Genomic DNA, 56,213 nt, shown 5'->3' with positions numbered 1-56,213 from the left:
CCGCTATTTCCCCCTCTGTGGACACCAAACCGCAGGAAGGGAACCGGGCCAGCGGCCTGCTCCTTGCGATCATCCTCGTGGGGCAGTTCCTGGCCATCCTGAACGTCAACATCGTCAACGTGGCCACCCCGACCATCGAGTCCGACCTGCACTCCTCAGGCGCCGGGCTGCAGATGATCGTCGCCGGATACACCATTGTCTATGCCGTCCTGTTGATCACCGGAGCCAGGGTCGGCGACCTGTTCGGCTACCGCAACGCATTCCTGGGCGGGCTGGCGCTGTTCACGGTGACCACGCTCGGCGCGGGCCTGGCGCCCTCGACGGGCTGGCTCGTGGCCGCCCGCCTGCTGCAGGGCGCCGGGGCGGCGATGATGATGCCGCAGGTCCTGACGTTGATCCAGCGCAACTACCACGGCGCGGCCAGAGGCCGGGCGATGGGCCTGTGGTCGCTGGTGATCAGCGGTGGCATCGTGATCGGCCAGGCTTTCGGCGGGATCCTGCTGGGCCTGGGCGCGGGCTGGCGAGTGGTGTTCCTGGTGCTGGTGCCGATCGGCGCGCTGCTGATGGTGGCCGGGATGAAGGTGCTGCCCGCCGACGAGGGCGGAGGCCGGACGGGCCTCGACCCGTGGGGCCTGGTGTCCCTGTCCGCGGCCGTGCTCCTGCTCGTCGTGCCGCTGGTCCTCGGCCGCGAGCTCGGGTGGCCGGCGTGGGGCTGGATCTCGATGGCGCTGAGCGTGGTGACGTTCTTCGCGTTCGTCCGCATCGAGCGCTGGGTGACGGCCCGCGGCGGGCGTCCCCTGGTGGACGCGCGGGTGCTGCGCGCGCCCGGCATGCGGCCGGGGCTGGCGATCCTGCTGTTCGGCCCGGCGACCTGGGGCGCGTTCCTGTTCACCTCGGCCCTGCACCTGCAGGGCGAGCTGCACCTGACGCCGCTGTCCTCCGGCATGATGCTGGTGCCGTGCGCGCTGGCCTTCGGCCTCGTCGGGCTCCTCTGGCCGCGCCTGCCGCTCCGCCTGCAGCGCCCGCTGGTGCCCTTCGGCTACGTGGTGGCCGCCCCCGCCTACCTCGGGCTGGGACTCGCCGCCGGCGGCGGCCTCCCGTACGCGCTCATGAGCGCCCTCGTCGGCGCCGGGCTCGGCGTGCAGGTCGCGGTGACGAACATGGCGACCGAGCAGGTGGACGACGCCTACGCGGCGGACGCGAGCGGCGCGCTGCTCACCGTGATGCAGCTCGGGCAGGTCATCGGCGTCTCCACGGTCGGGACGCTGTTCATCACGCTGAGCCAGGGCCACGGCACGGTGTCCGCCTCGCTGGTCTCCTCCATCGCCATGGCGGGCCTCGCGGTGGTCGCGGGGCTGAGCTCGCTCTTCCTCGTACGGCGCCGCGTACCGGCCGCATAATCCGGGCCCGGGAATTTCCCCCACAAGCAAGACGGCCCGCGCCCCCCTTTACCGGGGGCGCGGGCCGTCTTATGCACTCCGGGAAAAGACTTCCCGGAAAGAAACCTCAATCTGCGAAATATCCCTGAGCCGTCCTGCCGCGCGAGAAGAAAATGCTGCGGCGGTTACGGTTTTTCAGGCACCTGGTACGAGCGTGGCCAAGTCGAACTCGCCCTCACGCACTCCCGCGGTGAAGGCGGCCCACTCCTCAGGAGTGAAGACGAGAACGGGCCCGTCCTGCTCCTTGCTGTCCCTGAGCGCAACGTTGCCGTCAGCCAGGGGGGCGACCTCGACGCAGGCCGATGCGCCGTTGCAGAATCTGCTCTTCCGCCAGGCGGCCGCCGTAGTGTGGATGTACATTCTCTCCCCAAATGCGTAAAGGGGCTCCGTTGCCCCTTCCTGAGGTCTCGCCGTTAACGTCTCCACAGCATGGCCTTCCGCTGGATAAGAACGCGTGATTCGTCCTCATCCAGGGCCTCCGACTTAATATGGTCGAAAGCCGCTTCGTACCCGGCCACCCGTTCGAGATCATCGACGAAGTGAGCAGTATACAGCTGCTCTAGGTACACAACATCATCAAATGCCGCAAACTTAAGATGAATAAACGCACCGGTGTTAACCGGATGAAGTGAGTCCAGGGTCAGGACGTGAATGCTGACGTGCGGCAGCAGGGAGACCTCCAGGAGATGCTCCATCTGCTCGCGCATGACCGAGGGCTCGCCGAAGCGACGCGTCAGCGCCGACTCGTCGAGAACCACCGTCAGCTCGCAGGGATCCGCCCGGTGCAACACCCGCTGCTGCCTGTCGAGGCGGGCTTCGACCCGGCTCCTGACACCGCTGTGCGTGATGCGCGCGATGCCACGGGTCGCCAGGATGACCTCCCTGGCATAGTCCTCGGTCTGCAAGGTGCCAGGCACGATCTGGGGTTCCCAGTTGCGCTGGAATTTCGCCTCAGCCTCTAACCCGAGGAATCTTGTGTACTCCTCGGGTAGAGCGTCCTCGTAATCTTCCCACCAGCCGCGCTGCTCCGCATCCCGCAACAGGCCGAAGAGCTCGTCAAGTTTCTCCTCGTCCACGCGGTAAAGCTGCGCCATGACCTTGATGTCGTCGGCGCTGGGCATGGTCTTGGCGGCCTCGATGCGGCTGACCTTGCTCGCGGACCAGCCGAGCTCGCTGGCCGCCCTGGCCCCGGTGAGCTTCTTCCGCTCCCGGAGGAGGCGCAGCTCCTGACCGAGCCGGAGCCTGCGTACAGTCGGACTGCCCTGCTGCGATGGCACCGCCACTCTCCTTGTTCGGGAATGAAGGTGTAGCCGGTGGGGATCGTTTGGGACCCGGCTTTTGGGGCCGTTCGCCCAATCTTACACTGCAAGTTGCACGTGGAGTGCCGCTCGTCCTTGTCGGAAGGCTTTCATGGGGAGAGCGTAGGGGCAAGACGAACTACGGCCAGGGGTGGGCCTGGGGTGGAACATCTCCCGTTGCACGCCGTGCGTGACACTTCTGGTGCAAGTTGCACGGCAAGAGGTGAAGAAATGTAAATCTTCCCTTGCTTAAAGTATTGCAGCATCGCTCACCTCGGGGGACGATCGGTTCCAGGAGGGTTCTCGAGTGGTGAGGAGGCCGGGTATGACGACACGGCCGTACACATCGGGCTCTCCGACTTCGATCGCGCGGCCCCGCCCGGGCCGCCTCGCCGGCAACGTCGCCGCCCCGGATACGAAACTCCGCCCCAGGGAGGCCGCTTGCCGGAAGGACTTCGGAATCGCCTGAAGAACTCAGCGAGAGTCCGCTCATTCGAGCCTGGAAAAAACCGGGCCGAGGCTGACCACCAGCGCGCCGCATTCGGGCTGCCACCCTGCGGCGAGACCGGTCATCAGCCGTCGGTCCGGCGAAGAAGCCACCTCTGAAAATGCCGCGAAAGGGGTCTTCTCATGTACTCACAAGGTACCAAGGGACTCGCCCGAATCAAGTGCCGGATCCGAGAGCTTATGGCTTGGGCCGATCGCGAGATCTGCATGGAGCCCGACGAGTTCGCCTACCACGTCGGATGGACCGTGAGCAGGACCGGGTTCGGCTCCCGTCGCTACCGCGACCCACGGTTCGACCAGCTCAGCGTGCCACAGCGCGTGACGGAGGAGGTGTCCTGACGTGCCGAGGAACCCGCGCAACCAGATCTACCCCGCCAACGAGGACCTTCCCGCCGCCGGGCGCGGCGGGCCGCTGGTCAGGCTGTGGCGGGTCCGTACCGAGCTGATGCTGCTCGCCGCGCTGGCGCTGCTGACGCTCACCCTGCTGGGGGCCACCCAGGAGGGCCGGTGGTGGCCGTTCGTCCTGCTGACGAGCGCCGTCTCGGTGCCGGCCGCCACCAGGAGCGGGCGCAACTGGGTGAGCGCGCACTTCTGGTGCGTGGTCTCCAGGCACCGCCTGCACCGGGTCTGCCTGGAGACCACGATGCACACCAGGGCCGGGCGGATCCCGCTGGTGCTCTGGATCACGCCGACGACCACGGGCGAGAAGGCCCTGATCATGACCAGGGCCGGCATCTCCGCCGAGGAGTTCGAGGCGTACAGCGAGGAGATCGCGGCCGCCTGCTGGGCCAGGAGCGCGAACGTCTACCGGCACCGGCGCCGGGCGCAGTTCGTGATCGTGGAGATCGTCAGGCGCGACGAGGTCCCGGGAGCGACCTCTCCCGGGCTCGACCGGCTGTACGGCAGACGGGCCTGGATCTCGCTGAGACCCGACCTCGAGGAGCCGCCTGATCTGCGCGCACCGGCCGCACCGGCCGCGCTGGCCAAGGCGGGCTGAGGACCTGGGGGAATCCGGGACATTTCCCCGGGTGGGAAGCCCCGGAGACCGCGGGGGCTCCGGGGCTTCCCCATGTGCGCGGTACGGGCCAAGATGAGTTCAGCTGGCGAACTCAGGAGTCGTGATGACGTCGACCGTCCACCGGACCTGTCCCCTCTGCGAGGCCGTCTGCGGCCTGACGCTCACCCTCGACGAGGGCGGGCACGTGACCAGCGTCCGCGGTGACAAGGACGATCCGTTCAGCAAGGGGTTCATCTGCCCGAAGGGGGCCAGCCTCGGCCGGCTCGACGAGGACCCCGACCGGCTGAGCAAGCCGCTGATCAGGGAGGGCGACCTGTGGCGCGAGGTCGGCTGGGAGGAGGCGTTCGCCGCCGTCAAGGCGGGCCTCGACCGGGTCGCCGACCGCCGGTCCGCCGCGATCTACCTCGGCAACCCGAACGCCCACAGCATGGCGGGCGCCCTGTACGGCGCGCCCCTGATCAAGGCGCTCGGCACCCGCAACGTCTACTCCGCCAGCACCGCCGACCAGATGCCCAAGCACGTCGCGAGCGGGCTCATGTTCGGGCACCCGCTGGCCATCCCGGTCCCCGACCTGGACAGGACCGACTACCTGCTGATGCTGGGGGCCAACCCGCTGGAGTCCAACGGCTCGCTGTGCACCGCGCCCGACTTCCCCGGGCGGCTGAAGGCCCTGCGCGGCCGCGGCGGCCGGCTCGTCGTGGTCGACCCGCGCCGTACGCGCACCGCCGCGCTGGCCGACGAGCACGTCTTCGTCCGCCCCGGGACGGACGCCTACCTGCTGTTCGGCATCGTCCACACGCTGTTCGCCGAGGACCTCGTCAAGCTGTCACACCAGGTGAACGGGTTGGCCGAGGTGCGCGAGGCGGCCAAGCACTTCCCGCCGGAGGCGGCCTCCGGGCGCACCGGGGTGCCCGCCGAGGTGATCGTGCGGCTGGCCAGGGAGCTGGCGGGAGCCCGTACGGCCGCCGTCTACGCCAGGATCGGCACCTGCACGGCCGAGTTCGGCACGCTGGCCCAGTGGCTCGTGGACGTGCTCAACGTGCTCACCGGCAACCTCGACCGGCCGGGCGGCGCCATGTTCCCCAAGCCCGCGACCGAGTTCGGCGCGCGACGCAGGCCGTACACGGTGGGCCGGTGGAAGAGCCGCGTCAGGGGGTTGCCGGAGAGCAACGGCGAGCTGCCGGTGGCCACGCTCGCCGACGAGATCGAGACACCCGGCGAGGGGCAGGTCACGTTCCTGATCACGGTGGCGGGCAACCCCGTGCTGTCGGCGCCCCACGGGGCCAGGCTCGACGCGGCCTTCGGGCGGCTCGACTTCATGGTGAGCGTGGACCCCTACCTCAACGAGACCACCAGGCACGCGAACGTCATCCTCCCGCCACCGCGGATGCTGCAGTCGGGCCACTACGACTTCGCGCTGCTCGGGTTCGCGGTCCGCAACTACGCCCGCTACTCGCCGCCGCTGCTGCCGCTGGACGGGCAGCCCTCCGAGGCCCAGATCCTGGCCAGGCTGGCCATGATCGCCTCGGGCCTGGAGGGGGACCTGGACGAGTTCGTGATCGGCGAGACGCTGCGCAAGGCCACCGAGACGCCCGGCTCCGGGGTCGAGGGACGGGACGTGGCCGGGCTGCGCGCCGAGCTGGAGGGCGAGACGGGCGGCGAGCGCCGGCTGGACCTCATGCTCAAGCTCGGCCCCTACGGCGAGTGGGCCGGCAAGGGCGACCTGTCGCTGCGCAAGCTGCTCGACAACCCGCACGGCCTGGACCTCGGCCCGCTGGAGCCCCGGCTCGACGAGGTGCTGAAGACCGCCTCGGGCCTGATCGAGCTGGCGCCGCCGCAGATCGTCGAGGACGTGGAACGGCTGCGCGGCAAGCTGGACGAGGACCCGCCGGAAATCGTCCTGATCGGGCGGCGCCACCTGCGCTCCAACAACAGCTGGCTGCACAACGTGGGCCCGCTGGTCGGCGGCAGCAACACCTGCACGCTGCAGATCAACCCGGCCGACGTGACCAGGCTCGGGCTCGACGGCGAGGCGGTGGTCCGCTCCGCGAAGGGGCAGCTCACGGTGCCGCTCGAACCCACCGACACGATCATGCCGGGGGTGGTCAGCCTGCCGCACGGCTGGGGCCACGCGGGCAGCTCACAGAGCGTGGCGGCCGAGCACGCGGGGGTCAGCGTCAACACGCTCACCGACGAGTCCACCGTCGATGTACTGAGTGGTAACGCAGTGTTCAACGGAGTTCCGGTCACGATTTCACCAACCGGGGTGATCATCGCACAATAGGGTGTCGCGCGTGACTATCGCGCCAGAAGAGGACCGCCTGAACGCCCAGATCGCCTTCGCCATCGAGATCGACAAGTTGAAGCGGATCATCCGCCGCAACCATTTGATGGACGGCTCGCGGCGGGAGAACACCGCCGAGCACTCCTGGTACGTGGGCACGTTGGCGATGATCCTCGGCGAGCATGCCCCACCCGGGACCGACCTCCAACGGGTGGTGGCCATGTTGCTCGTACACGACCTGGTTGAGATCGACGCCGGCGACACGTTCATCTATGACCCCGTGGAGGTGGCCGCGCAGGCCGGCGCCGAGCGCGCCGCCGCCGACCGCATCTTCGGACTGCTGCCCGCCGACCAGGGGCAGTGGATGCGGGAGCTGTGGGACGAGTTCGAGGCCAGGAAGACGCCGGAGGCCAGGTTCGCCAAGGCGCTCGACCGTTTCTCCCCGATCCTGGCCAACCACCTCACCGAGGGCGGCACGTGGCCGTTGTTCAAGGTCAAGGCCGCGCAGGTCAGGGAGAAGGTACGGATCATCGAGGAAGGTTCGCCGTCCCTCGGCGCGTACGCGCTGGAGCTGGTCGAACTCTCCGTGGCCAGGGGACACCTGTCCGAGTGATCCCCACATGGGCGGGGTAGGGGACTTGTCGTGAAAGAGGAAGTGCGAGCGAAACGTCGGCCGTTGCGGGGTTTGGCCGGGCCGGTTGCTCTCGCCGACCGGCTGGAGAAGTCCAAGACCCTTGACACGCCGATCAGAGTGCTGGCCAAGACCGTACGCCAGCGCATCCGTCCCGGCCGGCTACGTGACCTGCTGCACGGCGTCCCCACGGGCAAACCGCTGCACCCGCCGCTGGCCACGGTCAGCCTGGGCTGCTGGCTGTCCGCGGCGGTGCTGGACCTGACCGACGGCGATCCGCGGGCCTCGCGCGTGCTGCTGGCCGTGGGCATCGCCAACGCGCTGCCCACGGCGGCGGCCGGGCTGACCGACTGGTCCTCTCTCCACCGCGAGCAGCAGCGCGTGGGCTTCGTCCACATGCTGTCGAACGTGGCCGCGCTGGGCCTGTTCTCCGGCTCCCTGCTGGCCCGGGTACGCGGGCGCGAGCAGATGGGCCGCACCCTGACCCTGGCCGGGCTCGGCCTGGCCGGGCTCGGCGGCTATCTCGGCGGCCACATGGCCTACCGGCAGGCGGCCGGGGCCAACCACGCCCCGCAGGTCTCCCACCTGGTGCCGCTGGGCTGGCACGACCTGTGCCTGCTCAAGGACCTGCCGGAGGGCCGGCCCGTCGCGCGGCGGCTCGGCTACATCCAGCTCTTCGTGCTGCGCCAGGGCGAGGCCGTCACCGTGCTCGCCGACCGCTGCCCGCACCTGGCCGGCCCGCTGCACCAGGGCAGGCTGGTCATGGAGAACGGGGAGGCGTGCGTGGTCTGCCCGTGGCACGGCAGCACGTTCAGGCTGGCCGACGGCTCGGTGCGGCACGGTCCGGCGACCGCCCCCGCGCCCATGTTCGAGACGCGGATCCGGCGTGACGGCACGCTCCAGGTGCGGCCGGGGTTGACCTGAAGTTCGCTTGAGGTTTTACCGTCGGCCCCATGAGCACGATTCTGGTGACCGGCGCGACCGGCAATGTCGGCAGGCATGTGGTGTCCCAGCTCGCGGGAGCGGGGCTGGAGGTGCGGGCCCTCGTCAGGGACCCCGCGCGGGCGAGGCTGCCCGAACACGTGGAGGTGGTGCGCGGCGACCTGTCCGCGCCCGGGACGCTGGAGCCCGCGCTGAAAGGCGTGGAGAGCGTGTTCCTGCTGTGGCCCCATTTCACCGCGGACGGCGCCGCCGAGGTGGTCACGGCCATCGCCGAGCAGGCGCGGCGCGTGGTCTACCTGTCGGCCAACGTGGCGGACGAGCCGGTGACGCACTACCACGAGATCGAGCGGCTGATCCGGCACTCGGGGCTCGGGTGGACGTTCCTGCGGCCCGGCGGCTTCGCGGCCAACACGCTGGGCTGGGCGGGGCAGATCAGGCAGGGTGTGGTGCGCTGGCCGTACGGGCAGGCTTCGAGGCCCCTGATCCACGAGCGGGACATCGCGGCCGTGGCCACGCACGTGCTCACCTCGGCGGGCCACAACGGCGCCACGTACGTGCTGACCGGCCCCGAGCGGCTCACCCAGGCCGAGCAGGTGCGCGTGATCGGCGCGGCGACCGGGCGCGAGGTGCGCTGGGAGGAGCAGCCGCCGGAGGAGGCCCGCGAGCAGCTCTTGGCCGCCTGGGGGAACGCGGCCTTCGTCGAGAGCGCGCTGAAGGCGTGGGGCAGCTTCGTGACGGCTCCCGAGCAGGCCACCGACACCGTGGAGCGGCTGCTCGGGAGGCCCGCTCTGACGTTCGGTCAGTGGGCGGAGGACCACGTGGCGGACTTCAGCTGACCTCGTCCACGGGGTGCTCCACGAGGGCCAGGATGCGGCTGGACATGAACCTGGCCGTGCGCACCGGCGTGCCGGTGCGGGTGACCTCGCTCACCTCGACGAGGCCCCGCCTCGTGGTCACGTCGACCCGCCGCCCGGCGCGAGTGGCCCTGATCTCGTACGTACGCGGTGTGCCTCCGGCATCGATGACGATCTCTACCCAGTCGCCCTTCATGTACGGATTCATACCCGCAAACGCGGCACTCTATCCGTACACCAGTACGAAAATCGCCGCAATGCCGACACAGACGATGATCCCCCGGAGCACGGGCGCCGGGATGCGCCGCCCCACCCTGGCGCCCAGGAAGCCGCCCGCCACCGCGCCCATGGCCACCCCCGCCACGGCGAGCCAGTTCACGTGCGCGACCACGATGAACAGCGCGGCGGCCACGGCGTTGACGATCAGCGCGAGGACGTTCTTGGCCGCGTTCACCCGCTGGAGGTCGTCGTCGAGGAAGCTGCCGAGCAGCCCGATCAGCAGCACACCCTGGGCGGCGCCGAAGTACCCGCCGTAGATCCCGGCGGCCAGCACGCCGAACCACAGCTCCAGCCCTCCGTGCGGGTGCGCGTGCCGGCGCCGGTCGGCCAGCCACCGGTTGAGCCTGGGCTGCACCAGGACCAGCACGCAGGCCAGCGCGATCAGCGCGATGACGACAACCTGGAACACCGACGGATCCAGGAACAGCAGCAGGATCCCGCCGGCCAGCGCTCCGAGGGCCGAGGCCAGGCCCAGGCGCAGGAGGCGTTCGCGCTGGCCCCGGAGCTCGGGGCGGTAGCCGTACGCGGCCGTGAACGAGCCCGGCACGAGCCCGATGGTGTTGGAGACGTTGGCGGTGACGGGATCGACGCCGATCGCCAGCAGAGTGGGGAACGTGATCAGGGAGCCGGACCCGACGACCGCGTTGATCGCACCGGCCACCATCCCGGCCACGCAGACCGCGGCCAGTTCCCACCCCGTCACAAGCCCTCCTTACGCGTCCGGGCTCTTAGGGGGTGTGAAGAGGCCGCCCAGATTCTCCAGAACTTTGCCCATTTCTGATGGGACGATCCAGATCTTATTGGCGTCGCCCTTGGCGATCTCAGGCAGGGTCTGCAGGTACTGGTAGGCGAGCAGGTGCTGGTCGGGCTGCCCCTCGTGGATGGCCTTGAACACCATGCCGATCGCGTCCGCCTGGCCCTTGGCCCGCATGGCCTGGGCCTCGGCCTCCGCCTGCGCGCGCAGCACGGCCGCCTCCGCCTCGCCGCGCGCCCGCAGCACGGCCGCCTGCTTCTCGCCCTCCGCCTGGAGGATCGCCGCCTGGCGCTGGCCCTCGGCGGTCAGCACGGCGGCGCGCTTGTCGCGGTCGGCGCGCATCTGCTTCTCCATCGAGTCCTGGATGGAGGAGGGCGGGTCGATGGCCTTGAGTTCGACCCTGTTGACCCGGATGCCCCACTTGCCCGTCGCCTCGTCGAGCACGCCGCGCAGCGCGGTGTTGATGTCCTCGCGCGAGGTCAGCGTGCGTTCCAGGTCCATGCCGCCGACCACGTTGCGCAGCGTCGTGACCGTGAGCTGCTCGACGCCGATCAGGAAGTTCGCGATCTCGTACGTGGCCGCCTTCGGATTGGTGACCTGGAAGTAGATGACGGTGTCGATGGACACGACCAGGTTGTCGGAGGTGATCACCGGCTGCGGCGGGAAGGAGACCACCTGCTCCCGCAGGTCGATCATGTCCTTGATGCGGTCGATGAACGGCACCACGAGGTTGAGCCCCGGGGTCAGCGTCCGGTGGTAGCGCCCGAGGCGTTCGATGATGGCGGCCGTGGCCTGGGGGATGATGCGGACCGTTCGGGCCACCCCGAAACCCACCGCCGCGACCACGACAAGGGCGACGATGAGCTGCTCGACGGACATGGCGACGCTCCGAAGTCGAGGGGACCGACTCCGTTGATCCTATTTCCTTTTAGCTTTCGGCGGCTTTTATGTGGATAAATAGGGGGATTAGTGGGCGCGCGCGTACCAGCGGCCCTCGGCGCTGCGCTCCAGCGAGAGCGGCACCCCGAACGTCTGCGACAGGTTTTCGGGCGTCATCACGTGCTCCAGCGGCCCCTGCGCCACCACCGAGCCGTGCCTCAGCAGCAGCCCGTGCGTGAACCCGATCGGCACCTCTTCCACGTGGTGCGTCACCAGCATGAGCGTCGGCGCACGGTAGTCGCCCGCCAGCACCGACAGCCGGCGCACCAGGTCCTCGCGCCCGCCCAGGTCGAGCCCGGCCGCGGGCTCGTCGAGCAGCAGCATCTCGGGGTCGGGCATGAGGGCGCGCGCGATCTGCACCCGCTTGCGCTCCCCCTCCGACAGCGTGCCGAACCGCCGCCTGATCAGATGGGCCGCGCCCATCATGTCGATCAGCTCGACCGCCCTGGTCACGTCGTTGGAGTCGTACTCCTCCGTCCAGCGGCCCATGATCCCGTACGAGGCGGTCAGCACGAGGTCGATGACCTTCTCCTCCGGCGGGATGCGCTCGGCCAGCGCGGAGCTCGCCAGCCCGATCCGCGGGCGCAGATCGAAGACGTCCGCCTGTCCCAGCCGCTCCCCGAGCACCTCGACCAGGCCCTCGCTCGGGTAGAGCAACGTGGCCGCGACCTGCAGCAACGTGGTCTTGCCCGCGCCGTTGGGGCCGACGACGACCCAACGCTCGTCGGCGTTGACCGTCCAGTCGATGCCGCGCAGCAGGGCCGCTCCGTCCCGCCTGACGGCGACGTCCTGGAGCCGCAGCACCTGACCACCCATCCCCGATACCTCCTTAGGAGTCACGCTCGGGACAAACCTATTGCAGGGCGAGCGCATATCGTGGATCGGTGCGCCCTGAATCGCCTGTCTGTCCCTCCCTGGTCGCCTGGGGCAACGCGTGGCTCGCCGGTCACGTCGGTCTCGACGAGGCGGCTGACCACGTGGAAGCCGCCGGCGGTCCCACCGTGGCCGACGACGTCCCGTTGCGTAAATACCTCGCAAACCTGCGCTCCGACGGCCTGCGCGAGTTCCGCCTCGCGCTGCCCGCGCCCGGCGATCCGCTGGGGCTGTCGGGACCCGCGCCGTTCAACTCGGCCGCGGTGGACGCCGGCGAGGCCGCCATCGCGGTGCTCGACGGCCGCAACCTCGGCCTCGTACCGGTACCCGACCTGCGCGGGTCGTCGTATGTCGGGGTACGCCTGGAGATCCACGACTCCGGGCCCGTACGCCACGATCTGCCGTCGCTGTCGGAGGCCGAACGCGAGCTGTCGGAGGCCATGCGCTCGGCCACCGACACCCTGTCCGCCGTCGAAGGCCCCCTGCAGTCCCGCCCCTCGTCCGTCGGGCACCGGGGCGGCGAGCTGGCGCCCGGCTACCCCGCGCGGGCCCACCGCGTCTCCACCCTCGCCACGCGGCTGGCCGCCGTGGTGCGGCTGGCCGACGAGCGCGGGCTCACGTCGGGGCAGGTCGCCGCCCGCGCCACTGCCCTGCGCGACCTGGACCGGGCGGTACGCCGTGCGCTCGTGGCCGCCCATCACGCGATCTTCGAACCGATCAGGAGCACGTAGCCGGCCCGCTAAGAGCCGCTCGCGATCTTCCACAGCCTGACCACCTTGTCCTTGCCCGCGGACATGATGACCGCGTCCCCGTCGAGTGGGACGATGCCCACGGCGTACACGCCCTTCTTGTGGGCCTTGACCGGTTTGCCGAGCGTCTTGCGGGTCTCGGGGTCCCAGAGCCTGATCGTGCCGTCGGTGCCGCCGGACAGCAGCACCGTGCGGCCGTCGAGGGTGCCGAAGGAGAGCGAGTAAACGATCTTCTTGTGGCCGGAGAGGGTGGCGACGGTCTTGCGGCTCTTCGCATCCCAGAGCCTGATTTTTCCGTCTTTACCGCCAGATGCCACGACCGTCTTCCCGCTCACCTTGCCGACCGCGACCGAGTACACGCCCCTGGAATGGCCCTTGTACGCCTTCCCGTACGCCTTGCGCCGGGCCATGTCCCACATGCGCACCGTCTCGTCCTCGCTGGCCGAGATGGCGACGGCCCGGTCGCCTATGTGGGTGGCACTGAGCCAGTTGACCGGCTTGCGGTGGGCTCTGATGATCTTGCCGGTGGACTTGCGCTTCTTCAGGTCCCAGAACCTCAGATAGCCGTCGGCGTCGCCGGTGACCGCGACGTACTTGCCCTTCACCTTGGTGACGGCGACCGCGTAGACGGCGTCGCCGTGCCAGCCGAGCACCTTGCCCTTGTGGGTCTTGAGGTTCCACAGGCGCACGCTGCCGTCGTACCCGCCGGAGACGGCCATGGGGGTCTTGCCGACCATCACGCAGGCTACGGCGTACACCTCCTCGCTGTGGCCCTTCATCGTGGCCAGCGACTTGTGCCCGGCCAGGTCCCACAGCCGCACCCGGCCGTCCTGCCCGCCGGTGACCAGCCACGCCTTGCCGCCCGCGGAGATCGCGGAGATCGTCTGGACGCCCTTGGTGTGGCCCTTGAACGACTTCCCGTCCTGCTTGCCGAGAACGGGGACGACCTTCTGCGTGGGGGTGACCGTCGGGGTCGGGGTGACCTGGGTCGGTGTCGGCGTCGGGGTCTCGGTCTGCTGCTGGGCCTGCGTCCGAGCCGGGCCCGCGCTCACGGAGGTGGTCGCCTGGGCCGCGTTCCCGCCGGTCGGCGCGCCGGTGCCGAACATCTTCGGCCCGAAGTACAGCACGCTCCCGGCCAGGGCCAGCGCCACGACGAGCGCGCCGGAGACCATGGCGGCCCGCCTGCGCCTGGCGTTGGTCTCGTCGGGCCGTTCCTCTGCCGGCGCATGCTTGAAGAACGCGTCATTGTCCCCCCGCCCGCCGCCCTCCCGCGCCAACGCCTTCCGGGACGGGGACGCCTGCCCCGGCCCTTGCCCCTGGCTCCCTTGGCCCTGGCCCGGCACCGTCGGCGCACGCCCGGGCGGCCCCTCACCACCCGCAACCGCCTCCGACCCCGGCGCCATCGGACCAGGCGCCACCGGGCCGGGCGCCGGTGGACGGGGCGCGGCCGGGTGGGGCGTGGGGCTCATCGGATAGGGCGGCGGCACCTGTGACGGACCCGACGGAGGCTGCTGCCGAGGCACATAAGGCACACCATGCGGCCCGCCACCGTGCTGCACTGCGCCACCGCGCTGTGGCCCGCCTCCAGGCTGCGGCCCACCTCCGTAGCCGGGCGTCGCACCCTGCCCCGGCACGCCACCCTGCCCCGGCACGCCACCCTGCCCGGGTACGCCACCTTGCCCAGGCGCGCCACCCTGCCCCCACGCGCCACCCTGTCTCGGCCCGCCGCCCTGTTGCGGCGGCACGTACGGCGCCGCAGGTGGCCCGGCCGCTGGGCCCTGGGACGGCGGATATGCCTCCCCCGACGGGTTCGCCCACCCGTACCCGCCAGAAGGGGCGGACGACGGAGGGCCACCGGGATTCGCCCACCCGCTGCCACCCGGCGGAGCCTCGGGCGCGGGCCCGTGGGGGCTTGCCCAGCCGGCGGCGGGCGAGGGCGGATCCGGCGGAGTCTGCTCGGCCGCGAGTTGCGAGCCCGTGTTGAGCGCGTCCTCGGGCCGCGGCGACTCACCCTCATTCGCCAACAGCGCGAACAGCACGTCGGCCGCCACGGGCCGCTCGTCGGCCCGCTTGCGCAGGCACGACCGCACGACCGGCCGCAGGGTCTCGGGCAGCGCCGAGAGGTCGGGCTCCTCGTGCATCACCCGGTAGACGACCGCGGGCAGGCTGTCCTGGCCGAACGCGGGCCGTCCCGTGGCCGCGAACACCATGGTCAGGGCCCAGCTGAACATGTCGCTGGCCGGCCCCACCCGCTCGGCCGAGATCTGCTCGGGCGACATGTACGCGGGCGTCCCCACGACCCCGCTGCTGATCGTCATGGCCGAGTCCAGCGCCCGCGCGATGCCGAAGTCGATCACCCGCGGCCCGTCGTGGCCGAGCAGCACGTTGCTGGGCTTGAAGTCGCGGTGCACGATCCCGGCGCGGTGGATGGCGGCCAGCGCGGTGACCGTTCCGACGGCCAGGCGGTAGAGCGCGCCGCCCGTACGAGGCCCGTCCCGCTGCACCACCGTCTGCAGGGAGACCCCGTCCACCAGCTCGCTGACGATGTACGGGTGCTCGCCGTCCATGTGGGCCCCCAGCACCTGCGCGGTGCAGAACTGGGCCACCCGCCGCGCGGCCGCCACCTCGCGCAGAAAGCGTTCGGAGTCCAGTCCGGGCTTGTCCAGCCGGGTGTTCAACAGCTTGATCGCCACGCGCCGCCCGTCGGGCGACTCACCCTCGAAAACGATCCCCTGCGCCCCCTTGCCCAGGCGGCCGAGCAGCCGGTATTCGCCCAGTGTTCGCGGATCGGTCGGCTGTAAGGGGTGCGTTTCCGGCACCTGGCCCTCCCCGTTGTGCTAGACCCCCGTTCACAAGTGGGATAGGCGCGGGCAAAAACCCACAAACCACCCCAGGTCACGAAAGATCATCGCTCTTTGCGAAAAATTTGCCCTACGCAATAATCGTGGAGATGATCGGGGATTTCCAGCACCGTACGGGGAGCCGTCATATGCGCAGAAGCTTCAGCCTGTTCTTAGCCGGCGGTCTGGCCGCCGCGCCGCTGGCCGTACCCGCCCCGGCGAGTGCCGCCGCCGCTGCCGCCCCCACCACCGCGGCGGTCGCCCGGGTGAAGCCGTACTCCAGCTTCAAGATCTCCGTCAAGTCCAGCGGCCGCACCAAGCGCGGCGGCAAGATCACATATTACGTCCGCGCCAAGAACCTGGGCCCCTACTACGCCGACTACTACTGGATCGGCGGCCAGGTGCCCAAGGGCGTCGTGCCCACCCTGCGCTGGGGCGCCGCCAAGGGCACCAAGTGCACCTGGGAAGGCCGCTGGTTCTGGTGCTGGGGCCCGCTGCGGCTCGAGAAGGGCAAGACCGACTGGCTCAACTTCCAGGTGACGCTGAAGAAGGGCACCAAGGGCACGGCCACGGCGCGGCTCGGCGTGATGTCGTTCGACGTCGACCAGGGCATGGAGAACATCGACGAGGAAGAGCTCAAGCGCCTCGGCATCAAGGGCTACTACTGGCTCAAGAAGGTCAACACCAAGATCGTCTCCCCGCCGCGCCGGCCGGGCCGTAGCTGGTCGCCGCCCCCACCGGTCAAGACGTACAACCCGCCCGCCAGCCACGAAGAGAGCAACAAGAAGAAGGACACCTGACCTTCACCCCAGGCCGCCTCCGCGGAGCGGAGGCCATGAGCACTACCCCAGGCCGTGCCGTACGGCGTACAGCGCGGCCTGGGTGCGGTCCTGGACCCCCAGCTTCATCAGCACGTTGGAGACGTGGGTCTTGACCGTCTTCTCCGCGACGGCCAGGCTCCTGGCGATCTCCCGGTTGGACCGGCCAGCCGCGATGAGCGCGAGCACCTCGCGTTCGCGGTCGGTCAGCGGCACCGGTGGCGGGCCGTCCGGCGACGACAGCATCGCCTCGGCGGCCTCGGGCGCCAGTAACACCTGCCCTCCGTGCACGGACCGCACGGCCTGCACCAGCGCGGTCGGATCGACGTCCTTGTAGAGGAACCCCGACGCGCCCGCCCGCATGGCCGGGCCGACGTCGGACCGGTCGCTCACCGACGTCAGCACGACCACCCTGGTCGCCGACCCGGCCAGCCGTTCGAGCGTGCCGAGCCCGTCGAGCACCGGCATCTTCAGGTCCAGCAGCAGCACGTCGGGCGACAGCTCCCCGACCAGCTCGACGGCCTGGGCCCCGTCGCCCGCCTCACCGACGACCGTGATGTCGTCCTGCAGGTCGAGGAACGTACGCAGCCCCTGCCGCACCACCGGATGATCGTCGGCGATCAGCACCCGGATCAAACGCCCACCTCCACACGTACCGTGGTCCCCCTGCCGTGGGCCGACTCGACGGTCATGGCCCCGCCCACGGACTCCGCCCTGTCGCGCATCGACACCAGGCCCAGGCCGCGCGACTCCGCCTGTTCGAAACCGTTGCCGTCGTCGCGCACGATCAACACCAGCCTGCCGTCCGCGTACGCCAGGCGCACGGAGACGCTCGCGGCCTCCGCGTGCCTGAGCGCGTTGTGCAGCGCCTCCTGGGCCACTCTGAGCACCGCCACCTCGACCGCCGGGTCGACCGGCGGCAGCTCCACGCACTCGAACGTGACCAGGGACGGGTGGAGCCGGTCCAGCAGGCGCACGTGCTTGCGCAGCGTCTCGGCCAGGCCGTGCCGGTCGAGCTCGGCAGGCCGCAGCTCGACGATCACCGCCCGCAGCTCGGACAGGGCCTCCCCGGCCAGGCGCTGGACGCGTTCGAGCTCGGCGGCGGCCTGCTCGGGCGCCCGGTCGAGCATGGCGGAGGCGGCCTGCGCGGTGAGCCTGAGCGAGAACAGCTTCTGCGTCACGGCGTCGTGCAGCTCGCGGGCCACCCGGTTGCGCTCCTCCAGCATGGCCAGCTCGCGGCCTCGCTCGTAGAGCCTGGCGTTGGTCAGCGCGATGGCCGCGTGCGCGGCGAACAGCGTCAGCAGCTCCTGGTCGGCCTGCGTGAAGCCGCCCGGCGTGCGCTTGTTGGCCAGGAAGATGATGCCGAGCACCTGGTCGCCGTCGCGGATCGGGACGCCGAGGAAGTCCTTCATCACCGGGTGGGCCTTCGGCCACCACTCGAACCTCGGGTCCTTGCGCAGGTCGGGCAGCCTGACGGGGCTCCCCTCGCGGAGCATCGCGCCGAGCATGCCATGCTGTCTGGGCAGCGGCCCGATCGCGTCCCACTGCTTGTCGGTGATGCCCTCGGCGACGAACTCGCCGAACGACCCCTCGTCGTCGGGCACGCCGAGCGCGGCGTAGCGGGCGTCGAGCAGCCGTTGCGCCGAGCGTACGATGACCTGCAGCACCTCGCGGACCGACAGATGGCGGGTGACCGCGAGCACCGCGGAGCTCACCGCCTGCAGGATCTCGTCTCGGTCGGAGGTCACGGGACCCAGCTTATGGTCCTAGGACGATGTGCCCAGGCGGCGGCGGGACTTCGGCCCGATGTGCGCAGCCCGCGGCGTTCCTAACGTCGGCACCATGACGAACACCGCACTCATCACCGGCGCTTCCCGCGGTCTCGGACTCGCCCTGGCGAGGTCTCTGGCGGGCGCCGGCTGGAACCTCGTGCTCACCGCCCGCGGCGCGGACGACCTGGAGCGGGCCGCGGCCGAACTGGGCGCCGTCGCGATCCCCGGCGACGTGACGGAGCCCGCGCACGTCGAGCGGCTGGCCCGGGCGGCGCCCGAGCTGGACCTGCTGGTCAACAACGCCAGCGACCTCGGCGTGACGCCGCTGCCGCCGCTGGCGGGCTACCCCCTGGAGGCGTTCAGGGTGCTGCTGGAGACCAACGTCACCGCCCCGCTGGCGCTGATCCAGGCCACGCTGCCCGCCCTGCGCGCGGCGGGCGGGGCCGTCGTGAACATCACCTCGGACGCCGCCACGGGCGCGTACGAGGGCTGGGGCGGCTACGGCGCCACCAAGGCGGCCCTGGAGCAGCTCTCCAACGTGCTGTCGGCCGAGGAGCCCGCGGTCCGGGTCTGGTGGGCCGACCCCGGCGAGATGAACACCCGCATGCTCGCCGACGCCGTGGGCGCCGACGAGGCCGCGGGTGCCACCGACCCCGCCAAGGTGGCCGCGGCGCTGCACGACCTGGTGCGGTCCCGTCCGGCCAGCGGCAAAGTGAGCCTGCAATGACCGTCGCGCTCGAATTCGCGCTGCCGCCGGGCCTGTCGGCGAGCGAGCCGCCCGAGGCGCGGGGGATGTCCAGGGACGCGGTACGCCTGATGGTCTCGCGCGGCGACCTCGCCCCCTCGCACCACCACTTCGTCGACCTGCCGGGACTGCTCGACCCCGGTGACCTGATCGTCGTGAACAACTCGGCGACCCTCCCCGCGGCCGTCCGGCTCGACCGCCTGGCCGTGCACTTCTCCACCGCCAGGGAGGACGGCACCTGGCTGGTCGAGCTGCGCCGCCGTACCGCCACCGCCTCCGAGCCCTACGGCGGTGGTGAGCCCGGCGAGTGGCTGCCGCTGCCGGGGCGGGCCACGCTGCGGCTGATCGAACGCGAGACGCCGCGGCTGTGGCGGGCGTCGCTGGACCAGGAGGTGGAGCCGTACCTGCGGGCGCACGGGGCGCCGATCCGCTACTCGTACGTGAGCGGGGACTGGCCGATCGAGGCGTACCAGACCGTGTTCGCGACCGTGCCGGGGAGCGCGGAGATGCCGAGCGCGGCGCGACCGTTCACCGCGGAGCTGGTGACGGCGCTCGTGGCGCGCGGGATCGGGATCGCGCCGATCACCCTGCACACGGGGGTGGCCTCGCCGGAGAAGGACGAACCGCCCTACGCCGAGCGGTACGAGGTGCCGGAGGCCACGGCGCGGCTGGTCAACCTGGCGCGCCAGAGCGGCAGCCGGGTGGTGGCCGCGGGCACCACCGTCGTACGGGCGCTGGAGACGGCCGTGGGGGCGGACGGGCTGGTCAGCGCGGCCGCCGGGTGGACCAGGCGCATCGTCACGCCCCAGAGCGGCGTACGGGCCGTCACGGGGTTGATCACCGGGCTGCACGAGCCGCGCTCCAGCCACCTGCTGATGTTGACCGCGATCGCGGGCGAGACGGCGCTCGCGCGGGCCTACGGGGAGGCGCTACAGAACGCATATCTGTGGCACGAGTTCGGTGACACGCACTTGATTCTGAAGAAATAGTCTTTACATAGATTTTGCCAACATGATAGGAACAGCGGGCATTTACGGGGGCTTCAAGTGTGTGCGCCTCCCCGTGACCACTTCCTCACCGGAGACGTTTAATGCGTAACCTGACCAAGGCCGCGTCGCTGGCATTGCTGGCGGCTGCCCTGCTTGTCCCGGCTGTTCCGGCTTCCGCTTCCACCACGACGGCCGCCGACGAGCCGTTCTCGGTCTTCGACGTCAAAGTGAAGGCTGCCAAGACGGCCAAGGCCGGCGGCAAGCTCAACTTCAGCATCGTCGCCACCAACAAGGGGCCCTACCAGGCCGACGCCTACTTTGTCGGCGGCGAGTTCCCCAAGGGGGTCGACCTCAGGCGGATCATGTACCGCACGAGCGTCAAGGGCACCGAGTGCGGGCTCGAGGGCCGCGCGTTCTTCTGCTTCCTGCCCGAGATCCTGGAGAAGGGTGACTCCATCTCCCTGATCTTCGAGACCAAGCTCAAGAAGACGGCGACCGGCACGCAGACCGCCAAGCTCGGCGTGATCTCCTACGACGTCCAGACGGGCATGGAGAACATGAGCAAGGAAGAGCTCGACCGGCTCGGCATCCCCGAGCACGGCTACGTGAAGACGGTCAAGACCAAGATCGTCCGCTAGTACGCCGTTCCCCTGGAACGTTTCGAGCCACTGGAACGTTTCGAACCGCGTCCTCCGTGACGTTCACCGCTGCGCCCGCGCCCGAATGCCCGCCCTGCTTCGCGAGCATCGGGCCGGGCGCAGTACCGTGGCTGGATGTGGACCAGCGCAGCCTCCTGATCACCCTGACCGGCCCCGACCGGCCCGGCGTCACCTCGCGGCTTTTCTCCGTTCTGTCTGCCTTTCCAGTGACTGTGGCGGACATCGAACAGGTCGTCATTCGCGGCCGGCTCACGCTCGGCGTGCTCGTCACGTACGCCGGCGGCCCCCCGACAGGCACCGGCACGACCCTCGGCGCCATGTGGACCGCGGTCGAGCAGGTGGCCGAGGACCTTGGCATGGAGGTGGAGCTCTCCACCGGCTCCCAGACCAAGGAGCAGCGCCGCCGCGGCCGCCTGTCGGTCAGCGTGCTGGGCGCCACGCTCCAGCCCGCCGCCATCGCGGGCATCGCCGGGCGCATCGCCGCCGCCGGCGCGAACATCGACCGCATCGAACGCCTCGCCCAATGGCCCGTCACCTGCATCGAACTGTCCGTCTCCGGCGCGGACCCCAGCTCGTTGCGGGTCGAGCTGGCGGCCGAGGCTGCCGTCCTGGCGGTGGACGTGGCCGTGCAGCGCACCGGCCTGTCGCGGCGCGCCAAGCGGCTGATCGTCATGGACGTCGACTCGACCCTCATCCAGGGCGAGGTCATCGAGCTGCTCGCGGCCCACGCCGGATGCCTGGACGAGGTCGCCAAGGTCACCGAGCAGGCCATGCGCGGCGAGCTCGACTTCGCCGAGTCGCTGCGGCGCCGGGTGGCGCTGCTGGAGGGGCTGCCGGCCGAGGTGTTCGAGGAGGTGCGCAAGGAGGTCGTGCTCACGCCCGGCGCCCGCACCCTGGTTCGCACGCTCAAGCGGCTCGACTACCGCTTCGCCATCGTCAGCGGCGGATTCACGCAGATCACCGACGGGCTCGTGGAGGAGCTCGGGATCGACTACTCGGCGGCGAACGTCCTCGAGGTCATCGACGGCCGGCTGACCGGTCGCGTCGTGGGCGAGATCGTGGACCGGCCGGGTAAGGCGCGGGCGCTGGAGCGGTTCGCGAAGGAGGCCGGCCTGCCGATCTCTCAGACGGTGGCCATCGGGGACGGGGCCAACGACCTCGACATGATCGCCGTGGCCGGGCTGGGGGTGGCGTTCAACGCCAAGCCGGTGGTGCGGCAGGCGGCCGACACGGCGGTCAACACTCCCTACCTCGACTCGATCCTTTACCTGCTGGGGATCTCCAGGGACGAGGTGGAGGCGGCGGACGCAGAGGACGGCGCCACCCTCACCGCAGGCTGACCCTCACCCGACAATGCCCATCCTGGGGCCCCAGGATGGGCCTCCAGCCCTCCAGCCGGCTCCAGCGCCCCCTGGTGGACCCTCGGCGCTCCTGCGGGCCCTCGGCGCTCCTGCGGGCCCTCCGTGCTCCTTGGGGTCCTTCAGCCCTCCTGCTCCTTAGGGTCCCAGAGCGTCACCAGGCGCCCCTCACCCATCCAGAGCTCATCCCAGTCGGGCTCCACCTCGATCACCGCGAACGCGCCCGGCCGGAACACGTACTCTCCTCCGGCCAGCCCCACCGCCAGCTCGTGCACGCCGGGGTTGTGCCCGCACAGCACCACGGTGCTCGCCTCGGGATCGACCCGGCGGACCAGCTCCAGCAGCTCATCGGGATACGCCTCGTAGATGTCCCGCTCGTAGCTGATCTCCACCTCGGGAAAGGCGATCTCGGCGGTGCGCTTGGTCCTGAGCGCCGGCGAGCACAGCACGACGTCCGGGTTGAGCCCGGCCGCCCGTATCTCGTCGCCCGCCCGCGTGGCGTCCCGCTCGCCCCGCCCGGTCAGCGGCCGCTCCCGATCTGCCAGCCCGGGAACGTGGGCGGCCTTCGCATGCCGCAGCACAATCAAGGTTCGCACCAGATCACCCCGTCCTCGAAGCCCAGACGGCCAGCCCGACGATCACGGCCAGGATGACGAGCATCCCCAGCAGAATGAGGCCCAGGGTCTTCCCACCGCTGGGCTGCTTGTCACCTTTCACGCGCCCAGTTTCCCACCGAGCCACCCCGCCCCCACGCCCGCCTTCACCCCCACCACCCCACGCCCTGCCGCCGGGTCCGCAACCCGCAGGCCCATGCACCCGCACCCGCCGCGCAGCACGTACCCCGCATATCGCCACCACGTCCAAGGCGCCGCGCACACCCTCACCACCGCCGAGCCCGCACCTCCCGCACGCCGGCACCCCGCAGCCCCCGGCACGCCGCACCTCATCCCACCTGACGAGACACCCTCGATCGCGTCGCCCGCCGCAGGAGCCGACGATTAGCGGCCCCGGACGTCCGACGGAAAGACGAGACGCCCGCCCCTACGCAGTAGGGCGGGCGTCTCTCCAGGGTATTGCGGCGTGTTACGAGGCCACCGGCTGGTGCTCGCGGTTGTCGTTGTTGGCCGGTTCGGTGCTCACGGAGCGCCGCTTGGACACCACGATGGCCCCGACCACCACGGCCACCGCCACCACCGTGACACCGATCCGCAGGGCCGGGTTGCCCGCATACAGCACCACCGCGGGCGCGACCAGCAGCGCCACCAGGTTCATCACCTTGATCAGCGGGTTGATGGCAGGCCCGGCCGTGTCCTTGAACGGGTCGCCGACCGTGTCGCCGATGACGGTGGCGGCGTGCGCCTCCGAGCCCTTGCCACCGTGGTGACCGTCCTCCACCAGCTTCTTGGCGTTGTCCCACGCGCCACCGGAGTTCGACAGGAAGACGGCCATCAGCGTGCCGCACGCGATGGCCCCCGCGAGGAAGGCGCCCAGCGACGCGTACCCGAGGGCGAACCCGACCGCGATCGGCGTCATGACCGCCAGCAGACCGGGCGTGGCCAGCTCGCGGAGCGAGTCACGGGTGCAGATGTCCACGACCCGGCCGTACTCCGGCGTCTCCGAGCCGTCCATGATGCCCGGCTTGTTGCGGAACTGGTCGCGTACCTCGAAGACCACGCGCATCGCGGCCCGTCCGACCGCCATGATCGCGAGCCCCGAGAAGAGGAACACGACCGCGGCCCCGATGATCAGGCCGACCAGGACGTTCGGCTGGTCGATGCTGAGGCTGAAGGTGGCGAACTCGCCGAGCGCGGACTTGACCGCCCCGCTCGCCTTGGCCAGCTCGCCCTCCACCGCGGTGCGGAAGGCGCCGAACAGCGCGGTCGCCGCCAGCACGGCCGTGGCGATCGCGATGCCCTTGGTGATGGCCTTGGTGGTGTTTCCGACCGCGTCCAGGCTGGTGAGCACGCGGGCGCCCTCGCCCTCGACATCGCCCGACATCTCGGCGATGCCCTGGGCGTTGTCGGAGACCGGCCCGAACGTGTCCATGGAGACGATGACGCCGACCGTGGTCAGCAGACCGGTGCCCGCCAGTGCCACCGCGAACAGCGCGATCGTCACGTTCCCGAACCCGAGCAGGAACGCGCCGTAGACCGCGCCGCCGATGACCAGGGCGGAGTAGACGGCCGACTCCAGGCCGACGCTGATGCCGGCCAGGATGACGGTGGCCGGACCGGTGGCCGAGCTCTCGCCGATCTCGCGTACGGGACGGCGGTTGGTCTCGGTGAAGTAGCCGGTCAGCAGCTGGATGGCGCTGGCCAGCACCAGGCCGATGAGCACCGCGCCGATGGCGATGAGCCGCGGGTTGGCGTCGGACTGCTCGGTGGCGCCGGTCAGGCCGCTGAAGCTGTCGGGCAGATACAGGAACGCGGCCACGGTGACGAGCACCGCGGAGATCGCGGCCGAGATGAAGAAGCTGCGGTTGATCGCCGACATGCCGTTGCGGTCGCGGTCGCGCATTCCGGTGACGAAGATGCCGATGATCGCCGTGATCACGCCGACCATGGGGACGATCAGGGGGAAGACCAGCCCCTGCTCGCCGAAGGCCACCTTGCCCAGGATGAGGCTGGCGACCAGCATGACCGCGTACGACTCGAACAGGTCGGCCGCCATGCCCGCGCAGTCACCGACGTTGTCGCCCACGTTGTCGGCGATGGTCGCGGCGTTGCGCGGGTCGTCCTCCGGGATGCCCTGCTCGACCTTGCCGACCAGGTCGGCACCGACGTCGGCGGCCTTGGTGAAGATGCCGCCGCCGACTCGCATGAACATCGCGAGCAGCGCCGCCCCGAACCCGAATCCCTCGAGCACGCCAGGGGCGTTGCCCTGGTAGATGAACACGACCACGGCCGCGCCGAACAGGCCGAGGCCCACGGTGAACATCCCGGCCACGCCGCCGGTGCGGAACGCGATGCGCATGGCGCGCTTCTCGCCCGAATCGTTGGCCGCGGCGGCGACACGGACATTTCCGCGCACGGCCAGCCACATGCCCATGAAGCCGGTCAGTGCGGAGAAAACCGCACCAACCACGAAGAAGATCGAACGTCCGACGACTACGTCCGTTTCCCCCGGTAGCAGGAGCAACAGGATAGGTATTGCGACGACGAAGATCGCCAATGTGCGGAACTGGCGCGCCAGATAGGCGGCGGCGCCTTCTTGTACGGCACGCGCGATGTTCTGCATGCGCTCCGTGCCTTGGCCGGCGGACAGCACTTCGCGCACCAGGCCGCCTGCGACGGCTAGTGCGATCAGTGCGACCGCGGCGACCACGATCACGATGGTGAGATTGTTTCCACTCAGGGCCAGATTGGACGCTGGCTCCGCTGCCAGCATGTGCCTGCTCATCGTTCTCCTCGGCAAGACCGGTCGTCCTGCCCGGGCGGTGCTGCAGTTTTCCTCGGCGGGTGTTGCGGCACCATCCGGGTTGTGGGTGCCGCTTCCGGTTGAATCCGCGTTCCGCCGGATCACCTTGGCCGGTGCCGGGAGTCTACGCAGGCACTGAACGGATATGAAGGCTCTCGAGGTGGCTATTTGTGCGCGCGTCCAGTAATCCCCTGACAGCGGGCCGGTTTGCGGCCTGACAGGCGAAATTTCCCCGGGTTTAAGGTCATGAAAACCTCCGGATAGTGCCGGACCGAAACTCGGGCCGCCTGGACCGATGCTGGAGGGGCCTGAGAGGCGGAGGCCGACCACCGAAACGACCGCCCACCATGGTCACCGCCACCTGCCACCGCCACCCGACCACGGCACCACCGCCCAGGACACGGCACGCGGGCCCCCTACCCGCGACCACCCCACCGGGCCCCTGCGGACACGGCCACATCAAGGGCCCGCCCGCGCCGCGAACCGCACCTCATCCGACGACCGGAACCGCCGTCCGCCCGTCGGGGCCACCCGTAGGGCCGACTCCGCCCCACGAACCCACTCGCCCCACGCGACAGCCCACCCACAGACCCGGTTTGCCCGTCGAGGCCGCCAGCGGGGCCGACTCCGCTCCACAAACCCCCGCTCGCCCCGTAGGGCCGGCGGAAGGCGGAAGCCACGGTGCCCGTGCGCCGTGACGGTGGCCGGCCACGTGCGGGTCAGCGGGCGTCTCCCTGGAGGCGCTCAGCCACGTGCGGCGGGTGGCGCCGCCCGTGCTCCGCCGTACAAGATGGGGTTTTTGAGCACAGAACAGCCGCACGCCGGGCGCCACAAAGGGACGCCCGGCGGAACGAGGCGGGACGGCGGAGCCCGCTCAGACCTTGGCGGTCGCGGGCCAGCTCATGCGGATGTTCGTGCCCTTCGGGCTGGGGAAGATCTCGACGTCGTCGGCCAAGCCCTCGATGACCGCGAGGCCGAAGCCTGACATGAACGAGTCAGAGAGCATGCCCAGATCGAGGGGTTGCTCCTGCTTGATCTCATCGCTGGGGGCCTGGTCGCTGACCGTGACTTCGAAACGCCCGGAGTCGTCACGCAGCTCGATGCGGATGGGCTCGCCCGGACAGTGGACGCGGTGCGCCTCGACTGCCCGGGAGCAGGCCTCACCCACAGCGAGCCTGACCTCGTCCAACAGGGACTCCTCCACGCCGGTGCGGCGAGCGATCGCCGTCGCCACCAGCCGCGCGGTCCGCACATGGGCGGGAAGAGCGCTGAACGTCAGCTCGACGGTAGCCATGCTACTTGTCTTTGCCGTGAGCTTCCTTGGCCTCGTCGACCGAAGCGTAGATCCCGAAGACCTTGGTCAGACCGGTAATCCGGAAGATCTTCAGGATGCGCTCCTGCGTGCAGACAAGCTCGAGCGAGCCGTCGTGCGCACGAACCCGCTTGAGCCCCCCGACCAGGACGCCAAGGCCCGTGGAGTCGAGGAAGTCCACCTTCTCCATGTTGACGAGCAGGTGGAAGTTGCCCTTGTTCACCAGGTCGATGAGGAGCTCACGCAATCTCGGCGCCGTGTAGACATCGATCTCACCCTCGACCTCCACGATGGTGAGTCGGTCTTCGGTGCGGTGATCCAACTTCAGATCCACAGATCCTCCAGCGCCTCGCCTGCGAAACTACTCTCTTGGGACTGGCAATCTGGAGCGTGGCCCCAGATCGTCCGACCCTGACGCGCGGCATTCAACCATGCGTCTGGCTTGTGTCTATACGAAATCACGATTCCCGGCGACTTTGCCCATCGATGCAAGACTGGAAACAGTGACTTCCTCCGCATCCTCCCCACAACAGGCGGGTCCACTCCTCCGCCACCTGCTCGGTGTTCCCGCACGTCATGAGCGTGTCACCCATGTGGAGCATGTTCCAGCACGTCGGGCGGGTCAAGCGGGATGGCCCAAATGGACGCCAGAAGTACTTGTTACGCGCTTGGCGAACCGCGGGGTGACAGGACTCTGGCCTCACCAGTACGAGGCCGCCGACCTGGCATTCCGTGGCCGAAACGTGATCATCTCAACGGGTACGGCGTCCGGGAAGTCGCTGGCGTACCTCACTCCCGCCGTCGCCTCATGCCTCGACGGCGGCACGATCCTCTACCTGACCCCGACCAAGGCCCTGGCCGCCGACCAGCTGCGCGGCCTGCGCGAGCTGCGCATCACCCAGCTCCGCGCGGCCTGCTTCGACGGCGACACGCCGTTCGAGGAACGTACGTGGGTGCGCCAGCACGCCAACTACGTCCTGACGAATCCGGACATGCTGCACCGCAGCATCCTCCCCCGCCACGCTCAGTGGTCCTCGTTCTTCCGCCGGTTGCGCATGGTCGTCATCGACGAGTGCCACGGCTACCGCGGCGTCTTCGGCTCCCACGTCGCGCAGATCCTGCGCCGCCTGCGCCGCGTCTGCGCCCGTTACGGCTCGCGCCCCACGTTCCTGCTCGCGTCGGCGACCGCCAGCGAGCCGGGCGCGTTCGGGATGAGGCTGACGGGGCTTGAGATGGACGAGGTGACCGTGGATGCCTCGCCCAAGGGTTCCACCACCATCGCGCTGTGGGAGCCGCCCCTGACCGAGCTACGGGGCGAGGGAGGGGCTCCTGTGCGGCGGACGGCCACGGCGGAGGCGGCGGATCTGCTGGCGGACCTCGTTCTGGCCGACGTCCGCACGCTCGCCTTCGTACGTTCCCGCCGCGGCGCCGAAACGGTCGCCCTGACGGCCCGCGCCAAGCTCGCCGACGTGGCCTTCTCCCTCTCCACCCGCCACCCCCGCCCCTCCACCCCCCGGCAGCCGAACCCAACCCCGCCGGAATCGGACCCCACCCTCAACCACCCGCCAGGCACAGCGGAGCCTGCCGACACCACCCAGCCGGGCTTGCTGGAAACGGACCTCACCACCCAGCCGGGCCTGCTGGAAACGGACCTCACCACCCACCACCGACCACCCGCCCGCGCCACCCCGCCGGAAGCGGATCCCGCTCTCAGCCACCGGCCGGGCACAGCGGAGCCGGCGGGCCCCGCCACGCCGGAACCATCCCGGACCACCAGCGGACTCTCCGGGACAACCCCGGCGGTCAGCACGTCAAAGCATGAGGGCCCGGCAACCGACCCGGCCTCGGAGAGCTCCCTCAGGTGGGCACTCCCAGACGCCCCCGCCCAGCCGGACTGGACCGACCTCCCCAACAAGATCGCCGCCTACCGAGCCGGATACCTCGCCGAAGACCGCAGGATCCTGGAGAAGGCCCTCCGCTCGGGCACGATCATGGGCCTGGCCACCACCAACGCCCTCGAACTCGGCGTGGACGTCTCAGGCCTGGACGCCGTGCTGATCGCGGGCTGGCCCGGCACCCGCGCCTCCCTCTGGCAGCAGGCGGGCCGGGCGGGCCGCGACGGCCAGGACGCGCTCGCCGTGCTGATCGCCAGGGACGACCCCTTGGACACCTACCTCGTCCACCACCCCCAGGCCCTGTTCGGCCAGCCTGTCGAGGCGATCGTCCTCGACCCCGACAACCCGTACGTCCTGGGCCCCCACCTCTGCGCCGCGGCCGCCGAGATCCCGCTGACCGACGACGACCTGCCCATCTTCGGCACCACCACCTCAACGGTCCTCGATGACCTGGTCTCCCAGGGTCTGCTCAGGAGGCGCCCCGCGGGCTGGTTCTGGACCAAGCGGGAGCGTGCCACCGACCTCGCCGACATCCGAGGCGGCGGAGGCGCTCCCATCCAGGTCGTGGAGTCGTCCACCGGCCGCCTCCTGGGCAGCGTGGACGAACCGTCCGCGCACACGACGGTGCACACGGGCGCGGTCTACCTCCATCAGGGCGAGACCTTCCTGGTGGAGCTCCTGGACCTGGAGGCCGGGGTCGCCCTGGTGTCCAGCGCGACTCCGGATTTCACGACGTTCGCTCGCGACATCACCGACATCTCCATCCTGGCCACCCAGCGCTCCCATCCCCTGGGCCCCGGCACGCTCCACTTCGGCGAGGTGGAGGTGACCCGGCAAGTGGTCTCGTACCTCAAGAGACGTCTCCAATCAGGCGAGATGCTCGGCGACGAGCCCCTGGACCTGCCACCCCGTACCCTCCGCACCCGTGCCGTATGGTGGACGCTCCCCGCCTCGGCGGTCGCGCCGCTCGCCGAAGCGGGCATCGACCTCGGTGGCGCCGCCCACGCCGCCGAACACGCCTCCATCGGCCTGCTCCCCCTCTTCGCCACCTGCGACCGCTGGGACATCGGCGGCGTCTCCACCGAACTGCACGCCGACACGGGGCTGCTCACCGTCTTCGTGTACGACGGCCACGAGGGCGGGGCGGGTTTCGCCGAACGCGGCTACGCCCGTGCGGCCGAGTGGCTGACCGCCACACGAGAAGCCATAACCTCATGCGAATGCGAACGCGGCTGCCCCTCCTGCATTCAATCCCCGAAATGCGGCAACGGCAACGAACCCCTCGACAAACGAGGCGCCGTCCGCCTCCTCAACACCCTGCTGTCGCCTCAGTAAAACGCCAGGACATCCACGCAAGAACTGCCACCGATCGCGCGCCACCTTGCGCGCATTTTTCCGCGCGAGCGAGCGCCTGCCGTCCGTGAAATCGGGTCGGCCGGACCCGTTAGCCCGAGCACCCGGAACCCTCCGAAGCTGCCGTCCTGAGCACCCCGGAACCCTCCGAAGCTGCCGTCCCGAGCACCCCGGAACCCTCCGAAGCTGCCGCCCCGAGCACCCCCGGAACCCTCCAAAACTGCCGCCCCGAGCACCCCCGAAGTCCTCTGGACCTGCCGTCCCGAGGACCCCGAGCCCCTCTCCACCTGCGCTATCGCACGCCAACCCAGACCTTGGTCCCGGTCGATCGATAAGCCGAATCAAATAGCCGATTTAGCTTTCGCCGTCTCTATGCCGAGGACCCACAAAAGCGCGTGCCTCGCCTTCACCCTTGCCATCATCTTCGCCGGACCAGAAATCGGCCGCCCCCGGCTGCGGACGTTCCCAAAATCCGCTGTCCTCCATTGACCGAGGAGACGGCGGCAGATAATCATCCCAGCGATCCTCCATCCGCGCGGCGGGCCGAACGGGGGATACGTCGGGCTCGGGGACATCCGTGACCGCGGAACTGGGCAAGGTGATGCGAACTGGCCCCTGGCGGGTTTCCGGAACGTCTCGCACCTCCTCCACCGCCCCGAACGCGGCGGAAGCCTCCTCACGCTTCCGGTCGAGCGCGGGCGGCGCCGACGACCGTTCCGGAGTGACCCCTTCGGAACTCTCATCTGACACCAGCCGCTGATCCCGGGACTGATCGGGAACCCGAGTCTTGGCGACGGCCAGGATCACGGCGGGCCGCCGTCGGGGCGGGGCCGTGGTGACCGAAACGCTTTCGTTCGCGTGAGCGGCCTGAACCCCGCCGACCGGCGACGTGCTCACACCCGTGGTCGCTGCGGCCGTACCAGGCGCGGAGCTCTCACCCGTGGCGAGCGCCCGCCGCCGTGCCCAGGCCCCCGCATGAGCGCCGAACAGCAGCAGGAGGACACCCGCTGCGACGTAGAGGCCGTACTGGCCGAGGTTCCCGATCGGTGACTCGCTCGACTGCGCCTTCACGTCGGGCTGGACGGGAGCGGCGTCCGCGCCACTTTTCGCGTCGGATGGGCGCAGACCGCCCGTTTCGTCGGCCGTGGGGATCGGCAGGTTCCCGTTCGGGTCGGCGTCGGGTATTTCCGGAAGCTTGGCTGTCGTCCGCTTGTGTGTCGTCGGCTTCGTCGTCGGCAGGGTCTGCCTCTTGGCGGGCAGCGTGGGGAGCGGGTCGACGTTCTTGGTGGTCTTCGGGGTCCGGGTGCCGGCGGTCTTCTTCTTCGTCGGCGTGGGCGTCGGCGCGGCGGGAAAGGCGACGTACGCGGCGGCCGAATTGCCCGAGCCGATCGACCCGCCGTCGCCGTCACCCCTGAACGCCTTGACCGTGAACCCCACCTTCTGGCCCTTCGCCTTGGCCGGCACGGCGAGCACCGCCTGGCACGTGGACCCGGCGCACGCGCTGTCGGCGGGCAACCTTCCCACGATGCCGGACTGGCTGTTGGAGACCTCGTACGACTGCAGGTCAGGCTCCGAACCCTTGCTCCAGGTCAGCCGGACCTTGGCGCTGCCCTGCCGGGTCGCGTTCACGTTGCCCGGCGCCTCGGGCGGCCGCCGGAGCTTGAACGTGCTGCTCGCGTACCGGCTCCCCGTGAGCTCTCCCTTGAGGGTCACGGTGAAGGTCCCGTTCGGGGCGTTGCCGGCGTCGAACGTGCCGGAGATCGTCTGACTCGCTCCCCCTCCGGCGACCTTCTGGCTGGGTGTGGAGGGCCCCTCGACGTAGAGGCCCATGGTCAGCTGCATCACGCCTGTTTGCGCGGAAACGGTCACAGACGAGCTCGAAAGCACCTGGCCGTCAGCGGGCGAGGTGATCTGTCCGGACGCGTCGGCCCGCCAGGTCACCGCAGCGGCCTGAGCGGTCCCGCCAAGCGCGATGGAGCCGGCCACGATCATCCCCGTGGCCACCACTCTGCCGACTACCGTCACGACGCTTCCCTCCATCGAGAGCCTCGCGCCGCCTGACCACCCCTGGGGCGTTCACGCGACGACCGGAAGTGCAGTCCGCCCGGCCGATACGGTCACCGACCGTCCCCGTCCCCGCACCCTAGCGACTTCGCTCCGGCGCTCACATGCGCCTTGTCACATACGGCATGGACTGAGGGTAAGCGGAACCTTACGGTACATACACAACTCTTGGACACCACGTCTAAGAACTCGTGACTGGATCGCGACCTAGCCCCGCAATCCCCAACCGCCACACCCGTTTTCCAGTCGATCAGTCGATTCATTCGCGCGTTTCACGTCAACCGAAATGTCGCCATTCACCACATTTACGCCCCAGCGACCATGCCACCCATTCGCCAGCGAAGCACCCACGGTCGGCTGGCCCACGAACGCGACAAGGACGGTGCGACGCGGGGCAACTCACCTGAAGCGGACCTCAAGCACAGACTGACCCCAGACACAGACCGACCTCGGGCGCAGACCAACCTCGGGCACAGACCGACCAGACACAGACCGACCTCGGGCGCAGACCGAGTGCGACCTCGGCCCTCACCACCTGCTCCTCGGCCAACACCGACACCCACCCACCTCCCTCCTTCGCTATCAGTTCCCCCGCCAGATCAACTCCCACGCCAGCCAGCCCGTCCCCACCCTCCGCCACCAGATCCTCGGCAACGAGGGCTCCGACAGGGTCACCGATCTACACTTCGGGGCCGTGGCTGAAACCAAGCGCGGTGGGTCCTTCTACGACGCACCCCAAGTCGTCGGGCAGTACCTCGGTCATCGGCATAGTGGCGTGTCGAGCCCCAACCATGTGATGGAGGAACCGGCTTTCCTGTCGGAACTGGGCGAGGTCGCGGGGCTTCGGGTGTTGGACCTCGGGTGCGGGGATGCGGCCATCGGACAAGTCCTGCTGGATGCCGGCTGTCGTAGCTACCTGGGATTGGACGGCTCCGCGGCGATGGTCGAGGCCGCCAACGCGGCGTTAGGCGGAACAGCCGGCCGCGTCGAACTGGTTGATATCGAGGACTTCTCCGCTCCGCCCTCTTCGTTCGATCTGGTTGTTTCGCGGCTGGCTTTTCACTATGTCGAGGATATCGAGCCGGTGCTGGCCGCCCTCCATGGATGCCTCTCACCCGGCGGACGCATCATTTTCACGGTCGTTCATCCGGTTCTGACCTCGCACGACTCCGGCGTTCGGGAGAAGCGAACGTCTTGGGTTGTGGATGACTACTTTCTCCAAGGGCCGCGGGAAAGGGAGTGGATGGGCAGCACCGTCACGTGGTTCCACCGCACTGTAGAAGATTATGTTGTCGCGCTCACGAAGGCAGGATTTTCACTGACCTCGCTGCGCGAGTGTGCACCTTGCGAGGATCGCTTTGCTGGGGATGCTGATGAGTTGGCCCGTCGGCGTCGCGTTCCGCTGTTTCTCCTGCTTTCCGGCATGCGCGCTTGATCACTAGAGCCTGTACGGAGTTGAGATCAGAAGGATCGCCTGCGGTACGGTCGGCGATCCTGGTAGGCCATTTGCCATGGCGCGTGGAGACCTCAACGACGAGGAATGGTCCTTGATCGAGCCTCACCTGCCGTTGGGTGAGCGAGGCCCGATCCCGGATCTGCGGCAGCAGTTCAACGCGGTGATGTGGCGGTTTCGTACCGGCAGCCCATGGCGGGACCTGCCGGTCGAGTACGGGCCATGGTCCACCGCCTATGACCGCTTCCGCTCCTGGGCGCTGAACGGCGTCTTCGGGCGGCTGATGCAGGCGATGATCGCCGAGGCCGCGGCTCGTGGGCAGGCCGACCTCGACCTGGTCAGCGTGGACTCCACCACGGCCCGCGCGCACCATCACGCCGCCGGGATGGTCTTGGATGGCGAGTTGGTCGCAGCGCTGCAAGAAGCCGTCGAGCGGGAAAAGGGGCTACGTCAAAGGGGCAAAAGCCCCGTGACGGTGATCCCGGCGACGACGAAGACGGCCGACGGCGGATACGCCGCCGGCACCGGTTCCGGCTGAAGGCGGCCGAGCTGGGCCGCTCGCGGGGCGGGCTGACCAGCAAGGTGCACCTGTCGGCCGACCGTCGCTGCCGTCCGCTGTCTTTTGTCCTCACTCCCGGCCAAGCCGGGGACAGTCCACAGTTCCGCGCCGTGCTGGAGCGCATCAAGATCCGCCTGCCGGTCGGACGTCCGCGCACCAGGCCGGGCGCGGTGGCCGCCGATAAGGCGTACTCCTCTCGTGGCAACCGCGCCTACCTGCGCCGGCGCCGGATCAAAGCGGTCATCCCAGAGAAGACCGACCAGGCGGCCCACCGCAAGAAGCGCGGCTCCCGCGGCGGCCGGCCGGTCCGCCATGATCCCGATCTCTACAAGGAACGCAACACGGTGGAACGGTGTGTCAATCGGATCAAGGAATGGCGTGGCCTGGCCTTCCGGTTCGACAAGACGCCCGACAGCTACCTGGCCGGCCTGCACCTACGCGGAGCCGTCATGTGGATCCGAAGCCTCCGACCAATCTGAAGATCCGAACTTCGTACAGGCTCTAGGCGCGTACGCCACCGACGACGATCAAGGAGCCATTTCCGCTGGACCCGCCCGAGATCTGGCCATGAGCGTACGGCGGCCTAATACCGGTAGTGAGATCGACAGCGAAGTCCAAACATCGGCGATTTCGTCAGTGATTTTGCATTGGGTCAGCTTCACGCCGTTCTGGCTGGCCAGGGTAGCGGCTCGGGCGCAGGCGGTTTCTGGATTGATTATCGCCAGTTTGGCCGCGGCAAGGGCGCTCAGGTCGGCAGCACTGTTTACGCGATGGCGTGCCACGCGTACCGAGCCCAGCGTGGCGAACGCGGTGGCCACCGCCATCAGAAGACCCATGAGAGCAACACCCCAGAGTGTGGCTGAGCCCTTTTCTTTAGTATTGATGGGGACCTCCTCGCCTGCCGGGCTCGTTTGCCTGTGGTTATGGGGAATATCCGGGCTCGGTGTCGGCGACAGCCGTGGCGGATATTTGTACTGCGGGCAATGATCGGGCCCAGGGTGGTCGTACTTCCACAGTGATCTGAACCTTCGTGGTTTCCGTGTCGCGGGTTACGGCTACCTGCGCACCGGGGCGGGTGGCCGTACGGGCTCGGATGATGACCTGGTCGAGGGGCTCGCCCCTGGCCGCGGCTCGCGCTGCCGCGCGGGCCACGTCCACGCACTCAAGTTGGGCACTGACGGCTTGGACGGCCCACAGCGCGGCTGCGAGGACGGCCATGAGCGCGGGCAGCATCGCGGCGGTCTCGGCCGTGACCGAACCCCGCGATGCCGACCGCTTCCTGCCCAGGGAGATCCGCGCTTGGCGGACGGTCATCCGGTGGTGGTATTGAGTGCTCGATCGATAAGGGCTTTCAGCATTTCCTGGACCTCTGGACTGCTCACCACCTTGAACAAGAGGGCAGCGAATGCGCAGGCCGCAATCGTGCCTACTGCGTATTCGGCTGTGGACATGCCGCGCTCACGGTTGACCGTCGCGTAATGAAGCCATCGGTTGGCTCGCGTCGGAGCGGGGCGGGTGGCGAGCCCGGCCGCGGCCGGCTCGGATGATCCGATTTGCGTGCTCGCGCTGCTCTTGAGCGGGGTCGAGCTTTCCCTCAGAGACTTGGTCGAGGTCTCCCCTGACGGCCAGGCGGTCTGAGCGGTGGCTTCTGCGGCGGTGTTGAGGACTGACGGGGCGCTTCGGGTGATGTGGATGCGGCTGAGTGAGAACTTGCCGACTGTTTTGTTGCTCGATGTGGTGTGACTGCGTTCTGGGGTGGCTTTGATGGCGTCTGGCGTGGTGGCGGGACTGTGCATCGTGCCTCCAGGTAGTGCTCGGAGCCGGGGTCTTGTCCGGCGGGAGTCCTTAGATTGGCCGAAGCAGGGTCGCAGGAGAGGAACCGAACGGCATTCTGTGGAGGACGCTTGAGTTTTCCACAATCAGGGGGTTGACCTGGGCCTTTGCGGTTACGCAGTCACGTACTGGACTAGTTGGCCCGCGAGTGGCCCGTTGTTCACGTTTTCGCAGGTCGGATCACTATCGGTGATCGTTTGCCCTGATAGGGCCGCCTCGATGCAGCGGCCGGCCGTGCGGTAAGCGCCAGGCGTGCACCCGCGCGTTCTCGCTCGAAGCGATGACCAGTCCATCAGCCCTCGCCCTCGGACTCACCCGCCGCCGAGGCGACCGAGTGGCGCGCGGCCCCGAGCGGGTTACGCCCCCGCGTACCTGCCATCGACTCACCGGCCGCCGAAGCGACAGGGGCCGGCCGCCGCCCCGTTGATCGGGACGCTCCAGCAGCGCACCCCACCGTCCTTGGCAATGCCGTAGGCCAGGCCCTCCACCCGCACCGGCATGCCCGGCACCAGGCGATGCTGCGCCCCCTCCAGGTTGAACTTGATCATGGTGGAGCCGTTGCCGTCCATCGCGAGCAGCTTCACCACCATGACCGGCTGACCGCCCTCGGTCACCTTGACCTTCTTGGTGGCGAAGTCCTTGGCCACAGCGGGCGCGGATGTGACCGTGAACCCGAGACCGCTCGTGTCGATCGGGAATCACATCCGCACCTCCCAGCATCTGGGGTGTCCCGGTGACACCCACGACGCCAGACCATAATCAAACACGTGTTCGATCGATTCATTGCCATACCCGCACGGCATACCAGCGGCCCCAGCACCCCGGGGCGTGCTACGGCCGCCCCTCCTCCCGGACCGGAGCCGCTCATCACCGTTCCAGCATGGCCCGCGCCACCGAGCCGCAAAGGTTCGGCCACGAACCCCTCTGAGGGGAAATCCGGGGAAGGTGTCGAGGACTCATTGGGTTTACGGTTGCGAGGAGGGGTGCCTATGGAGGTATTCATCCGGCATCGGGCGCTCTGCTCTCCCCAGCCGCGATTCGCATGGGGGATCACTATGGCTATCCGCAACTATCTCGTCGGCGCGTCTATCCGCCTGATGCAACCCGGGCCAGGAGACGACTGGACGCACAGGCAGTCACGCCGCCGTTCCCGACGACGCGGCTACCGCCGCTGAGCGAACCAACAAGTCAGGGCGCCCACAGGGCGCTCTGACAGCTTGAGCGCCCCGAGCGGTGTGTGATGACCTTCCCTACTACATCAAGCCCGCCCGGCCGAGCCGGCCGCCGTCGCACGGCTTCGGGATGCTCTGATCCCGACTGCGCCAACTTCTCAGGCAGCTACATCCGCAGCATCGCTTTCCCGCTCACTCACACATGCTCAGCGCGACTTCGCCGCTGCTCGCTACCTACCGCTGGCAGACGAACTCGCCGCGCTCCTCCCCGTTGCCTCAACCGCCTCACCCCCTGTCGAAATGGCCACCGCCGCACGCATCTACCACCTCACCACACGCACCCTGATCAAGCTCAGTGCTCCCCCCCTACGCGTGGATCTCCGCCACAAAGGCGTCGAAGTCGCGCAAGCAAGTTCCAATCTCCAAGCCATAGGGGAATGCCGGCGCGATCTGATCAGCCTGTTCCATCGCGCCGCCGAGTATCGCAAGGCTCGCGACGTCGGTATCTCAGCCGCAGAATCCCTCCGGCCCCAGCTCGCCGACGCAACACCTCACGCGTGGGGGGCTACGGTGCTCTGCTCTCTACCGGCGCTATTGCCGCCGCTCGCCTTGAGGACCGACACTCAGCGCTCAACATGCTCACCGAAGCCGACGAGACCGCCCATCACGCCCCCAATCTCACTCTGGGCTATGGACACGTATCCATCTACAAGATGGGCGTCTCCATCGCGCTGGGAGACGCAGGCACAGCCATAGAACACGCCAAGGCAGTCATCCCCAATCAGATCCCGACGCTAGAGCGACGAGGCAGCGTTAAGTGATCAGGAGGCGATACAGAGGATGCGAGAAGCGTCGTTGCGTCCTTAGAGGCGGGGTCGGACGCGCGGGAAGTGTCCAGAAAGAGCGTTGCAAAGGTCCGTGGGCGGGTGGCCGCTCCAGCACTGGCCCTGCGTGTCAGTCAGATCCGCCTGGCCTCGCCATCGACAATGTGCCAGTGAGTTCTCCGCGTACACCGGTCTTCAAGGTGTCAGCGAGGTCTTCGGCAGATGAGTCTCTTGCTCCTTGACGTATCCCAAGCAGACCCTTCTTGTTGTGGATCTTCGATGCGCCGCCAGGCTACGAGTTCGTCACTTCTCTCCGCTTTCGCCGGTCATGAGCCTATTTACGTCCGCACCTACGGTGTCCGATTATCTCCTGCGGGAGAAACAACAGCAGCTTGCGCATGAAGAACTCCACCTTTGCTACAGGCGATGGCTGTCGTGGGCATGGGCTTTCTGTCATCGTATGCTCATACAGCCAAATCCGGCCCGTCACCAGACCCTACAATCCGTCTGAGCTGGCACAAAGGCAGGAATTCATGGACCTAGAGGCACAGATCCTCGAGTTGCTGTTGCACCTCCGCACGCTCAAAGCGGGCCAGTGCCACAGCAACGACGGCACCGCGACCAGCATGGCTCAGTTGAAGGCCGAGATCAGGAACGTCCAGATCGTGATAAGACAAGACCTCGCCGCTCTTGGCAGCGAGGGCACCGAGATGGCAGCTCTACGACGGCATATGAATGAGCACGTCACATCCCACCGACCACGATGCTGCAAAAACCCCACTAACGATCGAGCGCAGTGATCGATTGACGACTCAGGCTCAATCGCTGGCCGAACCTGCATGCGGATTGGCCTGATCTCTCCGGTCTGCACCGAAAGCTCAGGCCATACCCGATATAGGGGCGGTTGCGTTTGGTTGGCTGCCCATTCGACGGCGGGCCCGCCGGGAAGGATTCTTCGGCGGTCGCTGCGTTGGCGAGGACTCCATGCCGGTGGGTGATGTGGAGGCGGCCTGGCGTGGTCGTTTGTCTGGATGGCCTTGTGTTCCTCGATCGCGAGGCTCGGCGCTGGGCCGCAGGTTTTACCCCATATTGGTGATCAGCGACCCCGTCGTCTGGGGAACTCGGAAGAGGGGTGGGGTTGTGTGGGCTTTCGTCCGGTGTGCTGAGCGGACTTGATGTTGAGGGTTGATTTTCGCGAGTCCGGGGTTGACGAGGGTGATTCGTCGGCTCTTCTTGATCAGCTTGTTCCGGCAATGTAGGAGCTTCAGGGGATGATGATTGTGGAGGCCAGGCCGGCTATTACGGGGATGATTCCCAGCAGGACGAATGCCGGGAGGAAGCAGAGGCCGAGCGGGGCTACTGCTTTTACGCCGACGCTTCTGGCTGAGGCGACGGAATCGGCTCTGGCGGCTTCGCGGGCGTCGTCGGCCAGGCGGGTTAGCACGTCCGCTACCGGTGCGCCGCTTTGAGCCGCTCGGCTCATGGCTCGGGAGAGTTGGGCCGTGGCTGGGTCCTTGGCGAGCGTGGCCCAGGTGGGGTCAGGATCGGCGCCCAGGCGTAATTGGGTGCTGACCCATTTCAGCCGCTGGCTGAGAGGCCCGCCGATCGCGTTGGCGGCGATTTCCGTGGCGTCGCTCGCCGGGCGGCCGGCGAGCAGGCATGCGGTCATCAGGTCGGCGGCGAATGGGAGGTCGGCCGCGATTCGGCGGCGGTCGTGGTGGGTCTGCTGGGGTTGTCTCTTGTGGAGGAAGGCTGCGGCGGCTGGGGTGATCAGGAGGCCGGCGATGGTTCCGGGGATGCCGCCGATCAGGAGCGCGGTGAACAGGCCGGTGCAGGTGGCGATGGTGATTGTCTTGCGGGTGATGCCGGCTGGAGGGGGATCTTGCCAGAGTGGCTCGTCAGTGCGGGCTTGCGTTTGCTGGTTTGGATGTGGCCCTTGAGGGTGGGGCTTGGGCTTGGCTGGCGGGCGTAGTCGGGAGAGGCGTTCTGTTGGGGTTCGGGGAGAGGCCCACAGCCATATGGCCAGGCCGGCGAGCAAGGCGGAGAGCCATTCGAGCATTGGGCGGGGTCCGATCGGTTCAGTGGGGTGGGGCTTGGTGAGTGACCGCCGTGACCACCTTGGTGGGTGGCGCGCTTGGTGGGTGACGAGCCTGGTGGGTGACGAGCCTGGTGAGTGGCCAGGCCTGGGCGATGGCGGACCTGATGAGTGGCCTGGTGGGTGGGGCTCTTGGTGACCGGGTCTGGCCGGTGGTCGGGCCTGGGCGGTGGTCGGGCCTGGGCGGTGGTCAGGCCTGGGCGGTGGTCAGGCCTGGGCGGTGGTCAGGCCTGGGCGGTGGTCAGGCCTGGGCGGTGGTCAGGCCTGGGCGGTGGTCAGCCTGATGAGTGGCCTGGTGGGTGGGGCGCTTGGTGGACAGCTGGGCCTGGTGGACGCAGCCGCTGGGCCGGTGGCCGGGACCGGGCAGTGGTCTGGCCTGGGCGGTGGTCGGGCCTGGTGGATGCGGATTGGTGGATGGGGATTGGTGGGCGGTGGGTTCTGCTGGGGCCTTTCCAGCTGGGGGAGGAAGGTGAGTGGTCGGTTGCGAGTGGGCGGGGGCTTCCCAGCGTGTGGTCGGTTCTGAATGGGTGATGGTGCTGTGTGATTGGCGATGCCGTGGGGCCTGTTCCGTGTAGGTGGCGGTGCTATACGGGTGGGTGGCTGTTCGGCCTGTGCTTGGGTTGCTCGCTTGGGCTTGGGTCGGTGGTTGGGGCTGTGATTGGGGTGTTGGTTAGGTTTGCGCTTGGGTTGCCATGTGGTTGGTCCACCACAGGCCACAAGCGTCGAGGGCGATGCCTGCTATCAGGCACATGAGGCCGGGGAAGCTGCCCAGGAGGAAGTCCAGAGGGTGCATGTTGAGGGCGGCGGCCATGAGGAGGCCGAGGGCTGGGAGTACGGCCAGGAGGCGGGCTGTGGTGCGGGGGCCCGCGAGTTGGGCGGCGACGTCCTGGCGGTGGGTTTGGGCCGCACGCAACGTGCTCGCGACTCGCTCGACCAGTGCGGCCAGGCCCGCGCCTACCGTGACGCCTACTTCCCAGCAGGCCGCCAGTTGGCGGAGGCCCTCCCCGCCCTGCTGTGGGGCCGATGAGGTGAGGGCTGCGGAGACGTCGCCGCCGTCTCTTGCCGCGGCGATGACCGGGCGCAGGGTTTCTGCGGCTGGGAAGTCCACTGAGGCGATTGCCCTGGTCAGTGCCTCTCCTGGCGTGCGGCCGGCCGACAGCTCTGCTGACAGGGACTGGCACAGCTCGATTGATGCGTGTCGCCAGAGCTGCGCGCGGCGGGCGGGGGTAGGGCGGGTGAGGCGGGTGGTCAGGGATGTCCAGCGGGGTTTGTCCCTGCCTGTGACGAGCCTGGTCAGGCGGGTGGTGGGGGTGTCCGGGGCCGTCCACAGCCACACTGCGCAGGCTGTGGACAGTGCTGTTATGAGGGCGCCGGTCATCACGTGGCCTTGGTGGTGGGAATCATGGCTGGGCTCTTTGGGAGAGGGCGTCGTAGGCGGGGCCGGGTTGGGAGTTGCCCTTCGCGTCGAAGGTCAGGGCCGGGATCGACTCGACGAAGCCGGCTGACGTTCGGGAGAGCAGGCAGATCTCGGCTATGCGGCGTCGGCCGTCCGGGCGGCCGCGGGTCAGGTGGATGACCGCGTCGAGCGCCGCGGCCAGTTGGCTGTGTACGGCTTCCCTGGTCAGACCCGCTGCGCAGCCCAGTGCTTCCAGGCGAGGGGGTACGTCGGCGGCGGTGTTGGCGTGAAGGGTGCCGCAGCCGCCTTCGTGGCCTGTGTTGAGGGCGGCCAGCAGATCCACCACCTCGCTGCCCCTGACCTCCCCCACCACCAAGCGGTCCGGGCGCATGCGCAGCGCTTGGCGTACCAGGTCGCGCAGGCTCACACCGCCTGCGCCCTCCAGGTTCGCCGGGCGGGTTTCCAGGCGGACGATGTGGGGGTGGAGGGGGCGGAGCTCGGCTGAGTCCTCTACCAGGAGCAGGCGTTCTGCCGGGTCGGCGAGCGAGAGCAGGGCGGACAGGAGTGTCGTTTTGCCGGTCCCTGTGCCGCCCGTCACCAGGAACGCCAGCCTGGCGGTCACCATGGCGGTCAGCACCGGGATGGCGGATGGGGTGATCGTGCCCGCCGACACCAGGTCGTCCAGGGTGAACGTACGGCGTGGCGGAAGGCGTAGCGAGACGCAGGTGCCACCGGACGCCACCGGCGGAAGCACGGCGTGGAGGCGGACGCCGCCGGCGAGTCTGGCGTCCACGTACGGGGAGGCGTCGTCGAGTCTCCTGCCCGCGACGGACGCCAGGCGCTGGGCCAGCCGGCGTACGGCCCCGTCGTCCGCGAAGGTCACAGCGGTACGGCGTAGGCCGCCGCCATCGTCTATCCACACCTCGCGCGGGCCGTTGACCAGGACGTCTGTTACGTCTGGCCGGGCCAGGAGCGGCTCCAGGGGGCCGGCACCGATGAGGTCGGCGCAGAGTGCCCTGGCCACCGCGAGGATCTCCGCGTCGCCGTACACGGATTTCTCGGCTCGCAGGGCCACTGCCACCTGGGCGGCGCTGGGTTCCACGCCTGCTCTGGCCAGGCGTACGCGGACTGCTTCGACCAGTTCCTGGGACACCGCCCCTGCGGGTGTGGGCGATTTCAGGGTGCTCATGTCGGGAGGAGGTCTTGTAGGAGTGTGCTGCACAGGGCGCCCATCACGGTGCGGGGGCCCAGCTTGGGCAGCTCGCCCCGGTTGAGGGTGGCGGTGAGTCTCGGCTGGTCGGGCAGGGCGCCGGCGGACGGGATGCCCAGGGCGCCCGCGGCCATGTCGTCGTCCACCACGCCTGGGCGGAGGATCGCGCGGATGTCCGAGGTGTGCTTGCGGGTCTCGCCCAGCACCTGTACGGCCGAGAGGATGCCGCGTACGTCGGCCGTGGCGACCATCAGCGTGGTCTTCGCCCTGGTGAGAGCCTCGATCGCGGCTGGGTCGAGGTGGCGGGGGAGGTCGACGACTATCAGGTCGAAGCCTCGCTGGCCTGCCTCCAGGACGGAACGCATGGCTTGGGCGGGGATCGCCGCCACCTCACCTCTGTGGAAGGAGAGGACCGCCAGGTCGCCGAACGACGGCAGTGCGGCCTGAAGTGCGCTGGAGTTGATCCGGCCCTCTCTGGCGACCAGGTCTCCCCAGCGGGCGCCCGATGCCTCCTCGTGGCCCAACAGGGCGTCTATGCCGCCGCCCAGCGGGTCGGCATCCACCAGCAAGGTCCGGAGGTGGTCTCCCGAGGCGCGCAGGGACAGGCACGCCGACAGCACGCTCGCGCCTGCCCCGCCTCGGCCGCCGATCACGCAGATCACGGATCCTGAGCGGGGGTCGGGCTCCATGGCGTCCGCCAGCCGCTCCACCAGGTGGCGCTCGTCGGTAGGGAGGGTCACGACGGCCTGGGCGCCCACGGCCACGCATTTTCGCCAGGTGTCCGGGTCGTCGGGGGCCCGGGTCACGAGGACAACCTGGTCTCGGGTGGGGGGTGAGCTCGCGGCCACGGCGTCTGCCTGGTCGGCGCCTACTGCTATCAGCGGGGCAAGGTTCCAGAACGGGCGGGCGTGGGCGGGGACGTGGGCCACGTCGAGTTGGGCGCCTGCTGCGGCGGCTATGCGGACCAGGTCGTCGAGCAGGGCGTGGTCTTCGGTGATGACCAGGGGGCGGTGCATGTCGGCCTCTCCGGGGGTGGTGTCGGGAGGCCCACCTTGCTGGAGGTGAGTGGGGTGGGGAGAGGGTGAACGGGGTTCTGGGGATTGTTGGGTGGGGTTGTGGTGGGCCTGTGGATAAGTGGCCTGGCCTGGAGGCGTCGGTGGGGATTGTGGTGCTGCTGTCGCGAAGGCGGTGAGAGGTGTCCGCAGGAGGGTGCGGACTGTGCCGGAGGTGCAGGAGGTGCGGGAGGCCGAAGGTGCGGGAGGTGCCGGAGGTGCGGGAGGTGCCCGGTTAGCGGCGATCCGTGGGAGGGCGCAGTGGCGGGGGCACGGTGAGATACGCCGTGAGAGGGCGCCGTGTCGGAGAGCGCTCGGTGGGAGGCGCTGGCGAAGGCCCGTAGCGGAGTGCGCTTGGCGAGTGAGACGCCGTGGGAGGGAGCGCGGTGGTGGCGGCGCTCGGTGAGAGGCAGGCCGTGGGAAGGCGCCGGGGCCGTGGGAGGGCGGGTGGCGCTGCGGAGGGCGAGTGGCGGTGCGGAGGGCGAGTGGCGGTGCGGAGGGCGTGGTGTACGGACTTGGGGTGGAAAAGGGGCGACCCCCGCCGGGGGGGAGAGCGGGGGTCGCCTGATCGGTCCGGCTCCGGGGGGGTAGAGCCGGTCCCGTTTCAGAAGAAAGCTTTCATCACTTCACCAGAGCCTGGCAAGAGACCGGCAAAGGTCCCCCGTGCACGGTTGCTCCAGTTTCGGGCGATACCCCCGTATGCTGCCCGATGGACTCGAGTTTCGTCGAGGAGCAATCTCGCATTTTCGCCAAGTTTTTTGTCTGCGCCATAACGATCACATAAAGACGGTCACTCTCTGCAATCATCACAGGTTGGTAACCAGATCACGGAGGGTGGCGATGGCGACGTATGCCGGGGCCCCGCTCATAGGCGGGTAAAGGTCTTGGTCCGAGGGCTTCCCATCAGGGCGGATCCGACGTAGAAAGGTGTCACGGACCTCTTGTCCGGGCGCATCAGCCGGGTACCCACGCGCGACCAGCCGCGGGAGGCGCGTCGTGACGGGCTTGACCCGCTCCGACGAATAGAGGTGCACGCTTGGTAACCCGGTGTGATGTGCCAGCAGACGGCGTCTCTTGACTGAGACGCCGTCAGCTATGTCGGCGGCCCGGCCCAACGCTCCCACCTGCGCCTCCGCCGCCGCGGCCTCAGCCTCGTTGCATCGCCTCGCAGATGGCGGTCGCTTCGCGCACCCCGAGACTTACTGCGGAGGCACACTGTTGTACCCACTGGGCGACGCCCTCCGGGGTCCCGCTCAGGTACGCACTCAGGCCCCCGGCGTACGAGGCGTGCTCCAGGTGCCCCACCTCCACGGCCACGAGGGACTTCGGGTCCAGGCCGTACTCGACCAGGGTCAGGCGCTCGGCCGCGCGCGCCACGATCCCGTCCGCCGCGCCGAAAGGACGCAGTACGGCCAGCTCGGCGTGCATGACGGCGGCCAGCACGATCGCGGGCGCCTTCGTGGGCCGTTCGAGCAGCCCGAGCAGCCCCTCCATGCGCGTCGCCGTCTCCGAAGCGCCCGGCGCGGGCCCCAGCCCCAGCGGGTCCGGCGCCTCGTCCACCGCCCGCGGACGGCCCAGTGCGGACTGCGGCGCCAGGCCGGCGGCCGCCACCGTGTGCAGGCGGGCCAGCACCTGCCTCGGCGCCGTCCGCCACAACGAGCCCAGGCGGCCCAACTCCGCCGACGCCCGCAGGGCTCCCTGGACCAGCGGGTCGTGGACCTCGTCCCGGCGCAGGGCGTCGAGGGACACGTCCACGCCTTCCAGGGACGCCGAGGCCCGGGCGCCGCGCAGGGACGACTCCGTCGAGACGGCCGGGCTGGCCCGGCGCAGGACTCGATGGCGGTACAGCCGGTCGACGTCCTGCCTGGCGGAGTCGACCGCCTCGGGGACGCCGGGGAACTCCGCGATGACAGCCAGTGGGTCACTCACGGAAACCGACCTTACCGGCGGGTACGACCGCTCTCGCTCCACCGGGTGACGACCGTACCAGCGCCTCGACGGGAGGCGGGGCGCGCTCAAAAGGTGACCGTGGGTTGAGAAATCACCGGGCGCCGAATATGCGGAGCCCTTTATGGGTCCCCGCCAGATTTCAAGATGACAACGTTTCAATAGCGGTTGTCATGCGACCTGATAAGCGGGGACCCCTCGGTACAGACCTGTCTAGACCTCTTGTGTGTGGAGGCCGTGAGCTGGTGAAGTGGGACACGACCTATCCAATCTGGCCATAGAAGGAGCACGAGGTGGCCCCGGAGACCCCCGGCAACGAGACCCAGGCGCTGTCGAACCTGCTACAGGAGAACCGCCGGTTCGCACCGCCGGCTGACCTGGCGGCGGCCGCGAACGTGACCGCCGCCGCATATGACGAGGCCGCCGCCGACCGTCTCGCCTTCTGGGAGCGTGCGGCCGAGAGGCTGGCGTGGGCCAAACGGTGGGAGACGACCCTCGAGTGGAACGCCCCCTTCGCCAAGTGGTTCGTCGGCGGCGAGCTCAACGTGGCCTACAACTGCGTCGACCGCCACGTCGAGGAGGGCCGCGGCGACAAGGTCGCCTACTACTGGGAGGGTGAGCCCGAGGGCGACACCCGTACCCTGACCTACAGCGACCTCCAGCGCGAGGTCAGCAAGGCCGCCAACGCCCTTCAGGAGCTGGGCGTCGGCAAGGGCGACCGGGTGGCCGTCTACATGCCGATGATCCCCGAGCTGCCGATCGCGATGCTGGCCTGCGCCCGCATCGGGGCGATCCACTCCGTGGTGTTCGGCGGCTTCTCGGCCACGGCGCTGAAGAGCCGGATCGACGACGCCGACGCCAAGCTCGTCATCACCGCCGACGGCGGCTACCGCAGGGGCAACCCGTCCGCGCTCAAGCCCACGGTGGACGAGGCCGTCGCCGAGTGCCCGCAGGTCGAGAACGTCCTCGTCGTACGCCGTACCGGCCAGGACGTCGCCTTCGGCGAGAAGGACGTCTGGTGGCACGACCTGGTCGACCGGCAGAGCGACCAGCACACCGCCGAGCCCCACGACGCCGAGGACCCGCTGTACATCCTCTACACCAGCGGCACCACCGGCAGGCCCAAGGGCATCCTGCACACCACCGGCGGCTACCTCACCCAGACCGCCTGGACGCACCACGCGGTCTTCGACCTCAAGCCCGACACCGACATCTACTGGTGCACGGCCGACATCGGCTGGGTGACCGGCCACTCCTACATCGTGTACGGCCCCCTCGCCAACGGCGCCACCAGCGTCATCTACGAGGGCACTCCCGACACCCCGCACCGCGGCCGGTTCTGGGAGATCGTGCAGAAGTACAAGATCACGATTCTCTACACGGCGCCCACCGCGATCCGGACGTTCATGAAGTGGGGCGACGACATCCCCGCGAAGTTCGACATGTCCAGCCTGCGCATCCTGGGCTCCGTGGGCGAGCCGATCAACCCCGAGGCGTACGTCTGGTACCGCGAGCACATCGGCCACGACCGCTGCCCCGTGGTCGACACCTGGTGGCAGACGGAGACCGGCGCCATCATGATCAGCCCGCTGCCCGGCGTCACCGCGGGCAAGCCGGGCGCCGCGATGCGCCCGCTGCCCGGCATCGCCGCCGACGTGGTGGACGACCAGGGCAACAGCGTCCCCGACGGGGGCGGCGGCTTCCTCGTCGTACGCGAGCCGTGGCCGTCGATGCTCCGCACGATCTGGGGCGACGACCAGCGCTACATCGACACGTACTGGAGCAGGTTCGACGGGATGTACTTCCCCGGCGACGGCGCCAAGAAGGACGACGACGGCGACCTGTGGCTGCTCGGCCGCGTGGACGACGTCATGCTCGTCTCCGGCCACAACATCTCCACCACGGAGGTGGAGAGCGCGCTGGTCAGCCACCCGAAGGTGGCCGAGGCGGCGGTGGTCGGCGCGACCGACCCGGTCACGGGCCAGGCGATCGTGTCGTTCGTGATCCTGCGCGGCTCGGCGGAGGAGAGCGACGACATCGCCGCCGACCTGCGCAACCACGTGGCCAAGACCCTGGGCCCGATCGCCAAGCCGCGCCAGATCCTGGTCGTGCCGGAGCTGCCCAAGACCCGCTCCGGCAAGATCATGCGCCGCCTCCTGCGCGACGTCGCGGAGAACCGCAGCATCGGCGACGTCACCACGCTGGCCGACAGCACGGTGATGAACCTGATCTCGGAGAAGCTCCCGTCCGCCAAGTCCGAGGACTGATCCCACATTCCAGGCGCATGTCCCGAAATATGGGGACATGCGCCTGGCTCTTGAGAGCCTGGGGCGAAGCCCGGAGTACCCGGCGCGGGCGCTATCTTGTTCGATCGGGTAGTTCTGGGAGTGATAGCGGGACTCGCGCTCGACAAGTTTCGGCGTGTTCGGGGCGCCTGGCTGTCAGCGCGGCTCGGCCTGGCGAAACTGTCGGAAGAGCTCCTGGCGGCGGTACCGCTTCACACGGTACGCGAGCGTCGCATCGCGCTGGATGATGTTTGACACGGCCACCAGGCCTCGATAGGAGACGTTCATGCCGCAGACTCCCGAGGAAGAATCCCTGGGCTCGCTGGTCGCCCAGGCGAGCAGTCAGATCTCGGACCTGGTCCGCTCGGAGATCGAGCTGGCCAAGGCCGAGTTCAGGTTCGACGCCAAGCGGGTCGGCACGGCGGGCGGCCTGTTCGCCGCCGCCGCCTTCATGGCGCACCTGTGCCTGATCCTCGCCTCGTTCACGATCGCGTTCGTGCTGGCGCAGTGGCTGCCCAACTGGCTGGCCTTCCTCATCGTGACCGTGTTCTACCTGGTGGTGGCGGGTCTGCTGGTGTTCATCGGGGTCAGGCGGCTCAAGGGACTGGCCGGGATGAAGCGCACCGCCAGGTCGATCAAGGGGCTCAAGGAGATCGCCACGCCTGAGGACGAGACGCTGCCGGCGGTTCGTCCCGATCGTGAGCCGGTGACACGTGATGGCACCTGACGAGTCGGTCGTACAGATCGAGGGACCCTGGACGCACCGCGCGGTCCACGCGGGCGGCACCCGCTTCCACGTCGTCGAGGCGGGCGAGGGGCCGCTGGTGCTGCTGCTGCACGGGTTCCCGCAGTTCTGGTGGACGTGGCGCAACCAGCTCGTCTCGCTGCCGAAGGCGGGTTACCGGGCCGTCGCGGCGGATCTGCGCGGCTACGGCGGCAGCGACAAGCCGCCGCGCGGCTACGACCTGCCCACGCTGGCCGCCGACGCGACCGGCCTGATCAGGGCGCTGGGCGAGACCGGCGCGATCGTGGTGGGGCACGACTGGGGCGGGCTGCTGGCCTGGACGATGGCCGTGCTCGATGCCAAGTGCGTGCACCGGCTGGTCGCCGTGTCCGCCCCGCATCCCCTGCGCCTGCGCAGGGCGCTGCTGGGCGACCCGTTCGGCCAGCTCAGGGCCAGCCGGCAGTCGCTGGGCCACCAGCTGCCGCTGCTGCCCGAGCACCGGCTCAGGCGCCGCGAAGGGGCCCTGGTGGGCCGGTTGCTGGACGACTGGTCGCGGCCCGGCTGGCCCGATCCCGAGACCGCGCGTACGTACCGAGAGGCGTTCCGCATCCCCGCCGTGGCACACTGCGCGCTGGAGTACCACCGCTGGTTCGGCCGCTCCCAGCTGCGCCCGGACGGCCGCCGCTACGCCAGGGCCATGCGCACCGCGGTCGAGGCCCCCACGCTCCACCTGCACGGGGCGCTCGACCCGCGTGCCCTGCCGCGTACGGCGCACGGCTCGGGCCGCTACGTGGCGGCCCCGTACCGGTGGCGGCTGCTCGAAGGAGCCGGCCACTTCCCCCATGAGGAGATCCCCGACGTGTTCGACACCGAGTTGCTCGGCTGGCTGGCCGATCCGGAGCCCGACCGATGAGAGACCGCGATCCCGAGGGCAGGCCCCGTAACGCCAGGCCGCGCGACGCGTACGGCAGGCCGCTCCCCTACGGCGAACCCGGCGTGGCCCGGGTCCCCGACGACTACGCCCCCACCACCGAACAGGCCCTGGCCGACGCCCGCGGCTTCCTCGGCGAGGGCCTGCCGTTCAACGCGCACGAGGTGTTCGAGGGCCGCTGGAAATGCGCGCCGGAGGACGAGCGCGAGCTGTGGCAGGGCCTCGCGCAGATCTGCGTCGGGCTGACGCACCTGCAGCGTGGCAACGGGCGCGGGGCGCTGACCCTCTTCGGCCGTGGCGCCGCCAGGGTCCAGGGGTACGGCGGCGCGTACGACGCGGTCGGCAAGGCGGCCTCGGGGTTCGGCCAGGACAGCGACCCCGACGAGGCCATCGCCGCGATCCTGGACAAGCTGCCCGGCTGAGGGCCGGTCGTCAGTCGCACTTCTGGGTGCTGGCCGGGGTGGTGTCGTTGCGGCCCTGGGCCGCGTCGGGGGCGACCTCCTCGGCCGTCAGGACGTAGCCGGTCTCCTCTTCGTTGATCGCGGCGGCGAAGATCACGCCGTAGACCCGGCCGTCCACCGTGAGCAGCGGGCCGCCCGAGTTGCCGGGCAGCACCTTCCCGCGGATCGCGTACACCTTGCGCCTGACCGTGGCGTCGCGGTAGATGTCGGGCCCCTCGGCGTCGAGCTGCCCGCCGATCCTGGCCGGCTCCGCGGTGAACCCCTTGCTCTTGGGGAACCCGGCGATGATGGCGCTGTCGCCGCGCGAGCCGTCGCCGTCGAAGGAGAGCTGCGGCAGGTCGAGGCCGGGCACGTAGAGGACGGCGATGTCGCGGCGCGGGTTGTAGCGCACGACGGTGGCCGCGTGCGGCGTGTTGTTGGAGTCGATGACCTGCAGGTCGCGGGTCACGCCGGCGACCACGTGGGCGTTGGTCATGATCCGGCCGGGGGCGTAGACGAAGCCGGTGCCCTCGATGTGCTTGTTGCAGCTCTCCGCGTTGCCCTGCACCTTGACGATGGCCCGCCGGGCGCGGCTCAGCTTGGAGCCCTGCAGCACGCTCTGGTCGGGCGGCGGCACGTCGACGATCGTGCCCGCGCCGATGGCGTCGAAGACGGGCGGGAACTCCGACCGGTCGATGAACTTCTTGAACGGCTGCTGCCAGTTGCGCGCGGCCTGCGGGATCACGTCGTCGACGGTGGTCAGCAGCGCGGAGTTCTTCACCTGGTCGACGAGGGGGCTGAAGGCCGTGGAGACGATCAGGGAGCCGATCAGCCAGGCGATCACCAGCACGGACAGCGCGCTGGAGAACGTGCCGCCGACCGCGTCGGCCACCTTGGCGGGCTCCCACGTGACGTGGCTGCGCACGACGGCGCCGAGCGTCGAGGACGCGAACTGGCCGATGGTGGCGGCCAGGAAGACGATCACGATCGCCAGCAGCGCCTGCGGGGTGTCGCCGCTGACCAGGGCCTTGGAGATCGGTGGCGCGATGAAGACGCCGAGCACGGCCCCGCCGACGAACCCCACGAAGCTCATCGCCCCGATGATGAAGCCCTGCCGGTAACCCGAGACGCCGAAGGCGATCACGAGGCCGATCAAGATGAGGTCAAGCAGATCACCGCGCACGTTTCAAAGCTAACCAGGGATACGGTCAAGTGTGCACGTCTTCCGCCAGGACGGCGTCACCGCGTGGCTACCTTGAGCGGTATGCCGTCGGCCGAGGAAACAGTGCGCGATCTCATCGAGGCAGCTCTGTGCGACACCGACCCCGACGGCCCCCTGCGCTGGCACGTGATCTCCGTGCTGCGGCAGCGCGGTGATCTGGAGTCCTTCATCGAGGCGCGCCGGCTGTGCGCCGCGGACACGGTGGCGGAGCGGCTGCTCGGCGTGGACATCATGGGGATGCTGCGGCCGTTCGTGGACCGTACGCTGCCGGTGCTGCGCTACCTGGCGGCCAGCGAGGACGACGCCATGGTGCTCTACTCGGTGCTGATCGCGTTCGGGCACCTGGCCGACCCGCGGTCGCTGCCGTCGGTGATCGAGCTGGCCGGCCACGACGACGCGAGGGTGCGCTACGGCGCCGCGTACGCGCTGCAGCACGTGCTCGGCGATCCCCCGGACCGGGCCGGCCTGGAGACGCTGCGCGCGCTGGCGGCCGACAGCGACAAGGACGTGGCGGGCTGGGCCTCCCTGGGCGTGGCCCTGCGCTCGTCCCGCTAACCCCTGGACGCCAGGTCGATCACTTCCTGCGGGAGGTCCTCCACCTGCGCGGAGTCCCACGGGCGCTCCAGCCCGCCCTCGCGCAGCACGGTGTCGAGCACCATCGCGGTGAACCCCCACACCAGCATCCCCCGCACCCGGAACGCGGGCCCCGCCGACCCTCTCGGATGCCGCAGCGTGACCCGGTTGGCGGGGTCGACCAGCTCGGCGATCGGCACCCGCTCCACGGACTCCACCTCGCTCGGCGAGGCCGCGTGCACGGCCGACGGCTCGCGCCACCAGGCGATGACGGGCGTGACGCGGTTGTCGCTGTGGCTGAGGTACAGCTCGGGCATCGTGCACAGCACGTGGACGCCCGCGGGATCGACCCCGGTCTCCTCCTCGGCCTCGCGCAGCGCCGCCGCGACGGGTCCTCCGTCGTCGGGGTCGACGCCGCCGCCGGGGAAGGCGGGCTGGCCCGCGTGCCTGCGCCCGAGCGTGCTGCGCTGGATGAGCAGGACGTCGGGGCCGAGCGCCCCCTCGCCGAACAGCATCAGCACCGCGGCGGCCCGCCCGCTGCCGTTGGGGGGCGTCCACCACCGCGGTACGTCGAAGCGCTGAGCCTGCGCCGCCAGTCGGTCGAGCCAGTCGGGCACTTGGGTCACGCATCCTCCAACACGCCGGGACACCGGGGACTTCCCGCGATCACGAGAAGGGGCCGGGCCTGACGAGCTTCTCGGCCTCGGCCGCCGCCGTGGGGCCGGTGCCGTACGACGGGCAGAGCGCGGCCAGCGGGCACACACCGCACGCGGGCCGCCGTGCGTGGCAGATGCGGCGGCCGTGCCAGATCACCCGATGGGAGAAGATCGTCCACTCGCGTTTGGGCAGCAGCTCCCCCACGACGTGCTCGATCTTGACGGGGTCGGTCTCCTCCGTCCAGCCGAACCGCCGCACCAGCCGCTGGAAGTGGGTGTCGACGGTGAGCCCTGGCACGTCGAACGCGTTGCCCAGCACCACATTGGCGGTCTTGCGACCCACGCCGGGCAGGGTGACCAGGTCCTTCAGCTTGCCGGGCACCTCGCCGCCGTACTTCTCGCACACCGCCTGCGCCATGCCGATGATGCTGTTGGTCTTCGCGCGGAAGAAGCCGGTCGAGCGGATGATCTCCTCCATCTCGGACCGGTCTGCGGCGGCGTAGTCCTCCACTGTCGGATATTTCGCGAAGAGGACGGGGGTGACCATGTTGACCCGCTTGTCCGTGCACTGGGCGGAGAGGATGGTCGCGACCAGAAGTTCTAACGGGTTGCCGAAGTCGAGCTCGCAGTGGGCCTCTGGATAGGTGTCCGCGAGGATGCGGTTCATCTTGCGGGCCCGCCGTACCAATGCGAGCCGGGTCTCCGGCTTGCGCCCCGCCGCGTTCGTGGCCATGCCGCAAGACTAGAAGCTTCCGCGAACCGTTGAACCCAGGACGGCCCCGCTCGCGTACAAGGGGGCGACACGGGAGGGCGGTGGCCATGAGCGGTCAGGGTGCGGTGCTGTCGGACTTCGTGCGTACATCGGGGCCTTTGCGGGGGCAGGCGCTGCATCGCCTGGCCCTGACCTGCGCCTCCGCGGTGGCCAAGCTGCACGCCCGCGGCAACGTGGGGCTCCGGCTCAGCCACGAGAGCGTCGCGCTCGGCGCCCACGGCCAGGTGCTGATCGGCTGGCAGCCCGGCGTCACGCCGGGTTCGGCGGCCGACGACGTGCTGGCCTGGGCCGACCTGGTGGTCTTCGCGGCCACGGGCCGCACGGACGGCGACCCCGCCGTCCTGCCTCCCGCGCTGCACCTGGCGGTACGGCAGTGCCGCCAGGCCGACCCCACGGCCCGCCCGCGCGCGGCCGACGTGCTTCGCGTGCTGCTCGGCCAGTCGGTGGCGGCCGCGGTGGCCTCCGTGGACGGTCTTCTCGCCTCCTGAGAGGGCGTTGCGCGAGTTGATGTCCTTTTCGTCGTTTGCGCTGGGCAGGGAAGGCTGGTCAGAATCTGCTGGCAGGACCGAAGGCGGCCCCGATGAGGGTCTCGGCGGCGGCGCGGGCGTGGGCAGCCGTGGCGGGGTCCCCGGTGATGGCGGCCGTGGTCTGGGCGCCTTCGGCGAGCAGGGCCAGCTGCGGGGCGAGGTAGCCGGGACCACCCGCCTCGCGGACCAGGTCGGCGACATGGCGCTGGAAAGAGGTCTTCTGCTCCCTGACCGCCTCGGCGACCCGGCTGCTGCCACCGGCCAGCTCGCCGAAGAAGTTGATGAAGGCGCAGCCCCGGAAGTCGTCCTCGCGGAACCATTCCGCCAGAAAGTCGAAGACGGCCAGCATCCGGTCGCGCGGCGTGCGGGCGGCGGCGAGGGCGCGGGCCACGCCGGTGTCCCACTGCTCGGTCCGGTGGCGGAGCACTGCCAGGACGAGGTCGTCCTTGGAGGGAAACAGGGCGTAGATGCGCTTCAGCGAGACACCCGCCTCGGTGCGGACGGCGTCCATGCCGACGGCCTGGACGCCGTGGGCGTAGAACAACCGGTCGGCGGTGGAGACGACCTGGTCACGTGCTGTTTCCTCATCGATCACGAGAGCTCCAGTTGCGCAGAGAACCAGCGTTCTCTACTGTAGTGGACATACGCGGAGAACGATCGTTCTCTAGCGAATGGGAGGGAGATTTCTCATGGGCCACATCAAGGTAGGCACCGAGAACAGCACCGACGTCGAGCTGTACTACGAGGACCAGGGATCCGGCCAGCCGGTCGTCCTCATCCACGGCTACCCCCTGAACGGGCACAGCTGGGAGCGTCAGACGCGCGAGCTGCTCGCCGCCGGCTACCGGGTGATCACCTACGACCGCCGCGGCTTCGGCCAGTCGAGCAAGGTCGGGAGCGGGTACGACTACGACACCTTCGCAGCCGACCTGAACACGCTGCTGGAGACGCTCGACCTGCGCGAGGTCATTCTCGTCGGGTTCTCCATGGGCACCGGCGAACTCGCCCGCTACGTCAAGAACCACGGCCACGAGCGCGTCGCCAAGCTGGCCTTCCTGGCGTCGCTGGAGCCGTACCTGGTGGAGGCGGACGACAACCCCGCCGGAGTACCGCAGTCGGTGTTCGACGGCATCGTCGCCACTGCCCGCGCCGACCGATACGCCTGGTTCACGCAGTTCTACAAGGACTTCTACAACCTGGATGAGAATCTCGGCACGAGGATCAGCCAGGAGGTCGTCGCCGCCAACTGGAACACCGCCACGACCTCCGCCCCGGTCGCCGCGTACGCGGTGGTGGCGGCGTGGATCGAGGACTTCCGCCAGGACGTCGCGGCGGTGCGCGCGGCCGGAAAGCCGTCACTCATCCTGCACGGCACCAGGGACAACATCCTCCCGATCGACGCCACCGGGCGTCGTTTCCACGAGGCGTTCCCGGAGGCGCACTACGTCGAGGTCGAGGGCGCCCCGCACGGCCTGCTGTGGACGCACGCCGATGAGGTCAACGAGGCACTGCTGGCCTTCGCCGCCAAGTGACCCCGCCGCCGGGGTGGCACTACCCGCTACCCCGGCGGCTGCCTGGCCACGGCGTGCGGCTCGTCCCGGGTTGTTCGCTCAACCGCAGCCCTAGCCCGCCCGCGAAGTCCCTGACCAGCCTTCCCTGCCCAGCGCAAACGACGAAAAGGACATCAACTCACGCAACGCCCTCTGAGACTCTTCTGCGGCACAGGGGAGGGTCGATAGCCCCTGAAACCAGGGCATCAGGTACCTTTCCCCTGAATACGACTCATCCCAAAAGCGCAGAACACTCCAGCATTCCCATAACCTGTGTGTGCCACGCAGAGTGGGGTGAGTCACAATGGCAGCAGAGGAGGCAGAGTGAACACCGAAGACGTGCTGGGCAAGGCCCCCCTGTTCGCCGCGCTGGACCGCGAGAGCGCCGCGGCGCTGCGTACGAGCATCACGGAGGTCCAGCTCTCCAAGGGACAGACGCTCTTCCACGAGAACGAGACCGGCGACCGGCTCTACGTCGTGCTGGAAGGCAAGATCAAGCTGTCCCGCACCTCGCCCGACGGACGGGAAAACCTGCTGAGCGTGCTCGGGCCGAGCGAGATGTTCGGCGAGCTGTCGCTGTTCGACCCGCGACCGCGTACGGCCTCGGCGACGGCGCTGACCGACGTGCGGCTGGCCGGGCTCGGCCACGACGACCTGCGCCCCTGGCTGACCGGCCGCCCCGAGGTGGCGCTCCACCTGCTGCGCGCGCTCGCCCAGCGGCTGCGCCGCACCAACGACGTGCTGGCCGACCTGGTCTTCACCGACGTGCCCGGGCGCGTGGCCAAGCAGCTGCTCGACCTGGCCGAGCGGTTCGGCACCAAGACGGACGACGGCCTGCGAGTGCACCACGACCTGACGCAGGAAGAGCTGGCGCAGCTCGTCGGCGCCTCGCGCGAGACGGTCAACAAGGCGCTGGCCGACTTCGCCCAGCGCGGCTGGCTGCGGATCGAGGCCAAGGCCGTGGTGATCCTCGACATGGACCGGCTCTACAACCGGTCCAGGTAGTCGAGCTGGGCCACGACCGACATCTCGGCGGCGGCCCAGAGCGAGCGGTCGACGTCGGCGTACACGATCTTGACGATCTCCCGCGGCGTGCGCGCGCCCTGGGTGAGGAACTACTAAAAATAAGACCCACCCGCGGCGCGGTGCCGCCGGTCGGCCACCCCCTAGAGAGGACCCCAGGTGAACAAGGCCATCGTGCTG

Annotated in this window: 54 protein-coding genes and 1 pseudogene (1 of these 55 running past the window's edge); 26 read left to right on the top strand and 29 right to left on the bottom strand. The window is 69.3% G+C overall.

What is annotated here, in order from left to right; genetic code table 11:
• Positions 1-1,400 carry the 3' portion of an MFS transporter gene (locus ACWEPL_RS24390; RefSeq protein ID WP_397372697.1) on the top strand. 13 nt of this gene lie to the left of the window's left edge, so 1,400 of the gene's 1,413 nt are visible here — the last part of the coding sequence; the start codon falls outside the window, past its left edge; the stop codon is at positions 1,398-1,400.
• A 174-nt stretch (positions 1,401-1,574) separates the two neighbouring features.
• Here the strand turns inward: ACWEPL_RS24390 and ACWEPL_RS24385 are convergent, their stop codons facing one another.
• Positions 1,575-1,799: a DUF397 domain-containing protein gene (locus ACWEPL_RS24385; protein WP_350739697.1), complete on the bottom strand. Its 225-nt coding sequence runs from the start codon at positions 1,797-1,799 to the stop codon at positions 1,575-1,577.
• A gap of 53 nt (positions 1,800-1,852) precedes the next feature.
• Positions 1,853-2,716, bottom strand: a complete 864-nt coding sequence (locus tag ACWEPL_RS24380; protein WP_350739694.1) for a helix-turn-helix domain-containing protein — start codon at positions 2,714-2,716, stop codon at positions 1,853-1,855.
• Positions 2,717-3,424: 708 nt separating this feature from the next.
• Here ACWEPL_RS24380 and ACWEPL_RS24375 point away from each other — a divergent pair.
• The 6 genes from ACWEPL_RS24375 to ACWEPL_RS24350 all read left to right on the top strand — a co-directional run bounded on the left by ACWEPL_RS24375 (position 3,425) and on the right by ACWEPL_RS24350 (position 8,955).
• Entirely contained in the window at positions 3,425-3,583 is a 159-nt protein-coding gene (locus ACWEPL_RS24375; RefSeq protein ID WP_350739691.1) for a hypothetical protein, read from the top strand.
• 1 nt (position 3,584) lies between these two features.
• Positions 3,585-4,241: a hypothetical protein gene (locus ACWEPL_RS24370; protein WP_449910664.1), complete on the top strand. Its 657-nt coding sequence runs from the start codon at positions 3,585-3,587 to the stop codon at positions 4,239-4,241.
• Between the two features lie 124 nt (positions 4,242-4,365).
• Positions 4,366-6,546: a molybdopterin-dependent oxidoreductase gene (locus tag ACWEPL_RS24365; RefSeq protein WP_452437526.1), complete on the top strand. Its 2,181-nt coding sequence runs from the start codon at positions 4,366-4,368 to the stop codon at positions 6,544-6,546.
• A gap of 1 nt (position 6,547) precedes the next feature.
• Positions 6,548-7,159, top strand: coding sequence for an HD domain-containing protein (locus ACWEPL_RS24360; RefSeq protein ID WP_350739682.1), 612 nt, complete (start codon positions 6,548-6,550; stop codon positions 7,157-7,159).
• Between the two features lie 63 nt (positions 7,160-7,222).
• Positions 7,223-8,101 carry a Rieske 2Fe-2S domain-containing protein gene (locus tag ACWEPL_RS24355; RefSeq protein WP_452437525.1) on the top strand — a complete coding sequence of 293 codons (879 nt, stop codon included), beginning with the start codon at positions 7,223-7,225 and terminating at the stop codon, positions 8,099-8,101.
• 29 nt (positions 8,102-8,130) lie between these two features.
• Positions 8,131-8,955: an NAD(P)H-binding protein gene (locus tag ACWEPL_RS24350; RefSeq protein WP_452437524.1), complete on the top strand. Its 825-nt coding sequence runs from the start codon at positions 8,131-8,133 to the stop codon at positions 8,953-8,955.
• On the opposite strand, the gene ACWEPL_RS24345 is transcribed toward ACWEPL_RS24350, so the two are convergent.
• The 4 genes from ACWEPL_RS24345 to ACWEPL_RS24330 all read right to left on the bottom strand — a co-directional run bounded on the left by ACWEPL_RS24345 (position 8,948) and on the right by ACWEPL_RS24330 (position 11,761).
• Positions 8,948-9,169, bottom strand: a complete 222-nt coding sequence (locus tag ACWEPL_RS24345; protein ID WP_350739673.1) for a hypothetical protein — start codon at positions 9,167-9,169, stop codon at positions 8,948-8,950. The two genes, ACWEPL_RS24350 and ACWEPL_RS24345, sit on opposite strands and share 8 nt — an antisense overlap.
• Positions 9,170-9,199: 30 nt before the next feature.
• Complete coding sequence (locus ACWEPL_RS24340; protein ID WP_350739670.1) at positions 9,200-9,955, bottom strand: sulfite exporter TauE/SafE family protein; 756 nt, start codon at positions 9,953-9,955, stop codon at positions 9,200-9,202.
• A gap of 9 nt (positions 9,956-9,964) precedes the next feature.
• Positions 9,965-10,885 (bottom strand): SPFH domain-containing protein, encoded by a 921-nt coding sequence (locus ACWEPL_RS24335; protein ID WP_363976859.1) that lies wholly within the window; start codon positions 10,883-10,885, stop codon positions 9,965-9,967.
• 87 nt (positions 10,886-10,972) lie between these two features.
• Complete coding sequence (locus ACWEPL_RS24330; RefSeq protein WP_363976862.1) at positions 10,973-11,761, bottom strand: ABC transporter ATP-binding protein; 789 nt, start codon at positions 11,759-11,761, stop codon at positions 10,973-10,975.
• Between the two features lie 68 nt (positions 11,762-11,829).
• Here ACWEPL_RS24330 and ACWEPL_RS24325 point away from each other — a divergent pair, with 68 nt between their 5' ends.
• Positions 11,830-12,549 carry a hypothetical protein gene (locus ACWEPL_RS24325; protein WP_363976865.1) on the top strand — a complete coding sequence of 240 codons (720 nt, stop codon included), beginning with the start codon at positions 11,830-11,832 and terminating at the stop codon, positions 12,547-12,549.
• 8 nt (positions 12,550-12,557) lie between these two features.
• On the opposite strand, the gene ACWEPL_RS24320 is transcribed toward ACWEPL_RS24325, so the two are convergent.
• Positions 12,558-15,386 carry a protein kinase domain-containing protein gene (locus ACWEPL_RS24320; RefSeq protein ID WP_452437523.1) on the bottom strand — a complete coding sequence of 943 codons (2,829 nt, stop codon included), beginning with the start codon at positions 15,384-15,386 and terminating at the stop codon, positions 12,558-12,560.
• A 170-nt stretch (positions 15,387-15,556) separates the two neighbouring features.
• Between ACWEPL_RS24320 and ACWEPL_RS24315 the strand changes: the two genes are divergently transcribed.
• On the top strand, positions 15,557-16,207 hold the full coding sequence (locus ACWEPL_RS24315) for a hypothetical protein (RefSeq protein ID WP_452437522.1): 651 nt from the start codon (positions 15,557-15,559) through the stop codon (positions 16,205-16,207).
• Positions 16,208-16,249: 42 nt separating this feature from the next.
• On the opposite strand, the gene ACWEPL_RS24310 is transcribed toward ACWEPL_RS24315, so the two are convergent.
• Both ACWEPL_RS24310 and ACWEPL_RS24305 read right to left on the bottom strand, forming a co-directional pair.
• On the bottom strand, positions 16,250-16,861 hold the full coding sequence (locus ACWEPL_RS24310) for a response regulator transcription factor (protein WP_363976875.1): 612 nt from the start codon (positions 16,859-16,861) through the stop codon (positions 16,250-16,252).
• On the bottom strand, positions 16,858-17,973 hold the full coding sequence (locus ACWEPL_RS24305; protein ID WP_363976878.1) for a GAF domain-containing sensor histidine kinase: 1,116 nt from the start codon (positions 17,971-17,973) through the stop codon (positions 16,858-16,860). The genes ACWEPL_RS24310 and ACWEPL_RS24305 overlap by 4 nt, the downstream gene beginning before the upstream one ends.
• Positions 17,974-18,067: 94 nt before the next feature.
• On the opposite strand from ACWEPL_RS24305, the gene ACWEPL_RS24300 reads away from it, so the two are divergent.
• The 4 genes from ACWEPL_RS24300 to serB all read left to right on the top strand — a co-directional run bounded on the left by ACWEPL_RS24300 (position 18,068) and on the right by serB (position 21,730).
• The gene (locus ACWEPL_RS24300) at positions 18,068-18,724 is read left to right on the top strand and encodes an SDR family oxidoreductase (RefSeq protein WP_355210142.1); all 657 of its coding nucleotides are present in this window, start codon (positions 18,068-18,070) and stop codon (positions 18,722-18,724) included.
• A complete protein-coding gene (locus ACWEPL_RS24295; protein WP_452437521.1) occupies positions 18,721-19,731 on the top strand; it encodes an S-adenosylmethionine:tRNA ribosyltransferase-isomerase in 1,011 nt (336 codons plus the stop codon). The genes ACWEPL_RS24300 and ACWEPL_RS24295 overlap by 4 nt, the downstream gene beginning before the upstream one ends.
• A 101-nt stretch (positions 19,732-19,832) precedes the next feature.
• Positions 19,833-20,369 carry a hypothetical protein gene (locus tag ACWEPL_RS24290; RefSeq protein ID WP_363976887.1) on the top strand — a complete coding sequence of 179 codons (537 nt, stop codon included), beginning with the start codon at positions 19,833-19,835 and terminating at the stop codon, positions 20,367-20,369.
• 137 nt (positions 20,370-20,506) lie between these two features.
• Positions 20,507-21,730: a phosphoserine phosphatase SerB gene (gene serB / locus ACWEPL_RS24285; protein WP_350739638.1), complete on the top strand. Its 1,224-nt coding sequence runs from the start codon at positions 20,507-20,509 to the stop codon at positions 21,728-21,730.
• Positions 21,731-21,870: 140 nt separating this feature from the next.
• On the opposite strand, the gene ACWEPL_RS24280 is transcribed toward serB, so the two are convergent.
• The 4 genes from ACWEPL_RS24280 to ACWEPL_RS24265 form a co-directional block, all read right to left on the bottom strand.
• Positions 21,871-22,344, bottom strand: coding sequence for a SixA phosphatase family protein (locus ACWEPL_RS24280; RefSeq protein ID WP_452437520.1), 474 nt, complete (start codon positions 22,342-22,344; stop codon positions 21,871-21,873).
• Between the two features lie 487 nt (positions 22,345-22,831).
• A complete protein-coding gene (locus ACWEPL_RS24275) occupies positions 22,832-25,147 on the bottom strand; it encodes a sodium-translocating pyrophosphatase (RefSeq protein WP_363976891.1) in 2,316 nt (771 codons plus the stop codon).
• Positions 25,148-26,039: 892 nt separating this feature from the next.
• Positions 26,040-26,459 (bottom strand): ATP-binding protein, encoded by a 420-nt coding sequence (locus ACWEPL_RS24270; protein WP_350739630.1) that lies wholly within the window; start codon positions 26,457-26,459, stop codon positions 26,040-26,042.
• A 1-nt stretch (position 26,460) separates the two neighbouring features.
• Positions 26,461-26,811, bottom strand: a complete 351-nt coding sequence (locus tag ACWEPL_RS24265; protein ID WP_043629845.1) for an STAS domain-containing protein — start codon at positions 26,809-26,811, stop codon at positions 26,461-26,463.
• A 409-nt stretch (positions 26,812-27,220) separates the two neighbouring features.
• Between ACWEPL_RS24265 and ACWEPL_RS24260 the strand changes: the two genes are divergently transcribed.
• On the top strand, positions 27,221-29,707 hold the full coding sequence (locus ACWEPL_RS24260; RefSeq protein ID WP_452437519.1) for a DEAD/DEAH box helicase: 2,487 nt from the start codon (positions 27,221-27,223) through the stop codon (positions 29,705-29,707).
• 372 nt (positions 29,708-30,079) lie between these two features.
• On the opposite strand, the gene ACWEPL_RS24255 is transcribed toward ACWEPL_RS24260, so the two are convergent.
• Positions 30,080-31,717, bottom strand: a complete 1,638-nt coding sequence (locus ACWEPL_RS24255; protein WP_452437518.1) for a hypothetical protein — start codon at positions 31,715-31,717, stop codon at positions 30,080-30,082.
• A 766-nt stretch (positions 31,718-32,483) separates the two neighbouring features.
• Here ACWEPL_RS24255 and ACWEPL_RS24250 point away from each other — a divergent pair.
• Together ACWEPL_RS24250 and ACWEPL_RS24245 are read left to right on the top strand one after the other, a co-directional pair.
• A complete protein-coding gene (locus ACWEPL_RS24250) occupies positions 32,484-33,224 on the top strand; it encodes a class I SAM-dependent methyltransferase (RefSeq protein WP_452437517.1) in 741 nt (246 codons plus the stop codon).
• A gap of 76 nt (positions 33,225-33,300) precedes the next feature.
• A pseudogene (locus ACWEPL_RS24245) lies at positions 33,301-34,280 on the top strand (IS5 family transposase).
• 48 nt (positions 34,281-34,328) lie between these two features.
• Here the strand turns inward: ACWEPL_RS24245 and ACWEPL_RS24240 are convergent.
• The 4 genes from ACWEPL_RS24240 to ACWEPL_RS24225 form a co-directional block, all read right to left on the bottom strand.
• Positions 34,329-34,685, bottom strand: coding sequence for an Rv3654c family TadE-like protein (locus ACWEPL_RS24240; RefSeq protein ID WP_452437540.1), 357 nt, complete (start codon positions 34,683-34,685; stop codon positions 34,329-34,331).
• A 37-nt stretch (positions 34,686-34,722) separates the two neighbouring features.
• The gene (locus ACWEPL_RS24235) at positions 34,723-35,019 is read right to left on the bottom strand and encodes a TadE family type IV pilus minor pilin (RefSeq protein WP_452437539.1); all 297 of its coding nucleotides are present in this window, start codon (positions 35,017-35,019) and stop codon (positions 34,723-34,725) included.
• A 92-nt stretch (positions 35,020-35,111) separates the two neighbouring features.
• Positions 35,112-35,597 (bottom strand): DUF4244 domain-containing protein, encoded by a 486-nt coding sequence (locus ACWEPL_RS24230; protein WP_452437516.1) that lies wholly within the window; start codon positions 35,595-35,597, stop codon positions 35,112-35,114.
• Between the two features lie 420 nt (positions 35,598-36,017).
• On the bottom strand, positions 36,018-36,281 hold the full coding sequence (locus ACWEPL_RS24225) for a hypothetical protein (protein ID WP_452437515.1): 264 nt from the start codon (positions 36,279-36,281) through the stop codon (positions 36,018-36,020).
• 1,082 nt (positions 36,282-37,363) lie between these two features.
• Between ACWEPL_RS24225 and ACWEPL_RS24220 the strand changes: the two genes are divergently transcribed.
• Together ACWEPL_RS24220 and ACWEPL_RS24215 are read left to right on the top strand one after the other, a co-directional pair.
• The gene (locus ACWEPL_RS24220; RefSeq protein WP_452437514.1) at positions 37,364-37,627 is read left to right on the top strand and encodes a hypothetical protein; all 264 of its coding nucleotides are present in this window, start codon (positions 37,364-37,366) and stop codon (positions 37,625-37,627) included.
• Positions 37,628-38,028: 401 nt separating this feature from the next.
• Positions 38,029-38,430, top strand: coding sequence for a hypothetical protein (locus tag ACWEPL_RS24215; protein WP_452437513.1), 402 nt, complete (start codon positions 38,029-38,031; stop codon positions 38,428-38,430).
• A gap of 464 nt (positions 38,431-38,894) precedes the next feature.
• On the opposite strand, the gene ACWEPL_RS24210 is transcribed toward ACWEPL_RS24215, so the two are convergent.
• From ACWEPL_RS24210 to ACWEPL_RS24190, 5 genes are all read right to left on the bottom strand, one after another.
• Positions 38,895-39,689: a type II secretion system F family protein gene (locus tag ACWEPL_RS24210; RefSeq protein WP_452437512.1), complete on the bottom strand. Its 795-nt coding sequence runs from the start codon at positions 39,687-39,689 to the stop codon at positions 38,895-38,897.
• Positions 39,690-40,395: 706 nt separating this feature from the next.
• Entirely contained in the window at positions 40,396-41,103 is a 708-nt protein-coding gene (locus ACWEPL_RS24205) for a type II secretion system F family protein (protein ID WP_452437538.1), read from the bottom strand.
• Between the two features lie 22 nt (positions 41,104-41,125).
• Entirely contained in the window at positions 41,126-42,310 is a 1,185-nt protein-coding gene (locus ACWEPL_RS24200; protein ID WP_363976919.1) for a TadA family conjugal transfer-associated ATPase, read from the bottom strand.
• Positions 42,307-43,347 carry a septum site-determining protein Ssd gene (gene ssd, locus ACWEPL_RS24195; protein ID WP_363976922.1) on the bottom strand — a complete coding sequence of 347 codons (1,041 nt, stop codon included), beginning with the start codon at positions 43,345-43,347 and terminating at the stop codon, positions 42,307-42,309. Before ssd ends, ACWEPL_RS24200 begins: the two co-directional genes overlap by 4 nt.
• A gap of 1,182 nt (positions 43,348-44,529) precedes the next feature.
• Complete coding sequence (locus ACWEPL_RS24190; RefSeq protein WP_363976925.1) at positions 44,530-45,312, bottom strand: Fic family protein; 783 nt, start codon at positions 45,310-45,312, stop codon at positions 44,530-44,532.
• Positions 45,313-45,623: 311 nt separating this feature from the next.
• On the opposite strand from ACWEPL_RS24190, the gene acs reads away from it, so the two are divergent.
• Positions 45,624-47,597, top strand: coding sequence for an acetate--CoA ligase (gene acs, locus ACWEPL_RS24185; RefSeq protein ID WP_363976928.1), 1,974 nt, complete (start codon positions 45,624-45,626; stop codon positions 47,595-47,597).
• Between the two features lie 174 nt (positions 47,598-47,771).
• On the opposite strand, the gene ACWEPL_RS24180 is transcribed toward acs, so the two are convergent.
• Positions 47,772-47,903, bottom strand: coding sequence for a hypothetical protein (locus tag ACWEPL_RS24180; RefSeq protein ID WP_350732724.1), 132 nt, complete (start codon positions 47,901-47,903; stop codon positions 47,772-47,774).
• Between ACWEPL_RS24180 and ACWEPL_RS24175 the strand changes: the two genes are divergently transcribed.
• Genes ACWEPL_RS24175 through ACWEPL_RS24165 form a run of 3 tightly spaced genes read left to right on the top strand, consistent with a single transcriptional unit; the run spans position 47,902 to position 49,692 of the window.
• Complete coding sequence (locus tag ACWEPL_RS24175) at positions 47,902-48,342, top strand: phage holin family protein (RefSeq protein WP_192789404.1); 441 nt, start codon at positions 47,902-47,904, stop codon at positions 48,340-48,342. The genes ACWEPL_RS24180 and ACWEPL_RS24175 overlap by 2 nt on opposite strands.
• Positions 48,332-49,252 (top strand): alpha/beta fold hydrolase, encoded by a 921-nt coding sequence (locus tag ACWEPL_RS24170; RefSeq protein ID WP_452437511.1) that lies wholly within the window; start codon positions 48,332-48,334, stop codon positions 49,250-49,252. The genes ACWEPL_RS24175 and ACWEPL_RS24170 overlap by 11 nt, the downstream gene beginning before the upstream one ends.
• A complete protein-coding gene (locus tag ACWEPL_RS24165) occupies positions 49,249-49,692 on the top strand; it encodes a DUF309 domain-containing protein (protein ID WP_363976935.1) in 444 nt (147 codons plus the stop codon). The genes ACWEPL_RS24170 and ACWEPL_RS24165 overlap by 4 nt, the downstream gene beginning before the upstream one ends.
• A 10-nt stretch (positions 49,693-49,702) precedes the next feature.
• Here the strand turns inward: ACWEPL_RS24165 and ACWEPL_RS24160 are convergent, their stop codons facing one another.
• Complete coding sequence (locus tag ACWEPL_RS24160; RefSeq protein WP_363976938.1) at positions 49,703-50,893, bottom strand: MarP family serine protease; 1,191 nt, start codon at positions 50,891-50,893, stop codon at positions 49,703-49,705.
• 81 nt (positions 50,894-50,974) lie between these two features.
• On the opposite strand from ACWEPL_RS24160, the gene ACWEPL_RS24155 reads away from it, so the two are divergent.
• Complete coding sequence (locus ACWEPL_RS24155; protein ID WP_363976941.1) at positions 50,975-51,487, top strand: HEAT repeat domain-containing protein; 513 nt, start codon at positions 50,975-50,977, stop codon at positions 51,485-51,487.
• On the opposite strand, the gene ACWEPL_RS24150 is transcribed toward ACWEPL_RS24155, so the two are convergent.
• Together ACWEPL_RS24150 and nth are read right to left on the bottom strand one after the other, a co-directional pair.
• A complete protein-coding gene (locus ACWEPL_RS24150) occupies positions 51,484-52,131 on the bottom strand; it encodes an NUDIX hydrolase (RefSeq protein WP_452437510.1) in 648 nt (215 codons plus the stop codon). The two genes, ACWEPL_RS24155 and ACWEPL_RS24150, sit on opposite strands and share 4 nt — an antisense overlap.
• Positions 52,132-52,171: 40 nt before the next feature.
• Positions 52,172-52,894 (bottom strand): endonuclease III, encoded by a 723-nt coding sequence (gene nth, locus ACWEPL_RS24145; protein ID WP_350732715.1) that lies wholly within the window; start codon positions 52,892-52,894, stop codon positions 52,172-52,174.
• Positions 52,895-52,980: 86 nt separating this feature from the next.
• On the opposite strand from nth, the gene ACWEPL_RS24140 reads away from it, so the two are divergent.
• The gene (locus ACWEPL_RS24140) at positions 52,981-53,421 is read left to right on the top strand and encodes a hypothetical protein (protein WP_350732713.1); all 441 of its coding nucleotides are present in this window, start codon (positions 52,981-52,983) and stop codon (positions 53,419-53,421) included.
• A gap of 58 nt (positions 53,422-53,479) precedes the next feature.
• On the opposite strand, the gene ACWEPL_RS24135 is transcribed toward ACWEPL_RS24140, so the two are convergent.
• On the bottom strand, positions 53,480-54,055 hold the full coding sequence (locus tag ACWEPL_RS24135; RefSeq protein ID WP_452437509.1) for a TetR/AcrR family transcriptional regulator: 576 nt from the start codon (positions 54,053-54,055) through the stop codon (positions 53,480-53,482).
• Positions 54,056-54,149: 94 nt separating this feature from the next.
• Here ACWEPL_RS24135 and ACWEPL_RS24130 point away from each other — a divergent pair, with 94 nt between their 5' ends.
• Together ACWEPL_RS24130 and ACWEPL_RS24125 are read left to right on the top strand one after the other, a co-directional pair.
• Positions 54,150-54,992, top strand: a complete 843-nt coding sequence (locus tag ACWEPL_RS24130; RefSeq protein ID WP_355200551.1) for an alpha/beta fold hydrolase — start codon at positions 54,150-54,152, stop codon at positions 54,990-54,992.
• A 342-nt stretch (positions 54,993-55,334) separates the two neighbouring features.
• Positions 55,335-56,015, top strand: a complete 681-nt coding sequence (locus tag ACWEPL_RS24125) for a Crp/Fnr family transcriptional regulator (RefSeq protein ID WP_185069893.1) — start codon at positions 55,335-55,337, stop codon at positions 56,013-56,015.
• Here the strand turns inward: ACWEPL_RS24125 and ACWEPL_RS24120 are convergent.
• Positions 55,997-56,080: a hypothetical protein gene (locus ACWEPL_RS24120; RefSeq protein WP_364846714.1), complete on the bottom strand. Its 84-nt coding sequence runs from the start codon at positions 56,078-56,080 to the stop codon at positions 55,997-55,999. The genes ACWEPL_RS24125 and ACWEPL_RS24120 overlap by 19 nt on opposite strands.
• Positions 56,081-56,213 lie beyond the last annotated feature (133 nt).

The organism is Nonomuraea sp. NPDC004186 (assembly GCF_053603495.1).
The sequence above is the reverse complement of the archived record's forward strand: the minus strand, read 5'-3'. Positions and strand labels throughout refer to the sequence as shown.

Bases quoted from the DNA above. Each gene is read 5' to 3' on its own strand.
- ACWEPL_RS24230 (WP_452437516.1), bottom strand. From the start codon at position 35,597: ATGCACAGTCCCGCCACCACGCCAGACGCCATCAAAGCCACCCCAGAA.
- ACWEPL_RS24205 (WP_452437538.1), bottom strand. From the start codon at position 41,103: ATGACCGGCGCCCTCATAACAGCACTGTCCACAGCCTGCGCAGTGTGG.
- ACWEPL_RS24270 (WP_350739630.1), bottom strand. From the start codon at position 26,459: ATGGCTACCGTCGAGCTGACGTTCAGCGCTCTTCCCGCCCATGTGCGG.
- ACWEPL_RS24235 (WP_452437539.1), bottom strand. From the start codon at position 35,019: ATGGCCGTCCTCGCAGCCGCGCTGTGGGCCGTCCAAGCCGTCAGTGCC.
- ACWEPL_RS24210 (WP_452437512.1), bottom strand. From the start codon at position 39,689: ATGCTCGAATGGCTCTCCGCCTTGCTCGCCGGCCTGGCCATATGGCTG.
- ACWEPL_RS24350 (WP_452437524.1), top strand. From the start codon at position 8,131: ATGAGCACGATTCTGGTGACCGGCGCGACCGGCAATGTCGGCAGGCAT.
- ACWEPL_RS24255 (WP_452437518.1), bottom strand. From the start codon at position 31,717: ATGATCGTGGCCGGCTCCATCGCGCTTGGCGGGACCGCTCAGGCCGCT.
- ACWEPL_RS24375 (WP_350739691.1), top strand. From the start codon at position 3,425: ATGGCTTGGGCCGATCGCGAGATCTGCATGGAGCCCGACGAGTTCGCC.
- ACWEPL_RS24155 (WP_363976941.1), top strand. From the start codon at position 50,975: ATGCCGTCGGCCGAGGAAACAGTGCGCGATCTCATCGAGGCAGCTCTG.
- ACWEPL_RS24385 (WP_350739697.1), bottom strand. From the start codon at position 1,799: ATGTACATCCACACTACGGCGGCCGCCTGGCGGAAGAGCAGATTCTGC.
- ACWEPL_RS24295 (WP_452437521.1), top strand. From the start codon at position 18,721: ATGACCGTCGCGCTCGAATTCGCGCTGCCGCCGGGCCTGTCGGCGAGC.
- ACWEPL_RS24315 (WP_452437522.1), top strand. From the start codon at position 15,557: ATGCGCAGAAGCTTCAGCCTGTTCTTAGCCGGCGGTCTGGCCGCCGCG.
- ACWEPL_RS24275 (WP_363976891.1), bottom strand. From the start codon at position 25,147: ATGAGCAGGCACATGCTGGCAGCGGAGCCAGCGTCCAATCTGGCCCTG.
- ACWEPL_RS24335 (WP_363976859.1), bottom strand. From the start codon at position 10,885: ATGTCCGTCGAGCAGCTCATCGTCGCCCTTGTCGTGGTCGCGGCGGTG.
- ACWEPL_RS24170 (WP_452437511.1), top strand. From the start codon at position 48,332: ATGGCACCTGACGAGTCGGTCGTACAGATCGAGGGACCCTGGACGCAC.
- ACWEPL_RS24200 (WP_363976919.1), bottom strand. From the start codon at position 42,310: ATGAGCACCCTGAAATCGCCCACACCCGCAGGGGCGGTGTCCCAGGAA.
- ACWEPL_RS24180 (WP_350732724.1), bottom strand. From the start codon at position 47,903: ATGAACGTCTCCTATCGAGGCCTGGTGGCCGTGTCAAACATCATCCAG.
- ssd (WP_363976922.1), bottom strand. From the start codon at position 43,347: ATGCACCGCCCCCTGGTCATCACCGAAGACCACGCCCTGCTCGACGAC.
- ACWEPL_RS24130 (WP_355200551.1), top strand. From the start codon at position 54,150: ATGGGCCACATCAAGGTAGGCACCGAGAACAGCACCGACGTCGAGCTG.
- nth (WP_350732715.1), bottom strand. From the start codon at position 52,894: ATGGCCACGAACGCGGCGGGGCGCAAGCCGGAGACCCGGCTCGCATTG.
- ACWEPL_RS24300 (WP_355210142.1), top strand. From the start codon at position 18,068: ATGACGAACACCGCACTCATCACCGGCGCTTCCCGCGGTCTCGGACTC.
- ACWEPL_RS24140 (WP_350732713.1), top strand. From the start codon at position 52,981: ATGAGCGGTCAGGGTGCGGTGCTGTCGGACTTCGTGCGTACATCGGGG.
- ACWEPL_RS24215 (WP_452437513.1), top strand. From the start codon at position 38,029: ATGAAGAACTCCACCTTTGCTACAGGCGATGGCTGTCGTGGGCATGGG.
- ACWEPL_RS24165 (WP_363976935.1), top strand. From the start codon at position 49,249: ATGAGAGACCGCGATCCCGAGGGCAGGCCCCGTAACGCCAGGCCGCGC.
- ACWEPL_RS24175 (WP_192789404.1), top strand. From the start codon at position 47,902: ATGCCGCAGACTCCCGAGGAAGAATCCCTGGGCTCGCTGGTCGCCCAG.
- ACWEPL_RS24290 (WP_363976887.1), top strand. From the start codon at position 19,833: ATGCGTAACCTGACCAAGGCCGCGTCGCTGGCATTGCTGGCGGCTGCC.
- ACWEPL_RS24365 (WP_452437526.1), top strand. From the start codon at position 4,366: ATGACGTCGACCGTCCACCGGACCTGTCCCCTCTGCGAGGCCGTCTGC.
- ACWEPL_RS24330 (WP_363976862.1), bottom strand. From the start codon at position 11,761: ATGGGTGGTCAGGTGCTGCGGCTCCAGGACGTCGCCGTCAGGCGGGAC.
- ACWEPL_RS24345 (WP_350739673.1), bottom strand. From the start codon at position 9,169: ATGAAGGGCGACTGGGTAGAGATCGTCATCGATGCCGGAGGCACACCG.